We start from the raw sequence: 57,153 nt of genomic DNA, 5'->3' as shown, positions 1-57,153 counted from the left end.
TGGTCGCCGCCCGAGCGAAGGCCGGCAAAGCGACGCTCTACCGGCGCTGGCCCTCGAAGGCCGAACTGGTCATCGACGCGGTCGCGTGCATGAAGAAGGGCGCGTACAGTCTCGACGATCTGCCTGACACGGGAACACTCCGGGGCGATCTGGTCGCGCTGATCAAGCCGCACTCCATCGTCGATGCAGAGAAGAAGATGAAGGTGATGGCAGGGTTGATCTCGATGCTGTCGAGACAACCCGACCTCGCCGATGCGGCCAATGCCGCGATCATCGAGCCCCGGGCATCCGTCAACCGAGTTCTGATGCAGAGAGCGATCGATCGCGGCGAGATCTCGCCAGAGAGCGACATTGAGGCCCTCGCCCTGATCAGCCCGTCGATGGCGTCGTACCGCACGCTCATTCTGAAGAAGCCGGTCGACCGCGAGTTCCTGATTTCGCTGATAGACGGAGTGATCATGCCGGCTGTCGGCCTCAGAGCGCGCGCAAGTTAAGCCCACGGGGAACACGCAGGGCACGCCCAGTGTGCGACGGGTACTCTGAACCAGTAGTTGGGTGACCAGAAGGGTGCCGGTTTTGCCGCAAGAACCAAAAAGAGACATGAGCCTGAGACGCATTTTCCGGTCTCCGATTCCCTACATCATTCTTGGTGCCATCGCACTGTGGATCGGCTTCGGCCTGATCACCGGTTCGGGGTTCCAGCAGGTGTCGACCCAGCAGGGTCTGCAGTTCTTGAAAGATGGCAAGGTCTCACAGGCCCTCATCATCGACGGCGAACAGCGCGTCGACCTGACCCTCGCGTCGGCCGACGCCAAATACGGGTCGAAGGTGCAGTTCTACTACGTCGCACCGCGCGGCACCGAGGTGATCGACGCCGTCACGTCTGCAGCACCCACTGACGGCTTCAACGACCAGGTTCCGCAGACGAACTGGTTCCTGTCGCTGCTCGGCATTCTGTTGCCCGTCATTCTGATCGGTGCGTTCTTCTGGCTGATGCTCTCCGGCATGCAGGGCGGCGGCAACAAGGTCATGCAGTTCGGCAAGTCGAAGGCCAAACTCGTCTCGAAAGACACCCCGAAGGTCACCTTCGCCGATGTCGCGGGCAACGACGAGGCCATCGAAGAGCTCGAAGAGATCAAAGACTTCCTGAAAGACCCGTCGAAGTTCCTGGCGGTCGGAGCGCGCATCCCGAAGGGCGTTCTGCTCTACGGCGCTCCCGGTACGGGCAAGACCCTGCTGGCCCGTGCGGTCGCAGGTGAAGCCGGCGTTCCGTTCTACTCCATCTCGGGTTCTGACTTCGTCGAGATGTTCGTCGGTGTCGGCGCGAGCCGTGTGCGTGACCTGTTCGAACAGGCCAAGCAGAATTCGCCCGCCATCATCTTCATCGACGAGATCGATGCCGTGGGCCGTCACCGCGGTGCCGGTATGGGCGGCGGCCACGACGAGCGCGAGCAGACCCTCAACCAGCTGCTGGTCGAGATGGACGGCTTCGACGTGAAGACGAACGTCATTCTCATCGCGGCGACGAACCGCCCCGACATTCTCGACCCCGCGCTTCTTCGCCCGGGCCGCTTCGACCGCCAGATCGGCGTCGATGCTCCCGACCTGCAGGGTCGCAAGCAGATTCTCGAGGTTCACGGCCGAGGCAAGCCCCTGGCTGCCGGTGTCGACCTCGAGGTTCTCGCCCGCAAGACCCCCGGGTTCACCGGTGCCGACCTGGCCAACGTTTTGAACGAGGCAGCGCTTCTCACCGCCCGCTCGAATGCGCAGCTGATCGACAACCGTGCTCTCGATGAGGCCGTCGACCGTGTCATGGCCGGCCCGCAGCGCCGCACCCGCATCATGCGCGACCACGAGAAGCTCGTGACCGCCTACCACGAGGGTGGGCACGCGCTGGTCGCCACCGCGATGAACCACACCGACCCCGTCACGAAGATCACCATTCTTCCGCGCGGTCGTGCGCTCGGCTACACGATGGTGCTGCCGCTCGAAGACCGGTACTCCATCTCGCGCAACGAACTGCTCGACCAGCTGGCCTACGCCATGGGTGGCCGGGTTGCCGAAGAGGTCGTCTTCCACGACCCCACCACGGGTGCGTCGAACGACATCGAGAAGGCCACTGACACGGCCCGCAAGATGGTCACCGACTACGGCATGTCGTCGAACGTGGGTGCCGTCAAGCTCGGCAGTGCGTCGGGTGAGATGTTCCTCGGCCGCAACATGGGCCACGAACGCGACTACAGCGACAACCTCGCCCAGCAGGTCGACAACGAGGTGCGCCAGCTCATCGAGGCGGCGCACGACGAGGCATGGTCGGTGTTGAACGACAACCGCGACATCCTCGATCATCTGGCCACGGAGCTGCTCGAACACGAGACGCTCGACCAGCACCAGCTGGCCGAGATCTTCAAAGACGTGCGCCACCTGCCTCCTCGCCCCCAGTGGCTGTCGAGCCAGAAGCGCCCGGTCTCCTCGATTCCGCCCATCGACTACCGGGCCGCCAAGGCTCCGATCGACCTGGGTGCCACCGACGGCGGTATCACGAGCGAGCCAGAGCCCGAGTTGAAGCCGAAGCGCGCTCCCCAGGCCCCGCCCCGCCCCGCCACCGCTTGAGCCTGTCGGCTCCAGTGAACTCCATCGAACAGTGGTAGACAGAGCACGAATCGAAGCCGCCGTACTCGAGATTCTCGAGGCGATCGGCGAAGACCCGACCAGGGAAGGGCTCGGCAGTACCCCGCGGCGTGTCGCCGAGGCCTACTCCGAGTTCTTCTCCGGGGTCGGGGTCGATGCTCGCGCCCTCCTGGGTGAGACGTTCGCGTTCGACGAGGCCGCCCCGCGGGAGCCTGTGCTCATGCGGGGCATCACGTTCCGGTCGGTCTGTGAGCACCACCTGCTGCCGTTCGAGGGCCTGGCGCACATCGCGTACGTGCCGACCGACAGGCTCATCGGCCTCGGCCGCCTGCCCGCCGTGGTCGACGCGCTCGCGTCGCGCCCGCAGCTGCAGGAGCGCCTCGGCGAGCAGCTTGCCGACACCATCGCCGACGGCCTCGATGCCACCGGCGTTCTCGTCGTTCTCGAGGCATCGCACGGCTGCGTAACTCTTCGCGGCCCCCGCCAGGTCGGCAGCACCACCGTGACGGTCGCGAGTCGCGGCTCTCTCAGTGAGCCAGCCGCGCGCGCTGAACTCATGACTCTCATCGGGCAGCCGACTGCCGGCACCACGGGCAGCGCGGTCGCGGAGGCCCCCGCCGCGAACCGGGCCGCCGACGAGCCCACGAAGGCCGGCGCCACGGGCCACGAGGCCGCGCTGTGAGCGACCTCGGAGCAGGGCTGTCGCGCCGACGGAGGCCCGCGGCCGACGTGACGCCCGCCACCTACGCGGGGCTGCCGAAGGGTCGCACGCTCATCATGGGTGTGCTCAACGTGACGAGCGACTCGTTCAGCGACGGCGGGCGATGGCTGAGATCCGAGGCGGCCGTCGCACACGGGCTCGAGCTGGCTGCAGCGGGAGCAGACCTCATTGACGTGGGTGGCGAGTCGACGAGGCCCGGCGCCAGGCGAGTGCCCGTGGCCGAAGAGCAGGCGCGGGTTCTGCCGGTCATCCGGGAGCTGGCCCGCAGCGGAATCGCGATGAGCATCGACACGATGAATTCGTCGACAGCGCGCGCCGCGGTCGAAGCGGGCGCCATCATCGTGAACGATGTGTCGGGTGGCCTGAGCGACGAGGGTATGGCGGCAGCCGTCATCGACCTCGACGTGGCGTTTCTCGTGTCGCACTGGCGCGGCCACAGTGACTCGATGAACTCGGCGGCGGTGTACGACAACGTGGTGAACGACGTTCGCCGTGAGCTCGAGTACCGCGTCGCCGAACTCGTGGTGCGCGGCGTCGACCCCGCCCGGCTGCTGGTCGACCCCGGCCTTGGTTTTGCGAAGAACTCCGACCACAACTGGAAGCTGCTGGCCCACCTCGACGTGTTCACCGCCTTCGGCCTGCCGCTGGTGGTGGGTGCGTCGCGCAAGCGTTTCATCGGCGAGCTGCTGCCGGCGGGTGCGACGATGGATGCCCGTGACTTTCCTTCGGCTGTCACCGCCGCCCTGGCGGCCCAGGCAGGCGCATGGGCCGTGCGGGTGCACGATGTCGAGACCACCAAAGCCGCGCTCGCCGTGGCAGAAGCCTGGAAGAAGGGGGCAGAACGATGACCGACCAGTCGACTCCAACGGTCGCACTCGCCCTCGTACCCGACGGCCCCGATGCCATCACCATCACCGGGCTCACCGTTCAGGCCAACCACGGAGTGTTCGACTTCGAGCGCCGTGACGGCCAGCCGTTCGTCATCGACGTCACGGCGTGGCTGAACACCGCGGCCGCCGCCGCCGATGATGACCTCGACCAGACCCTGCACTACGGGGTGCTGTCGAACGAGATCGCGGATGCGGTAGCCGGCGAACCCGTCGACCTCATCGAGACGCTCGCCGAGCGGGTCGCCCGTGTCGTGCTGGCGCACGAAGTGGCTGAGCGGGTGCGCGTCACCGTGCACAAGCCCGAAGCCCCCATCGAGGTGCCGTTCACCGACGTCTCGATCACCATCACCCGGAGGCGGGCGTGAGGCAGGAGAAGCTGCGGGTCACTCTTCCCGCCGTGGTCGCGCTCGGCAGCAACCTCGGTGAGCGCGAGCAGACACTGCGGGATGCCGTGCGGGAGATCGATGCGGTCGACGGAGTCATTGTCGACGCCGTCTCGAGCCTCTACGAGACCGACGCTCTGAAGCCCGACGGTGTCGACCTCGACGCGCCCAGCTACCTCAACGCCGTGGCCCTCGTGCGGTCGGCGCTGCCGCCGCGTGAGCTGCTGGTTGCCCTGCAGGCCATCGAACTCGCGCACGACCGGGTTCGCGAAGAACACTGGGGCGACCGAACGCTCGACCTCGACATCGTCACGTTCGCAGGCCTGCAGCAGCACGACGAGACGCTGACCCTGCCGCATCCGCTGGCATTCGAGCGTGCATTCGTGCTGGTGCCGTGGCACGAGATCGAACCTGCGGCCGAGCTCCCGGGCCACGGCCCAATCGCCGCACTGCTGGCGGCGCTGCCTGCCACGACCGACGAGAGCCCGAGACTGTACGCGAAGTGGGAGAAATGAAGCGAACACGCCCGATCACTCTGGTTCTGCTGGTCATCGGCGGAGCCTTTGTGGGGTTCTTCATCGAAGTCGGCCTCGCCTCGGCTGGCCGGCCCATCATCGCTCTGCCGCTCTCGCTCTCGATCACGCTGGTCGCGGCGGGGGCCATCGTCGTGACGCTGGCGGTGCCCATTGCGCGGGCCATCCGCGGCACGAACCAGGCCCCCATCAATCCGTTCCGCGCCATGCGCACGGTGGTGCTCGCGAAGGCATCGAGTCTCGTGGGCGCCCTGATCGCCGGCCTCGGCGTCGGCGTCGTGGTGTACCTGCTGTCGCGGGCCGTGGTTCCGGCTGTCTCGTCACTGTGGCTGAGTTTCGCTGCGGCGATTGCGGGCGCGATACTGCTCGCGTGCGGCCTCGTGGCAGAGAAGCTGTGCACCTTGCCGCCCGATGACGGCGACCCCGATCATCCGGTCAATGCCCCCGACCGCCGGTTGGGCTAGCCGCCCGTGAACCCCGCACCCGATTCGCACCGGCTGTCGTACGGCACCCAGTGGCGCCGGGTCAGCCCCAAGTACGTGGCCGTTGAGATCGCCGCCTCCATCATCACAGGCGTCGTACTGGCGGCCGTGAGTGTGTTCTTCATTCTGGTGGTGCGGGCCTGGTTCGGCTGGTGGATGCTCGGCGCATCCATTGCCATCATGATCGTGCTGCTCATCGTGGCGCCGCGCCGGGCCCGCGCGATCGGATACCAGTTGCGCGACGACGACCTGCTCTTTCGTCGCGGAATCATGTTTCTTCGCATCGTGGCCGTGCCGTACGGGCGCATGCAGCTCATCGACATCAACCGCGGGCCGCTTGGGCGGGCCCTCGGGCTCAGCGACCTCAAGTTCGTCACGGCGGCGGCCACCAGCGGTGTGGCGATTCCGGGGCTGCCCGAGGCCGAAGCCGACGCGCTGCGCGACCAGCTGATCGGGCTGGCCGAGGCGCGCCGCACCGGGCTGTGACGGTGAGCGGCGAGACGGCGAGCGGCGAGACGGCGCCGGACATGCCGGGTGCGCCGGGCCTGCCGTCCTCCATGCCACCGTCGCTGCCGCCTGTCGCGGCGCACCTCGCCGACGGCGAATGGCACCGCCTGCACTGGGCGTCACCGCTGCTCAAAGGCGGGTTCGTGCTGGTGGCGGTGCTCGCCTTCATTCTGACGAACCTGCGCGAACGGCTCGTCGAGCTGTTCATTCCCACCGGGCCGGGCCCGGGCGACGGCGGTGGGGGCGGAAGCGGCGGAGGCGGCCAGGGCGGCCGCGGCAACCCCGGCGACAACGGCGACATCGTCTCGCTGGTGTACAGCCACGGCCAGACCGGCATCGCCATTCTCATCATCTTCGGCGTCATTCTCGTAGCGATCGCCGCCTTCGCGCTGGCCTGGCGCATGCACAGTTTTCGCATCGGCAGCGACGCGGTCGAAGTGAAGAGCGGAGTGCTCTTTCGCCACAACAGGCAGGCGCGGCTCGACCGCATTCAGGGCATCCACATCACTCGTCCGCTGTTCGCTCGCCTGTTCGGTGCCGCCCGTATCGAGCTGACGGTGGCGGGGCAAGACGCGAAGGTCGAGCTTGCCTACCTGGGTTCGAGCCAGGTCGACGAGCTGCGCCGCGAGATACTGCGGCGGGCGTCGGGGGTGCTGGAATCAGAGGCGCGGGCCGCGGCACAGGCGGCTGACGACGCTGGGGTGGGTGCCACCGTCGGCGACGCCAGCGATTTCGGTTCCCCCGAACCCCGACCGGGCATCCTGAACCGGCGGCTCGGCGAATTTCTGGCCCCCGAACTCGACCCCGATGCTGCCCCGCCAGAGTCGGTGGTGAAGATCACCCCACTGCGGCTGATCGGCTCGCTCGTGCTGAGCGAATTCACTGTGGTACTGCTGCTCGTCATAGCGGCCCTCGTTGTGTCGACGGTCTTCGCGCACCACACGTTCATTCTGTTTCTGCTGCTGCCGAGCGTCATCGGCTCGCTCGGCTACTACAGCAGGCGTTTCACGAAGTCGCTGCGATACTCCATTGCGGGTACGCCCGACGGGGTGCGGGTGGGCTTCGGCCTGTTCACGATCAACAACGACACGCTGCCGCCCGGGCGCATTCACGCCATCGAGGTCACGCAGCCGATTCTGTGGCGCCCGGCGGGCTGGTGGATGATCAGAATCAACCGTGCCGGCCACGCCTCGTCGCACGGTGGAGCTGGCCAGCCGCACACCCTGCTGCTGCCCGTCGGGCGCGTTGCCGACGTGGAACGCGTGCTCGGACTGCTGCTGCCCGGCCTCGCGGTGGCCTCGCCGACCGATGCCAGCGACCAGCAGCAGCTGCAGCGGCTCGTGCTCGCCGGGCTGACCGCCAGGCACGGGGCGGGCTTCAGCTCGACACCGGCGCGCGGCTTCTGGCTGAGGCCGCTGTCGTGGCGGCGCACGGGGTTCGCGGTGACTCCGGATGCCGTGCTGCTGCGCACGGGGTTCGTCTGGCGGCGGCTGAGCGTCGTTCCGTTGGCGCGGTTGCAGAGCCTTCACGTGACCCAGGGGCCGGTTCGCCGGGTGCTCGATCTCGCGGCGCTCGACTTCAACACGATTGCGGGCCCCGTGCGCGCGAAGCTCGGCGTGATCGACCGGCGTGCGGCGGTGGCGGCGTTCACCGAGCTGTCGGCGGGCGCCGTTCTGGCGGCCCGCGCCGACGATTCGCATCGGTGGGCCGGGCGGGCAACCCCCGCGCTTCACGCGAGCGACGACAATCCACTCGTGCCGCTTCTGCCCACCCCCGAACATCCGGAGACCGACCGATGACCTCACCACAACGTTCGGGCCGGCTCGGCATCGGCATCATCGGCGCAGGGTGCGTGGGGCCGGTGCTCGGGGCCGCGCTCGCCGGGGCCGGGCACGCGATCGTGGGCGTGAGCGCGGTGTCGGAGGCGAGCCGCGAGCGGGCCGAGGTCATGCTGCCGGGGGCTCCGATTCTCGACATTCCGCAACTGATCGAGCGAAGCGAGCTGGTACTGCTGGCGGTGCCCTCCGACCAACTGGCCGCGCTGGTCAGTGGGCTCGCGGCAACCGGAGCCTGGCAGCCGGGCCAGCTCGTCATGCATACCGCCGCCGAATTCGGCTTCGGGGTGCTCGCGCCGGCGCTCGCGGCGGGGGCGATACCGCTGGCGATTCACCCCGCCATGTCTTTCACGGGGTCGAGCATCGACATCGCCCGCCTCTCTGGCACCTACTTCGCCGTCACCGCGCCGGGCCCCGTGCTGCCCATCGGCCAGGCGCTCGTGGTCGAGATGGGCGGCGAGCCGGTGGTCATCTCTGAAAGCGACCGGGCTGCCTACGCCGAAGCGATCGAGACGGCTACCACGTTCTCGAGTGCGATCGTCGAGCAGGCCACGGGTATGCTCACCTCTATTGGGGTCGAGGGCCCCGGCCGGATGCTGGCCCCGCTCATCCGTTCGTCGGTTGAGAATGCCCTGCAGCGCACGGCCGGCCCCGATGACGTCTTTCTGCCGGTCGAGTAGCGAGTAACCTTTTCACGGCGCTTGGCCTGTCTGGCGGCGCCGTCAATATAAGGAGTACCGGTGCCGACGCTCGCTGTCACCATCGCCGAGGTGCGCGAGCAGATCGCGCTCGCGCAAGACGATGCACGCCTCCGCGGCGTCACGAACCCGACGGTGGCACTCGTTCCCACCATGGGTGCACTGCACGACGGTCACCTCGCCCTCGTCACCCGGGCCCGTGAAGTGGGCGATATCGTGGTCGTCTCGATTTTCGTCAACCCGCTGCAGTTCGGCGAGGGCGAAGACCTTGAGACCTACCCCCGCACGCTCGACGCAGACCTCGCCGCGCTCGATCGCACCGGCCCCACCATCGTCTTCGCACCCACCGCAGCCGAGATGTACCCCGAGGGCCGCACGCAGACGAAGATCTCGGCCGGCCACGTGGGCACCCTTCTCGAGGGCCGCAGCCGGGCTGGCCACTTCGACGGCGTGCTCATCGTGGTCAACAAGCTGCTGAACATCGTGCAGCCGACCTCGGTACTGTTCGGCCAGAAAGACGGCCAGCAGGTGTTCGTGGTGAGCCGCATGGTGCGCGACCTGAACATCCCCGTCACCGTCGAGGTCGTCGACACCGTTCGTGAGACCGACGGCTTGGCGCTCTCGAGCCGCAACACGTACCTCGACGAGCGTGAGCGCGTCGCGGCGCGCGTGCTCTCGGCTGTTCTCGAAGCGGCCGAGTCGGCCGCCGTCAGCGGAATCGACTCGCTCATCGCGGCAGCGCAGGCGGCCAGCATGGGCCAGCCGCTCGTCACGCTCGAATACCTGAGCGTGGTCAACCCGGCCACCTTCCTGCCGGTCGACGACAACTTCCACGGTCGGGCGCAGGTATTGGTGGCCGCCCGCGTGGGCACCACCCGCCTCATCGACAACGAGTTCGTCTACCTCGGCGGCTGAGACGCCGCGCGGTGCGCTGCTTGTAAGCTGGGCGAGACTTTCAAGGAGCCCCGCCGCATGACCGAAACACCAGCCGAGCCGTTCGACCCGAGTGACGCCGCAGCAGAAGCAGAAGCAGAAGCCGCTGCCGAGGCTGCCGCGACGAGCGAGCAGCAGGTCATCCGCATGGCCAAGCGCGAACGGATGCTCGAGCAGGGCCTTCAGGCGTACCCCGTCTCTGTTCCCGTGACCACCACCATCCCCGTCGTTCGCGCGCAGTATGGCGAACTCGTGGCCGACCAGAGAACGGGCGACACCGTCGGTATCGCGGGGCGCGTGGTGCACCTGCGCAACACCGGCAAGCTGTGCTTCGTCTCGCTGCAGTCGGGCGACGGAACGCGCATCCAGGCCATGGTCTCGCTGGCCGCCGTCGGCGACGAGTCGCTGGCCGCCTTCAAAGACTTCGTCGACCTGGGCGATCACCTGTTCGTGAGCGGCGAGGTCATCTCGTCGCGCCGCGGTGAGCTGTCGGTGATGGTGGCCGAGTGGCAGATCGCGTCGAAGGCCCTGCTGCCGTTGCCGAACCTGCACAGTGAGCTCAGCGAAGAGACCCGTATGCGAAGCCGCTACCTAGACCTGATCGTGCGCGATGAGGCCCGCGTCATGGTGCGCACCCGCGCGGCCGCCGTGGCCAGCATGCGCAAGACGTTCGCCGACCGCGAGTTCATCGAGGTCGAGACGCCCATGCTGCAGACCATGCACGGCGGCGCCGCTGCGCGACCGTTCTCCACCTGGAGCAACGCCTTCGACACCGAGCTGTACCTGCGCATCGCTCCCGAGCTCTTTCTGAAGCGCGCGGTGGTGGGCGGCATCGACCGCGTGTTCGAAATCAACCGCAATTTTCGCAACGAAGGCGCGGACTCCACCCACAGCCCCGAGTTTGCGATGCTCGAGGCGTACGAGGCCTATGGCGACTACAACACCATGGCCGAGCTGACCCAGACGCTCATTCAGAACGCCGCCCTCGCGGTGGCCGGCTCGCACGTGGTGACCTGGGCCGACGGCACCGAGTACGACCTCGGTGGGCAGTGGCAGCGCATCAGCATGTACGAATCGCTGAGTGAGGCATCGGGCATCCCGATCACACCCGCGACGAGTCTCGACGAGCTGAAGGCGCTCGCCGCGCGCGAAGGTGTCGAGGTTCACCTGCCGAACCACGGCAAGTACGTCGAAGAGCTGTGGGAGCACTTCGTGAAGGGTTCGCTCGACTCGCCCACGTTCGTGATGGACTTCCCGGTCGAGACCAGCCCACTCACGCGCGCGCACCGCTCGATCGCGGGTGTCGTCGAGAAGTGGGATCTGTACATTCGCGGGTTTGAGCTGGCCACGGCGTACTCCGAGCTCGTCGACCCGGTCATCCAGCGCGAGAGGTTCATCGAGCAGGCCAAGCTGGGTGCGGCGGGCGACGATGAGGCCATGCGACTCGACGAAGAATTTCTGCGCGCGCTCGAGTTCGGCATGCCCCCCTCCGGCGGCCTCGGCATGGGCGTCGACCGCCTGCTGATGGCACTCACCGGGCTCGGCATTCGTGAGACCATCCTGTTTCCGCTGGTGAAGTAGAGCCGGCCGTGACCGACAGCGGGCAGACGCCCGAGCAGCAGCAACCGGATGCCCCGCAGGGCCCGAGCGAGGCCGAGAAGCGCAAGCGCCTCATCGCCGCGCGTCTCGTGGTGGCCGGCGTCGGCCTGACCTTCCTCATCGTGGGTTTCGTCGAATTCGTCACCAAGTCGAACTGACAGCTTCACGGCGTAGGGTAGAAGCACAATGAACGATCTCTGGGGCGCACTCGCCGCACTCTTTCCGACAATCGCCGTCGGCCTGCTCTTCTGGTTCATCATGCGCGCCATCGTTCGCTCAGACAAGACCGAGCGCAAGGTGCTCGCCCGTATCGAGGCCGAAGAGCGCAGCAAGCGCGGCCTGTAACGTCGCTCGCCCCCGGTAGCCGATACGGTATGCAGGGTGTTGTTTCTGCGCGATGAAAGGGGCACCTGATCTCTGGTGACCAAATGACGGTGATTGCCATCGTCGTAGCCTTCGTTGTCGACTTCGGTATTCGTGTCACTGCCATCATCGTGGTGCCGAGAAACCGGCGACCGAGCTCGGCCATGGCCTGGCTGCTGGCCATCTTTCTGATTCCCTACCTCGGGGTGCTCGTCTTTCTGCTCATCGGGAGCTACAAACTGCCGAAGAAGCGCCGCGACAAGCAGCAGGCCATCAATGACTTCATCATCGAGACCACCGAAGGCATCGATCGGGTCAGCAACGATCATCCGTGGCCCCCGTGGCTGCGCTCTGTGGTCGAACTGAACCGCACGCTCGGCGCCATGCCATTGGTCGGCGGCAACAGGGCCCGCCTCATCGGCGACTACGCCCAGTCGATCGCCGAGATGACGGCCGACGTGAACGCAGCCACGAAGTTCGTGCACTGTGAGTTCTACATCATGGCGTATGACGGGGTCACTGCCGACTTCTTCGCCGCGCTCGGGAACGCCGTGAAACGTGGGGTGGTTGTGCGAGTGCTGCTCGACCACATCGCATCGATCCGCTCACCTGGCCATCGCCAGACGGTTCGCCAACTGCAGAAGATCGGCGTGATCTGGCACTTCATGCTGCCCGTTCAGCCGTTGCGCGGCCGGTACCAGCGCCCAGACCTCCGCAATCATCGCAAAGTACTCGTCATCGACGGGCGGGTCGGCTACATGGGTTCGCAGAACATGATCGACCGCAGCTACAACAAGCGTGTCAATCGGCGCCGCGGGTTGAAGTGGAAAGACCTCATGACGCGGGTACAAGGCCCCATCGTGAACGGGCTGAACGCCATTTTCATCACCGACTGGTACAGCGAGACCGACGAGTTGCTGGTGCGTGAGACCGAGGCCATCACGCCCGACGTCATCTACGACGAGGCCGACGCGCTCGACTGCCAGGTCGTGCCGAGTGGCCCCGGTTTCGACGGCGAGAACAACCTGCGGCTGTTTCTGGCGCTGCTCTACTACGCGCAGAAGAAGATCATCATCACCTCGCCCTACTTCGTGCCCGACGATGCCATGCTCTATGCCATCACCACCGCCACCCAGCGCGGCGTCGAGGTGCAGCTGTTCGTCTCGGAGATCGGCGACCAGGCGCTCGTCTACCACGCCCAGCGCTCGTACTACGAGGCCCTGCTGAAGGCCGGCGTCGAGGTCTGGATGTACCGCAAGCCCTACATTCTGCACGCCAAGCACTTCACCATCGACGACGACGTCGCCGTCATCGGCTCGAGCAACATGGACATGCGCTCGTTCAGCCTCAACATGGAGGTCTCGATGATGGTGCGCGGCGCCAGCTTCGTGCGCGAGATGCGCGAGGTCGAAGACGGCTACCGCGCCCTCAGCCGCCGGCTCACGCTCGACGAGTGGGAGCGCCAGCCGCTGCGCTCGACGGTGCTCGACAACCTCGCGCGGTTGACGTCGGGGCTGCAATAGGCGCTGCGGCTGTTTCGGCCAGGGCTTCGGTGGGGCTCCGGCCAGCGTTCCGCTAGGGCTCCGGATGCTCAGCCGCGGGGCTTGAGGCGAACCGTGGGCAGCTCGGGAGCCGGTAGTGGCCCGCCCTCGAACCCGTGCGTCGTGCCGGGAAGCGTTGCGGTGAAGAAGTCTTCGGTGCCCGCGGGCGGCGGGCCGCCGATGCCCAGCGCCTCAGCTTGCCACGCCGCGCGGTACGCCACGATCTCCTCGTGCGTGCGGCCCACGAAGTTCCACCACATCAGAAGCTTCTCGCCGAGAGGTTCGCCGCCGATGAGCAGCAGCCGCGCGGGGTCGGGGCCCGCGGTGAAGGTGAGGGTCGTGCATCCGGTGCCCACGTGTGCGAGTTCGTGCCTGACGACCTGTGTCTCGTTTTCGTCGAGCGACGACCGGATGCCCACCTCACCGCTGTCGACCAGAACCCCGTATTCGAACCCGGGTTGCACGGGCAGTTGGGCGCTGCCTCGCGGCGAAAGGTCGACCTGAGCGGCGACCAGCGCGCTGAAGGTACTCGCGTCGGCACGCTCGCCCGCGAGTTCTCCGACGAACACCTGAAGCGCCGCGTCACCCACGCGCACCTTCTTCGACACGTGGCTCTCGAACGAGGGCATCCGGTGCCGCTCTGTTTCGGGCAGTGCCACCCAGAGCTGTGCTCCGTGCAGCACGGTGGTGCCGGGCGTCGAGACCTCGGAGTGGCTGATGCCGCGCCCCGCGGTCATCAGGTTGAGTTCGCCCGGCCGCACGATGGCGTGGCTGCCGACGCTGTCGCGGTGCTCGATCTCGCCCTCGAACAGCCACGACACGGTCTGCAGGCCGGTGTGCGGATGCGGCGGAACCCGCATGCCGCCCGTCGCGGCCACCGGATCGGGCCCGTAGTGGTCGAGAAAACACCAGGCACCGATCATGGTGCGGCCCTTACTCGGCAGGGTGCGTCTCACCGTGAGCGCGCGGGGGCCGCCGAGCGGAACCTCTCGCGGCTGCATGATGCTGATGAGGTGGGTCGGCTCGGTCGAGCACTCGACCACTTCGGTGGGGTGACGTTCGAGGTTGCTCACGAGTCAATCGTAGGTTCTGGGCCAGCGCGTCGTTCTCTTGCGGCACACCGCCACTTCACCGGTTACTGATAGGTTGACTGCACTGCCGGGGGACGGCAGCTCAATGTGCAGAAATAGGGGAACGTGAAGGTTTTCGCCGCGGCTGTCGCCGCAGTAGTGATCATGTCGACAGTGATGGCGGCCGGGCCATCGGCCACGGCGGCGGGCCTCAGCGGTTCAGTCGAGACAATGGGCTCCAGCATCGTTCTGGGCACCGCGGCCTCGACGGATGCCCTGCCCACCGTTCCCGTCGTTACCCCGACCGAGCGGGTGACGCCGCCGTACGCGCGTGCGAGCGCACCGGCGTCAGCGTCGATGCAGGGCGCGCACGAAGAAGTGGCCGGAACCTCGAGCATCTCGGGCATGGTCGGCTTCGTGAACAAGGGGGCGTTGGCTGGCATTCCCGTGACGTTGTTGAGTATTGATGCGGATGGCAACGGAACGCCGCTTCAGACGGTCACCTCCGGCCCGACTGGAGCATTCGCCTTCCCCCGTCTTGCCGCGGGAACGTTCGTCGTGGGCTTCGATGACACAGCCGGATCGTTCTACCCGTCGTACCAGTACTACGGCGGCAGTCAGTTCACCACCTACGGCACCGAGATCACCCTCGCAGATAGCCAGTCGTTCGACGCGAGCTATCAGATGCAGGTCACTTCGGGCATTACCGGAACGGCGACCTGCACGACGTGTTCGACTCCGCCCGACCCTGTGAACACCATGATCGTCATTCGTGCCTATCAGGCCAGCACCGATACGTACGTCTTCGTCGACTCGGGCCACCCCGCACCCGACGGCAGCTACGGGTTCAACTCGCTCTACCCGGGCTACGGCTACAGCGTGTTCATCTACCCCAACGGCACCACCCCGTTCGCCGCGTACTCCTATTCGCCGGATTTCGTGTTGAACGCAGGCGAGACGACGCCGCAGAACGTGATTTCGCGCCTCCTGGTCTCCCCGGTCGCCGGCATCTACTCTGACGTGAACGAGAACGTCAACGCGCTCTACTACGACTTTCTGAAGCGTCTGCCGAACGCTTCAGATGTGGCCTTCTGGGGCAACCAGATTCAGCAGGGCGCAAACCCCAACATCATTGCGACAGGCTTCGTGCAGAGTGACGAGTACCGCTACATCCGCATCGATGCGGCCTATCGAGCCATTCTCGGGCGCGAACCCGAGGCGGCTGGGCGGCTGAACTGGCTGAACGGCATGAAGGCCGGCATTCTGACGACTGATGACATTGAGACCTCGTTCTACGCCTCGGCCGAGTACTTCAACCGGCAGGGCGGCACGAACGAGAAGTTCATGGCGGCGATCTACACGACCCTTCTCGGCCGCAGCGGCACCAGCAGCGACTACAGCTTCTGGGCGTCGGCGATTCAGACCCACGGTCGGGCCTGGGTCATCAACCAGTTCTGGATCACGCCCGAGACGATCCAGCAGCGCGTCTCGAACATGTACCAGTTGTACCTCGGCCGGGTTCCCGACAGCAGTGGGCTTGCCGCATGGGTCGGTGTCGCCTTACAGATCGGTGACTCCGGCCTGCGCGCCGGCCTCACCGGCAGCGACGAATACTACATCCGCAGCCAGTACCGTTTTCTGTAGAGGATCGGATGCGCGCTATCGCGGGAATGGTGTCGGCCTTGGTCGTCGCCGCCATCCTCGGAACCGTGGGGCCGGCCTTCGCCGGGACAGAAGTGATGCCGCCGACCCACGCGGTGGCGCGGGCAGATGTCGGCACCGGAACGATCAGCGGCGTGGTTCGCGGTACCGACGGGCAGCCCAAAAATAATGTGGAAGTCTACGTTTGGGCCATCGACGGTTCGGGCGTCGAAACGAACGGACACGCCATGCGTTCGGGCGACCAGCAATCGGCTGACGGACTATTCACCTTCTCCGGTCTGCCCGCTGCTGACAATTACTATGTCAAATTCTTCGACGAAACGTGGTATCAAACCAGGACGCTCGAGTGGTTCGGCAGCACCGTGGTCAACCAGCGGGGCACGCCAGTGATCGTGATCGCGGGGCAGACCCAGTCGCTCGATTACACCTTGAGGGGCACCGGTGAACTCGATACCAGTATCGGGATCGGTAACGGGTGTTACGGATGTTCGGTGCCCGCTGATATTCAGAACTTCAGCTGGTCTCTGCTGGTGTACGACGATTCGTCGTCGAGCTGGCGCAACGTCACTCTGCGGGAGGATCCCGTCGCGGTCTCGTCCTACCCGATCCACAATTTCAACTTTCTTTACCCCGGGCGCTATCAGGTGATCGTCGACTACAGCGGCAGCGCAACCGTCGGCCGACACGCGGTTGCGCCAGAAGTGATCGTGCAGCGCTACGACGTGGTGCAGCTGAGCGTGAACCTCTCACAGCTCATCGCGCCCGTCGCCGGAGTGCGGGTTGATGTCAATGCAGAGGTCACGGCGCTGTACGCCGACTTCCTCGGCCGGAGGCCCAGCGCGAGCGACATCGTGTTTTGGTCGAAGTCAGTAGGGGCATCCGGAGACTACAGTCTCGTGGCGCAGGGTTTCGTGACCAGCGAAGAGTACCGACTGATTCGCATCGACAAGGCATACAACACTATTCTCGGCAGGCCCCCAGAGGCCGCGGGCCGTCTGAACTGGCTGCACGCGATGCAAGCCGGGGTGCTGACGACCGACGACATTGAAAGGTCGTTCTATTCGTCCGACGAATATTTTCAGAGGGCAGCGAACAACACGCCGACGGTCTTCATGCAGCGTCTGTATGTGACGTTGCTGAACCGAAGCGGATCACCGAGCGAGTGGGCGTTCTGGGTTCAAATGATCGCTGAGCACGGGCGAACCTGGGTGATTGACCAGCTCTGGCAGGCACCCGAGGTGCTAGAACAGCGGGTGACGGGCATGTATCGGGCGTACCTCGGCCGCGATCCAGACCATGACGGGTTGCAGATGTGGGCGATTCGGGCACGCACGCAGGGCGACACCGCGCTGCGTGTCAGCTTCAGCGGTAGTCAGGAATATTTCAATCGCGCCCAGACCAGGTTCACCGACGTATAGATATCTGCCCACGGCGAACACAGCAGCAATGCCGAACCTCGGTGGTTAGCATTTATGTACCGGTTACCGTCACTGCCCCGGTACCCAAGGAGTCAGCATGTTTGAGAGATTTACCGACCGTGCCCGTCGCGTCGTCGTTTTGGCCCAAGAAGAAGCCAAGATGCTCAACCACAACTACATCGGCACCGAGCACATCCTGCTCGGGCTCATTCACGAGGGCGAAGGTGTCGCTGCCAAGGCGCTCGAGTCACTCGGCATCTCGCTCGACGCCGTGCGCGAGCAGGTGCAGGACATCATCGGCCAAGGCCAGCAGCAGCCCACCGGTCACATTCCGTTCACGCCGCGTGCCAAGAAGGTGCTCGAGCTGTCGCTTCGCGAGGCCCTGCAGCTCGGTCACAACTACATCGGCACCGAGCACATCCTGCTCGGCCTCATTCGCGAGGGTGAAGGCGTCGCCGCCCAGGTTCTGGTCAAGCTCGGTGCTGACCTCAACCGTGTTCGCCAGCAGGTCATTCAGCTGCTGAGCGGGTACCAGGGCAAAGAGGCCGTCGCCGTGGGTGGCAACGACCAGGCGCCCGACAAGGGCTCGCAGATTCTCGACCAGTTCGGCCGCAACCTCACGCAGGCCGCGCGCGACAACAAACTCGACCCGGTCATCGGGCGCGAGAAAGAGATCGAGCGCGTGATGCAGATCTTGTCGCGCCGGTCGAAGAACAACCCTGTTCTCATCGGTGAGCCCGGTGTCGGCAAGACCGCCGTCGTCGAGGGCCTCGCCCAGGCCATCGTTCGGGGCGATGTTCCCGAGACGCTGAAAGACAAGCAGCTCTACACGCTCGACCTCGGGTCGCTCATCGCGGGTTCACGCTACCGGGGCGACTTCGAAGAGCGCCTGAAGAAGGTCACGAAGGAGATCCGCACCCGCGGCGACATCATCACCTTCATCGACGAGATCCACACGCTCGTCGGTGCCGGGGCTGCTGAGGGCGCAATAGACGCCGCGAGCATCCTGAAGCCGCTGTTGGCCCGCGGTGAACTGCAGACCATCGGCGCGACCACGCTCGATGAGTACCGCAAGCACTTCGAGAAAGACGCTGCGCTCGAGCGCCGCTTCCAGCCCATTCAGGTCGCCGAGCCCACGCTGCCCCACACGATCAACATCTTGAAGGGGCTTCGCGACAAGTACGAGGCCTTCCACAAGGTGTCGATCACCGACGGTGCCATTGTCGCCGCAGCGAACCTCGCTGACCGGTACGTGGCCGACCGCTTCCTGCCCGACAAGGCCATCGACCTGATCGATGAGGCCGGCGCACGCCTTCGCCTCTCGATTCTGTCGGCGCCGCCGGAGCTTCGCGAGTTCGACGAGCGCATCGCACTCGTTCGTGGCCGCAAAGAGGCTGCGATCGAGGAACAAGACTTCGAGAAGGCCGCGTCTCTCCGCGACGAGGAGAAGAACCTGCTCGGTGAGCGTCTGCGGCTCGAGAAGAAGTGGAAGTCGGGCGACGTGAAGGCGTCGGGCATCGTCGACGAGGGGCTGATCGCCGAGGTTCTGGCGCAGGCCACGGGCATCCCGGTGTTCAAGCTCACCGAAGAAGAGTCGTCGCGACTCATGTTCATGGAGAAGGCGCTGCACGAGCGTGTCATCGGGCAAGAAGAGGCCATCGCGGCTCTGTCTCGCACGATTCGCCGCACGCGGTCAGGCCTCAAAGACCCCAAGCGCCCCTCGGGTTCGTTCATCTTCGCCGGCCCCACGGGTGTCGGCAAGACCGAGCTCGCGAAGGCGCTCGCCGAGTTCCTCTTCGACGACGAGAACGCCCTCATCTCGCTCGACATGAGCGAGTACGGCGAGAAGCACACCGTTTCTCGTCTGTTCGGTGCTCCTCCCGGATTCGTCGGCTTCGAAGAGGGCGGCCAGCTCACCGAGAAGGTGCGCCGCAAGCCCTTTAGCGTGGTGCTGTTCGACGAGATCGAGAAGGCTCACCCCGACATCTTCAACTCGCTGCTTCAGATTCTCGAAGAGGGCCGGCTGACTGATGGCCAGGGTCGTGTTGTCGACTTCAAGAACACGGTGATCATCATGACCACCAACCTCGGTACGAAAGACATCACCGGTTCGCCCATCGGCTTCCAGTCGCAGACGAACGTCTCGACGTCGTACGACCGCATGAAGGGCAAGGTGAACGAAGAGCTCAAGAAGCACTTCAAGCCCGAGTTCCTGAACCGCGTCGATGACACCATCGTGTTCCCGCAGCTGTCGAAAGAAGAGCTGCTGCAGATCGTCGACCTGTTCATCGGCCGCCTTCGCGACCGCCTGATGGATCGCGACCTGACCATCGAGCTGTCGCTGTCGAGCAAAGAACGTCTCATCGAGGTCGGGTTCGACCCGTCACTCGGTGCTCGACCGCTTCGCCGCGCAATGCAGAACGAGGTCGAAGACCGACTCTCTGAGCGCATCCTGCTTGGTGAGCTGAACGCCGGCGATCACATCTACGTCGACTTCGTCGAGGGGGAGTTCACCTTCCTCACAACGTCGCCCGAGCCGCTTGCCGCCATCACGGCCGAGGGCGCGGCTGCGCCGGCGATCGACTAGGCGCCAGCGCCAACTGCACCACCCCGCTTCACCAGCACCACCCCGCTTCACCCGAAAGGGCCGGCCACCTCACCGTGGCCGGCCCTTTCGCCGTTCACCGCGGCGGCTCGTCACCTGAAGCGGGCACGCGCAGTGGTTTTCGTGAAAACGGGCGGGGCTGCAAGGATGGAGCGTGACCAACTCAGACGTGTCCGCCGTTCGCCCCGCACTCGGGCCGATCACGGTGCGACGCGCGCGTACGTCAGATGTGCCCTATATCCAACGCCTCGCCGAACCACTCGTGCAGACCCGCGTGCTGCTCGGCAAAGACGCCGTGGTCTACTACGAGGCCGTGCAGGAGTTTCGTATCGCGGTCGACGCTGAGGGCACCCCCATCGGCTGCGGCGCCCTCCATGTCTTCTGGGAAGACCTGGGGGAGGTGCGAACGCTCGCCGTCGACCCGGCGTACCTCGGCAAGGGCGTCGGCCATGCCCTCCTCGAGTCGATCGAGCGCGACGCTCGCGAGCTCGGGCTGTCGCGGCTGTTCTGCCTCACCTTCGAGGTCGCCTTCTTCGAACGCCACGACTTCGTGGCCTCGCCCCTGGCATTGGTGGCTCCGGATGTCTACGCCGAACTCGTTCGCTCACCCGACGAGGGCGTGGCCGAGTTTCTCGACCTCGCGCGCGTGAAGCCGAACACCCTCGGCAACACGCGCATGCTGAAGCACCTGTGAGCCGGAGTTGCATCGGGCAGCTCACGCCCACCCCACTTTTTTGCGTCGCCGGTCTCACGGGGGTCACCGGCCCCACTGCCCGCCGATGAGCGGCTACGAGGTGTGCGTCTGCTACCTCATCCGGCAGCGAGCGGGTGGCCGGCGCGAGGTTCTGCTCGGCGAGAAGCTCACTGGGCTCGGCATCGGCAAGGTCGTGGGGCCCGGCGGCAAGCTCGAGGCGGGCGAAAGCGCCCTAGACGCCATCGTGCGCGAGGTGGCAGAGGAAACGGGCATCCGCATAGCCCCAGCAGACCTTCGGCAGGCCGGGTATCTGGTGTACGAGTTTCCGTACAAGCCGTCGTGGAGTCAGAATTCGACCGTTTTCGTGGCCGAGGTGTGGCAGGGCGAACCTCAGGCGAGTGTCGAACTTGCGCCCCGTTGGTTCGCCCTCGACGAGATTCCCTACGACTCGATGTGGCACGATGCGAGGTTCTGGCTGCCGCGGGTGCTTGCCGGCGAGACGGTTCGCGCGCGCTTCTCGTTTCAGGCAGACAACGCGACGGTGGCCGAGACGAATCTGCCGCAGGCCTGACCTCGGCGCCGCGTTAGTGTTGATGGAGTTGCCACTTCTAAGGAGCAAATCAATGCTGTTACACGGTGTGGGCGTCGGTCGCGGTCTTGCGGTCGCTTCAACGCTCCGGATGCCCGAACCTCTCGCCGAGCCCACAGACGAGCCGAGCACGGCTGAACCTGAAGCAGAGCTCGCGCGCATCGAGGTCTCGCTCGCCGCCGTCGCTGCCGACCTTCTGGCACGCGGTGCTGCTGCCGGCGGAGAAGCCCAAGACGTGTTGAACGCCCAGTCGCTGATGGCAGAAGACCCCACCATTGTCGAAGACATCCAGACGCGCCTTGGCAGCGGTAGAACCGCCGATCGCGCCGTGTTCGAGGCGTTCGCTGGTTTTCGCGACCTGCTCGTTCAGATGGGTGGGTACATGGCCGAGCGGGCCGCCGACCTCGACGACGTTTCGCAGCGCATCATCGCACACCTCCGGGGCGTGCCGGCGCCGGGGGTGCCCGAGTCGGCGACCCCGTTCATCCTCGTCGCCCACGACCTCGCACCGGCCGACACGGCGCTGCTCGACCTCGAGAAGGTCGTCGGGCTGATCACCCGCGAAGGTGGGCCCACCTCGCACACCGCGATTCTGGCGCGGTCGAAGTCGATCCCCGCCATCGTGGGTGTGAAGGGGGCCGAGAACCTGGCCGACGGAACGCTGGTCGTGCTCGACGCTGGTGCCGGAACCGTTCTCACCGAGCCGGCCGACTCCGACGTCGAACGCGCCACCGAGCGCATCGCCCAGCGCGCGGCCGAGGCTGCGGCGCCGCTACGGCCCGGGGCTCTGGCCGACGGAACCCTCGTACCGCTCCTCGCCAACCTCGGGTCTGCCGAGGGCGCCGCTGAGGCACTCGCGCTCGGGGCCGAAGGTGTTGGGCTCTTTCGCACCGAGTTTCTGTTTCTCGACTCCACTGAGGCGCCCTCGGTCGAGTCGCAGGTCACCCAATACGAAGCCATGTTGCGCGCGTTCGTGGGCAAGAAAGTTGTCGTTCGTGTGCTCGATGCCGGTGCCGACAAACCGCTGAGCTTTCTGAATGACGCGAAGGAGGAGAACCCGGCTCTCGGCCTCCGTGGTATTCGTGCCCTGCGCGCAGCCGAAGACATTCTGCGTGACCAGCTCCTCGCCCTCGCGACCGCTGAGGCGCGCGTCAATGGGCATCGCGACGACCTCGAGCCCGGCGAGAAGGTCGAACTGTGGGTCATGGCACCCATGGTGGCCGACGCCGACGACGCCGAATACTTCGTGTCATTCGCGCGCGAACTCGGCATTCAGGTCGCCGGAGTCATGGCCGAGGTTCCCTCGTCGGCGCTCGTGGCCGACCAGATCTTCGACGTGGCCGACTTTGTCAGCATCGGTACGAACGACCTCACCCAGTACACGCTCGCAGCCGACCGGCTGCTCGGCTCCGTGGCGAACCTGCAAGACCCGTGGCACCCCGCGGTTCTGCGACTCGTGGGCATGCTCGGCGAGGCCGGGCGTGTGGCCGGCAAGCCCGTCGGGGTGTGCGGCGAGGCCGCGGCCGACCCGCTGCTGGCCGTCGTGCTGGTGGGGCTCGGTGTGACAACACTCTCGATGACCCCGGCGGCCATCGCGGATGTTCGGGCCGAACTCGCCCGCCACACCCTCGCCGAGACGCGCGAACTCGCCCGCGTCGCGGTGGCGGCCACCTCGGCTGCGCGTGCCCGCGCGGCCGTGACCGGGCTTTCGGCGGCGAACGCGATCGGCTGAGGCGCGCCCGCACGCCCTCGCGCCCGCCCGCGCGCCCGCACGCCCTCGCGCCCGCCCGCGCGCCCGCACGCGCCGCTGCGTGCGCTGCTTGCATTGCGTGCGTTGCTTGCTCCAGGCTGGGAATCCGCCCACCGTGGCGGGCCACGCCGAGCGCCGGCGGCGAGCCCCGCCGGCGCACCGCTGCAGCGGTCGGTAACCTTGCAGAATGTCTACGCCGGGGCATCCGCCCGCCCGCCGCCGCCCTTCGGCGAAGGTGTATCGCCGGCGCCGCCTGGTTGCACTGGTGGGCGTCATCATCGTGATCGTGGCGGTGGTGCTGATCATCCGCGCGGTCGCCAGTGGCGCGACGAGCCCGACGGCCGCCCCCGGCAGCACGGCGGCTGCGGGTGCGTCGGATGCCCCGCAGCAGGGCCCCGCAGCATCCACGTCGGCCACCCCTGCACCCGCTGACCCGCCCGCCACCGCTGCCGCGCCAGACCCGGCCGCGACCCCCGCTGCTCCCGCCGCCACGTCGACTGCCGATGGATCGGCTGCCTGCGCCGCCGGCAACATCACCGTGACCGCCGTCACCGACTCGAACAGCTACTCCGCCGGATCGCAGCCCAAACTGTCGTTCACCATCGTCAACACCGGCGCCGACCCCTGCACCATCAACGCCGGAACCTCGAAGCAGATCTACACCATCACCAGCGGAACCGAGGTCTACTGGAAGTCGACCGACTGCCAGACCGACGCATCCGACACCGCCGCCATGCTCGCACCCGGCCAAACGGTGAGCTCAACCCCGTTCGCCTGGAACCGCGCCCGCTCCTCGCCCAGCACATGCGGCGCCTCGGCCCCGGCCTCCGTTCCCGCGGGTGGCGCGTCGTACCACCTCACCGTCTCGGTCGACGGCATCGCCTCCGCGGCCTCAGCCCAGTTCCTCCTCTACTGACCCTCTCGGGGCATCGAGTTTCCCCACTTCGTCGCCTCGGCTGGCCTTTGTCGACGTTCTGGGGAAAGTCGACGCCGGGGAAGCGTGACGCGGCAGCCCCCGCGCGTAATGTTGGCGGGTTAGGATCGGCTTATGCTGACCCGCGCCCGAACGTCGCCCGGTCTCGAGGTTCGCACGCGCGAAGGCGTCGTACGTGGGGTGCGTGAGCGCGGCATCGAAGCGTGGCGCGGAATTCCGTTCGCAGCTCCACCCGTCGGAGCCCTGCGGTTTCGCGGCCCCAGGCCGCCCGAACCTTTCACGGGCATCCGGGATGCCAGCCGATTCGGGGCGGTGTCGGCCCAGTCGCGGGAGGGCAACTTCATCGGCGCCGCGAAGAACGCGCCGATGGGCGAAGACTGCCTGACCCTCAACATCGTGCGCCCGGCCCGGCCAGCTGCCGACACGGTTTCGATGCGTCCGAACGCGGCGCCGGATGCCGCACCGCTGCTGCCCGTCATGGTGTTCATTCACGGCGGGGCGTACAGCGTCGGCTCCTCGTCGGAGGTGCCGCGCAACGGCGACACCCTCGCTCGCGACGGAAACGTGGTCTACGTCAGCATCAACTACCGCCTCGGAGCCCTCGGCTTTCTCGACTTCACCGGGTACTCGACGCCCGAGCGCCCGATCGAGAACAACCTCGGTCTGAAGGACTGCGTAGCGGCGCTCGAGTGGATCCAGGCGAACATCCGCGAGTTCGGGGGCGACCCTCTGCGCGTAACGCTGTTCGGGGAGTCGGCCGGGGCGAACGCGGTGACGACGCTCATGACCGTGCCCCGGGCATCCGGACTCTTCGCCCGAGCCATCGCCCAGAGCTCACCCACGAATGCGGTCTACCCACCCGACCTCACCCGCGAGTGGGGCGCGCAGTTCGTCGAACTGCTGAGCTCGCGCATCGCCAATGACAGCGTCGAGAACACCACGGCCGAAGACGCGGGCGAAATGCTGGTCACGGCCGACTGGCGAGACCTCGTGCGGGCGACAGATGCTCTCACCACGAGGGCCCCTGACTCCGACCCCGGAACCATCGCCCTCTGCCCCGTCATCGACGGGGACTTTCTGCCCGAACGCCCCCTCGATGCGTTCAAAGCCGGGCGTGCGCATCCGATTCCGCTCATCATCGGCACAAACGATCGCGAAGGAGCTCTCTTCACCGGGCGCCTCGACATCCTTGCGACGACACCCCAGCGCATCCGCGCCATCTTCTCGAAGACGAAAAAGAAGGCGCGCAAGGCGATCAAGGCCGAGTACCCGGGCCTGCCGGCCAAGCGCCCTGCCGCCGATTTCGGCGGAGACTACGCGTTCTGGTACCCCACGGTGAAGGTGGCCGAACGGCATTCGCGCTTCGCCCCCGTGTACTTCTATCGCTTCGACCTCGCCCCACGGCTCGTGCGGCTCGCCGGGTTCGACGCCACGCACGGCCTCGAACTCTTCGCGGTGTTCGACCGTCTCGGCTCTCCCTTCGGGCACACGATGACCCTTCTCGGAGGCCGCCGCCCGTTCCTCCGCGCCGGCGCCCGCATGCGGCGCTACTGGTCGTCGTTCGCCTACACCGGGGTTCCGGATGCCCGCCTCCCCGACTCCGCACGAGAACCGGCATCCGCTCCCGTGCCGACCCTCGCAGCCGACCTGTCACCCGCGTCCAACCTGCCGCAAGCTCGCGCCTCGGTGCCCCGAACGCGTCGTACCACCCGCGCTCACGACCAGTCCCGCGTTCTCGACCAGTCCCGCGCTCCCCACCCGTCCCGCGCTCTCGACCAGTCCCGCGTTCTCGTGTGGCCCCGCTACGACGAAGCGCGCCGCCGCACCCTCATCATTGACAGCGATGACCGTATCGAGTCAGACCCACGCCGTTCTCGTCGTCTCGCCTGGCTGGCGTTCGTTCCGCACGTGTGACACCTTCAGCTGTCGCTGTCGCTGTCAGCTGTCGTTGGCGCTGTCGCGGCTGCTGTTGCTTCACTTCCTCTCGAGGCCGCCCCCAGACTCCACACCCGCCGGCCCGCCCGAGCGAGCACCATTGAACGCCCGCGCGAATGCCGCGCGAATGGCTGTCTCGCCCGGACCGACCAGGTTGGTGAAGCCGAGCCGCTTGGCCTCGGTGGCGCGGAGGGCGCTCGAGGTGACGGGCCGCACCTCGCCCGCGAGGCTGATCTCGCCGAACGCGACGAAATTGTGCGGCAGCGCGAGGTCGCTCGCGGCGGAGGCAATGGCGAGCGCGATGGCCAGGTCGGCCGCCGGTTCGGTGAGCTTCACCCCGCCGACGGTCGACACATACACGTCTTTGTCGCTCAGCCTGACCTTCATGCGGCGCTCGAGAACCGCGAGGAGCATCGACACGCGTGAGGAGTCGACCCCGTTCGTGACCCGGCGCGGGTTCGGCGCGGTGGTGCCGACGACGAGAGCCTGAACCTCGACGGGCAGCGCGCGCCGCCCTTCGAGAGCGACCGTGACACAGGTGCCGCTCACGGCCTCGCTGCCCCGGCTGAGAAACAGACCGCTCGGGTCGGGTACTTCGCGAATACCTTCGCCCGTCATCTCGAAGCAGCCCACCTCGTCGGTGGGACCGAACCTGTTCTTCAGCGTGCGAACGAAACGCAGCGACGTCTGCCGGTCGCCTTCGAACTGGCACACGACGTCGACGAGGTGCTCGAGCACACGGGGGCCGGCAATAGACCCGTCTTTGGTGACGTGCCCGACGAGCAGCACCGGCAGCGAGCGCTCTTTCGCCACCCGAATGAGAGCCGACGCGACGGCCCGCACCTGGGTGGGGCCGCCAGCCGAGCCCTCGATGGTGGAGCTGCTGACAGTCTGAACCGAATCAACGATGACCAGGTGCGGCATGACCGCGTCGATCTGGCCGAGAATCGTGGCCAGGTCGGTCTCGGCGGCGAGCATGAGGGTGGGGGAGAGGGAGCCGGTTCGTTCGGCCCGCATCTTGATCTGACCGACCGACTCTTCGGCGCTGACGTAGAGCACGCGGAGGTGCTCCTGGGCCGCTCGCGCCGCAACCTCGAGTAGCAGCGTCGACTTGCCGACGCCCGGTTCACCCGACAGCAGAATGGCGACGCCGGGCACCAGGCCGCCGCCCAGCACGCGGTCGAACTCGGTGATACCGGTGGCCCAGTGGGTGGCCGCGTCGGTCTCGATCTCGGTGATGGGGCGGGCAATGCGGCCCTCTTCGAGATTGACCGCGCGCACCTGGCCCTGCAACCCCGTGGTCTCGGCCGCAGAGACGACCGTGCCCCACGATTGGCATTCACCGCAACGACCGGCCCACCGCAGGGTGGTCCAGCCGCATTCGGTGCACTTGAAGTTGCTGAGGGGCTTGGTTGGCATGACTCAACGATAGGCGGGGCCACCGACAGTGCCCGAACCCGCGCTCCCCTCTGTGGAGAGCCCGGGCATCCGGAGCCGTGTGAGCGAGTGAAGCGGCCTGCTACGCCTCGGGGTCTTTCGGCGCGTGGTCTTTCTTGCCCTGCGCGGCGAGGGTTGCCGCGCGCTCGGCGAGGCGGCGCTTCATCTGGAACTGGGCGTCGTCGATGACCGCTTGGTCGAGTGGCGGGTTGGCCGCCTGGGGAGCGCCGTGGTACTTCTGGACGTAGGCGTCGAGTTCGGGGCCCGAGGTCCACGATGAGATCAGTGAGTACCGGGGCGCGGGGCCGGTGTGCCACACCGCGTGCCAGAACCGCTGGGTGTCGACGACGACCTGCGAGCCCGCCGGGAGTGGGATGCGCACCTCGGTCTCGGGGTCGAACCGGTCTTCGCGCAGAATCAGCACCGAGTCGGGGTCGTCGCTGAGGTTGAAGAAGCTGCGCACGATCCAGCCGGTGCCGTCGGGGTTGAGGCGGTTGTTGTCGTCTTGGTGCAGGTTGTAGATGGCGCCTGCATAGTCGTTCGGCTGCAGTTCGATGACGCGGCAGCGCCCGACGTTCGCGCCGGGCTCTTCGGCGCGGGCCTTCAGAATGGGGGCCTTGTCGACGTTTGCCTGCACCCAGACCCCGTCTTTGTCGGTGCGCGGAGGGGTATGGTTCCAGAACCCGTTGCACTCCATCTCGCCGAAGGCGCTCGCGAGCGGGGCCCAGCGGGTGTCGCCCGACGACTTCCAGTCGACGTATTGGAGGTTGAGCCACTCTTGCGGGTCGGCGGCTTGGTCGTACGCGTCGAGTACGACGTAGCCCTTCTTTTCGAAGGCGGGGGATGTGATGTAGCTCATTTGGGTAAATGTGCCTTCCAGTAAGATATCAAGCGCGTTTTTACATGACCTAGTAAGGCGAGCTTAACACTTGGGTACTAGCGAACTCAGGAGCTCTTCCATCGCCGAAAGACCTCGACTTCAGGAATGTTCTGCCGCTGCCCGCCCGAGTGCACGATGTCGTCGCCGTCGACACTGAGTTGCGTGCGATGCGCGCCGAGCGCCCGCATCTTGGCCGCCCGAAAAGGCCCGAGCGGCACGGCGATGTCACCGGCTTCGGCTTCGGCTTCGGCGGCTTCTGCGACGATGACGTACACGGGGACACCGGCTGCAGACGCCGCGTCGATGCCGGCCTCGTGGATTCGCACGTGATCCGGATGCCCGTACCCACCCCGCTCGTCGTACGTCACCACCAGCGAGGGTGTGACCTCAGCAATGACCGCACCGATCTCGGCGACGACCTGCTCGAACGGAGCCAGGCTCAGCGCATCGGCGGGAGCATCAGACGCCGCCTTGGCAAAGCCATCGTCGCCCCACCGCATTCCTGAATCGGAATATAACCGTGAGGTGCCGAGGAATCGATGCTCAGTGACACCCAGCTCAGCGAGCGCTTGGGAGAGCTCGTGCACGCGCACCGCGGCCAGCTCGGCCGTGCCCTCGAGGTGCTCGAGCGGGCCGGCGACCACCTCGCCGCGCTCGCCCCGAGTACCCGTGAGCAGCACCACCCGCACACCACCGCTCACGAGATGGGCCATCAGGCCACCCGTGGCGATGGTCTCGTCATCGGGGTGCGCGTGCAGCAGCAGCACGGTCGGTTCGGAAGAACCGCCGCCGCCCTCTGTCAGCTCGGGGAATACCATCTGTGAACCCTACGGTCGAGATCTGAACCAGTGCCCGGCTGTTCTACTGCACCGCGCTCGACGTCGCCCAGAGGTTGATGCCCGCCTCAACGGCGTGCTCGTCGATGGCATCGAGCTCGCTCTGCTCGAATGACAGGTTCTGGGTGGCCGCAAGGTTGTCATCGAGCTGCTTGACGCTCGACGCACCGATGAGTACTGACGTCACCCGCTCGTCACGCAGCGCCCACGACAGGGCGAGTTGCGCCAGTGTCTGTCCGCGGCCCGACGCGATGTCGTTCAGCGCGCGCAGGTGCGTCAGGGTGTCGTCGTTGACGAAGCTCTGCTGCATCGAGCCGTTCAGGGCCGCCCGCGAATCGGAAGGAATTCCGCCGAGGTAGCGGTCGGTCAGCAGACCCTGCGCGAGTGGCGAGAACGCGATGCAGCCGACGCCGAGGTCGCCGAGGGTGTCGAGAAGGCCGCTCTCGATCCACCGGTTGAACATGGAGTACGACGGCTGGTGAATGAGCAGGGGAGTACCGAGGTCGGCCAGGATGCGTGCCGCCGCGACGGTGCGCTCGGGTGAATAGCTCGAGATGCCTGCGTACAGGGCCCGGCCCGAGGTGACCGCCGTATGCAAGGCACCCATCGTCTCTTCGAGCGGGGTGTCGGGGTCGGCTCGGTGGGAGTAGAAGATGTCGACGTAGTCGAGCCCCATGCGGGAGAGGCTCTGGTCGAGCGACGCCAGCAGATACTTGCGTGAACCGAGGTCACCGTACGGCCCCGGCCACATGTCGTAGCCCGCCTTGCTCGAAATGACCATCTCGTCGCGGTACGGGGCGAAGTCTTCGGCGAAGATGCGCCCGAAGTTCGTCTCTGCACTGCCGTAGGGCGGCCCGTAGTTGTTCGCCAGGTCGATGTGGGTGACGCCGCTGTCGAAAGCGCGGCGGAGAATGGCGCGCTGCGTCTCGGTAGACGTCGTGTCGCCGAAGTTCTGCCAGAGGCCGAGCGACACGGCAGGCAGTTTCAGGCCACTGCGCCCGGTGCGTCGGTAGGGAAGGAGGTCATAGCGGTTCTCCGCTGCTGAATAGGTCACAGATCGATCTTGTCATGTCACCCGCTCCATCGCTTGGAGAAAGGGGCCGACCTGTGCCCGCTTCAACACCATCGGCACCGACGCGGGTCGCAGTCGCCGCTCTCCGCTCGCTGCTCGCCGATTGGCGCGGCGCTGCCGGGTGCCGTAAGGTATTCCCCGGTACCGTGTCCGAGCGGCCGAAGGTACATGTCTCGAAAACATGTGTGCTTGAAAGAGCACCGTGGGTTCAAATCCCACCGGTACCGCCATAAAACCCCTGATCAGAAGCGCTTTTTCTCTTACTTGGTGTGCGATTTGCCCACAATTCGCCCATGTGCTGCAGGTATGCGCGTCGTCGTCGGCTCGGAAAGCGCGTGTCTGAAACGCTCTTGGCCAAGGGCGAAATCATTCAGTCCAGGGTTGTGTTTCAGGGTTCCAGCGACAAAGTCCTCCGAGTACTTTGTTCGGCCGAGACGGTCGAGAAACCGTTCGAGCACATAGAGCACGTGTGTCTCGTGTGAGTTGAGTCCTTGTTCGCGGGCTAGGGTGGTTAGTTTGGCGCTGGTGGTGGCTGCGCTTGTCACGTGAGGTACTCCAGTGCGGTGCGGAGCGGCCCTTCGGACCGGGGGATCTGACGGGCGATTTCGATGAGCTTCGCGGGACGGGATCCGCGAAGCCGGAGCCAGTTGCGCAGCGCCTCCGTGGCGATTTCGTAGCCGACGTAGCCGCGAAGTCGGAACGCGTCGATGATCGAGCGCTCTGGGCTGTACATGCCGATAGTGACGCTGCTGCCCTCGATCGGTGTCTCGCGACGTTCGATGTTGAACGTCGAAGTATCGAAGGAGTGCCAGTGTACTGACGCGATTGTCTTCGGGTGACTGGTGTTGCGGGGGAGCGCGATGTCGATCCTTTCGGGTATCGCGTCCATCAGGTCGTATCGAGCTAATGCGCTGGTCAGGCAGATTGTGGAGAGAGAGGCCCGTGTTGAGATTTCGATGAGACTCAAGTCGGCGAATGGGGCATCGGTGCGACGATAACGTCCGCGGCCGACACGTTCGATCTCACGAAGGTCGAGCAGCTTCTGCAGGTCTCTGACCTGCAACCCAGCGTTACGGGCTTCAGTAAAGGTAAACGTCTCCGGAGGGAGTGCATCGAGCTTCATGGTCTTCGTTGCATTCCCATTTGCATTATCCTGCATACATATAAGTCTATATGTATATAAAATGAATCACCAGGTCGTCGCGGAAATCCCTAGCAGCGGTACATCGGGCGCATACCTAAAGCTTCTCGATGCTCTCCCTGCCCCAGGAAGCCCTAAAAACAGGCATGAGGCACGAACGACTACGAGACGAGTTTCCGAGACAGACAGCACCCGGACAAATCGGAACTTTCGCCGAACTGTTCCGGGGGGAGCGGGGTGCCTCACAAACCTTTGGTTTTGGAGGCACCGTCAGCGGTTCGAGGTAAGTGGTCGGCTGTTGACGGTTTAAAGGGCGGACGCTTGGAAGGACGTGGGTTGTGTTTCTGGGTGAACCGATCGGTTCGCCTCATCTTTCGGGAATGATGAGGCGAAGTTGACGTTCGAATTGGCGTCCTTGGATGTCGGTCGGAATGATGCGTACGTAGAGATATTCGGCGGTTGGTACCCAGTGGGGTAGTTCGTCGGCGGCGTGGGGCGAGTTGGGGATCTCTTGCCTTACTTTATGGGTCTGCTCGTTCGGGGGTTGCGTGACGCTAGATGAGCCAGCGATATCGCTGTACGAGGGGAAGCTTCTTCCACGCTCGACCGAGGCCCCACGTGTCACCGGCGGAGAGGGCGGCGACGGTGATCAGGGCGAGGGCGTAGATGATGCGGTAGTAAGTCCACGAGGGGGCTGGCGATCCGGGCGTAGAACGGCTTCAGCGGCCCGACGACGGAGGGGCTGTTCAGGAATCCCTGGCTGGGGGTTCCGCCGTTGATCCACGCTTTTGCGGCGGGTGTGGAGTAGCCGAGTCCGAAGCGTTTGCCGATGAAGGCCCAGAAGAAGATGAAGCCCGTAGCGAGTCGGAGTGCCGCGAGGACGCGTCGTCCCGTCGTTGAGGACGCGGCCGGGGTGGCCGCGTCGGCATGGAGGTGGTGTTCCTGGCCGGAGGTGGTGGGGCGTGTGAGAGGTTGCGCAGTCCTGACGTACTCGCTTTCTGTTGAGTGGAGCGGCGGGTTCGGTGGTGCGGCGGGTTGGGTGAAGGGTTCGGTCAGGCGGCGGGCGCGGGCCCGTCGGAGGGGGCGGCGTCGGGGATGGGCAGGAGCCCCTGTTCTGCGAGGGAGGCATTGACGATGTCTTCTTCGAGGATGTCTTCGGCGGTTTCGATGCGGTCGGTTCCGGACACATCGGTCGGGGAGGGATGTTTCATGAGGGGGCTCCTGCCTTCTGGGGTTCGCGGGGCGCCGGAGTGTCCGGCAGTGCTGGTGAGGGTGCCACCGGGTTGAAGCTGGCTTCGTGTGGTTTCTGGTCGGGGGAGCCGTTTCGCCAGGACGGCTTCTTGAAGTGGTAGATCAGGAGTGCGGCGCTGACGAAGACTACGAGCCCGCCAGCGACGAGGGCGACGTAGGTGGTGGGGTCACCGATCGGGAGCTGAGTTGGCGGGAAGAACGAGACGAGTAGAGCGAACGCGACGGCGAGGAATCCGATGCCGGCGACGATCCACATGCCGGGCTTGCCGCCGGGGATCTTGAAGGCGCGGGGGAGGTGGGGTTGGGTGTAGCGCAGCCGAATGGCGGCGGCGTACATGAACATGTACATCACGATGTAGAGGCTGATGGTGACGGTGGAGATGAGGAAGAATGCTCCGCTGACGTCGGCGGTGAACAGGTAGATCGATGACACCGCGGTGACGATGATGGCCTGAAGGATGAGGATGTTCCGTTGGACACCGGCCTTGTTCGTCTTCTGCAGGATCGGCGGCAGTACCCCGTCGTGCGCTGTCGTGAGGAGCGCACGGCTGGGAGCGGAGATCCACGCTAGTGCGCCACTGAGTGCCCCGTAGCAGACGAGGACGGCGAGGATCTGTACGAGCCAGTTCATGTTCCACAGCCCCACGAGCACGGTGCCCATCGCGTCGAACACTCCGGTTTGGAGGACGATGTCGTTGTAGGGCACGAGGCCGGCGACGGCGATGGAGCCGAGGAGGAACACGGCGACAGAGATGCCGGAGGCGAGCAGCATCGCGGCGGGGAAGCCGCGCCTGGGGTTCTTCATTTCTCCGACGTGCACGGCTTGTACTTCGACGCCGGCGAAGAGGAGCATGATGTTGCCGAGGAACGCGAGGGAGCCGAGGCCGGTGAGCAGGGGTAGCAGGCGCGGAGTGCTGTCGCCGTTCACGACGGTCGCGACGGCGGGGTCTGTGGCGGTGGTCCAGCCCATCGCATGCCCGGTCGCTGCCCAGTAGATGAACAGGCCGAGCAGCGCGGCGCCGGGGACGACGGTACCGACGAGGAAGCCGTATTTAGCGATCTTCGCGAGCAGTGCGTTGCCGCGGAGAGCGACGAGGGTCGCGAGCCAGTAGCTGACGATGCAGAACACGCCGACGTAGACGTGTGCCTGCGCGAGCCCTGCCTGGTTCAGGGCGTAGGCGGCTGCTGCTGCGGCGAAGGCGAGTCCGGTGGGGTACCAGACAACGTTCTGGATCCATTGCAGCCAGATGCCGACGAACCCCCAGCGCTGCCCGAACGCTTCACCGATCCACGTGTACACGCCGCCTTTGCGGTTGGAGAACGCGCTGCCGAGCTCCGCAGAGATCAGGGCGGCGGGGACAAGGAAAAGGAGGGTGGCGAAGCCGATGTAGACGAACATGGTGAGTTCTTCTTTGGCCATCACGGGGAGCCCGCGAAGGCTCGTGACGACGGCGGCCGCGGTGAGGAATGCGACCGTCGGTACGGTCATGGCAAGGTTGTTCTTTTTCTTCTTCGATGCGAATGAGGTTCGCTTGGGGCTGCTCATGAGTGCACCAGCTCACTGGGTACCGCGGCGGTTCCGGTGTGGCTGAAGCTAGGGGCTTCGGCCGCGGTGAGGGGACGCGAGGGCGGCCGGTTGTCGAGTTTGGTGATCGCGTTGCCGAGGTCGGCGAGGAGCAGGTCGGCCATGTCTATGCTGAGGCCGTGCCGAACGATGATGCGCTGCACAGTGACAGCCTCCTGGTTCGGTGGGAGGGTGTAGGCGGGCACGAGCCAGCCCCTCGTGCGGAGTTCTTCAGCGAGGTCGAAGAGGTTGAATGAGGACGTTTCTCCGGTGAGTTTCCAGGTGACGGCGGGGATGCCCTCCTGCGGGTTGCCGTCGAAGACGATGTCGAACCGGCCGGTGTTCCGGATGCCCGTGCTGAGGTGCTTCGCGACGGCGTACGTCGCGGACTGTACCTTCCGATAGCCCTCTTTGCCGAGGCGGAAGAAGTTGTAATACGAGGCGACGACCTGTCCGCCGGGGCGGGAGAAGTTTAGGTTGAAGGTCGGCATCGACCCGCCGAGGTAGTTGACGTTGAAGATCAGCTCCTCCGGGAGGTCGGCGGCCTGACGCCAGATGACCCAGCCGCTGCCAAGGGGTGCGAGTCCGGTTTTGTGGCCGGAGACGTTCACCGATTTCACGCGCGGCAGCCGGAAGTCCCACTGGATGTCGGGGGCGCAGAACGGGGCGACGAACCCGCCGCTGGCGGCGTCGACGTGGATGTCGATGTCCAGCCCGGTTCGCAGCTGCAGGTCATCCAGGGCGGCGCTGATGGCGTCGACGTCTTCGAACTTGCCGGTGAAGGTCTGGCCGAACGTGACGACGACGGCGATGGTGTTCTCGTCGCAGAGCGCGAGGGCTTCGGCTGGGGTCATGATGTTGCCGGCGTTCATGGGTGCCTGGCGGAGTTCGATGTCGAAGTAGCGGGCGAATTTCTCCCAGCACACCTGCACCGGACCGCAGACCAGGTTCGGCTGGGCGGTGTCTTTGCCGGCTGCCTGGCGGCGGGCCTTCCACCGCCATTTCGCGGCGAGCCCGCCGAGCATTGCGGCTTCACTTGACCCGGTGGTGGAGGTGCCAATGGTGGTGGCGGCTTCGGGGGAGTGGAAGAGGTCGGCGAGCATGTGGATGCAGCGCGTTTCGAGTTCTGCGGTTTGGGGGTATTCGTCTTTGTCGATGATGTTCTTGTCCAGCGAGTCATCCATCAGTTGGCGGACTTCCGGTTCGACCCAGGTGGTGCAGAACGTGGCGAGGTTCATGCGGGCGACGCCGTCGAGCATCAGTTCGTCTTTCACGAGCTGGTAGACGTCGCGAGGTTCCTGTTCATGTTCCGGGAAGCGGGTCTTGGGGGCCCGGGTGGTCATGGGGGTGGAGGCGAAGATGTCGTCCATCTCGTTGTCGACGACAACGTCGGGGTCTGTGCGTGTCATGGTCCTTCTCGATTCCGGTTGGGGTGTTTCGGGGGTGATGGTGGGCGTCACCAGGCGTAGATGCGGGGGATGATCTGGTCGCGGGGGATCTGGTCGGGCCCTGGGTGCTCGATGACGATGGGTACACCGTCAGGGCCTGGCCGTTCGACGATGTCGAAGCCGTCGACCGTCTGCGCGGTGACGTGGGGTGAGAGTTCCCGGAGAAGCGTTTCGCAGCGACGGAGGTCTTCGAGGGTGTCGGCGCTCCAGATCAGGTATTGGATCCCGATCGCGCCGAGGGGGTGTTCGGCCCAGGACCCCAGTTCTCGGAGGTAGAGCTGGTAGTCACCGGGGCTGACGAGGAGAGCTGCTGAGGTGTCGCGGGCAGTGACGGTGGCTTGCAGCAACTGGGTGTAGAAGTCGACGGACCGGCTTAGGGTTTTCACGAACATCACCGCGGAGGAGAGCTTCACAACAACGCGGCGGAGTCAGGCGTCGTCGTCGTGCATGACGAGGACGGGGCAGTGCGCGTGTTCTGCGCACGCAGTGCTGACAGAGCCGAGCAGGAGGCCGGCGAAACCGCCGTGGCCGCGACTACCGACCACAAGCATCTCGGCGCCCTTGCTCAGTTCGACGAGCACTGCGGCAGCGTTACCCTGCCTGACAACGGGGGTGAACCACTCTGGCGCGGTGCCCTCGAACGCGTCTTTCACTATTTTGTTCATGATCTGTAACGCGTCGGTCTCGGGTGACCAGTCGGTGAAGTTGTAGCCTCCGTATCCGTTGGGGATCTGCCAGGCGACAACCCCCTGCACGGCCGAATTCGACCCGGCCGCGAGGGTCACCGCTTTCCGGAGTGCCGCTAGGGACGAGGGGGAGCCGTCAAGTCCGACAACGATGCGGGTGGTCCGGACGAGGTTGGCCTGTTCGTCGAAGGCGAGGGCGGTGTTGTATTCGTCGGTCGTGACGCCGGTGCCGTCGACGCCGAACCGAGATACTCGTCCGTCGGGTTCTTCTTCACCGATCGGGTGGCCCGTTCGGTCATGCGTTTCGGGTGCCGTGGGGAATGTCATGGTGTCAGATTCGCACCGATCAAAGACCCTCAAATAGGGTCTTTGGTCACAACCCGTGGAACGCTACCGGTCAGCTGGGCAAGTTCACGCGGTGGGACCAATGGCACTACTGATGGGTTGATTCGGCCTGGGTTTAGTTCCGATCTTTAGATAAGGATGGGAACACGATGGCTAGTAAATATGATCCTGAGCTTCGGCAGCGTGCGTTGCGGATGCTTGTTGAGGCACGAGCGGGGTATCCGAGTTTGCATGCGGCCTGTCAGCACGTGGGTGGGCTGCTTGGGGTGTCGCCTGACACATTGCGGGTGTGGCACCGCCGGTACGAGATCGATGCCGGGGTGCGGCCCGGTGTCACGACGGATATGACGGAAGAGAACCGGAAGCTCAAGCGTGAGAATGCTGAGCTGCGGCGCGCGAATGAGATCTTGAAAGCGGCGAGCGTGTTTTTCGCCAAGGAACCAGGCCGCCCCACGACGAGATGATCTGTTTCATTGAAGACGATCTGCTGATTCCCGAGGTGACACGGTTGCACGCGGAGAACTAGGGCGTGTACGGGCGACGGAAGATGCATGCGCTGCTGCGCCGGCAGGGCTGGGATATCGGCCGGGACCAGACCGAACGGCTGATGCGACTCGCGGGAGTCCGCGGTGTCAGACGGTCGAAGAGAGTGTTCACGACGAAATCCGACCCCACCGCCGCCAGGCCCACTGATCTCGTTCAGCGACGCTTCACCGCTGACGGTCCGCGTCGACTCCGGGTCTGTGACGTGACCTACGTCGCGACATGGTCTGGGTTCGCTTATGTCGCGTTCGTCACGGATGTTTACTCCAGACGTATCGTCGGCTGGAACGTCGCGTCGACGTTACGGGCGGACATTCTGCCGCTGCAAGCACTCGATATGGCGGCGTGGGCGGCGGGCGGTAATCTCGACGGGCTCACGCGCCACTCCGATCACGGGTCGAACTACATGGCGATGGTCTACACCGACCGGATCGTCGAGCTCGGTGCGAAACCATCAACAGGAACCGTCGGTGATTCATACGCCAATGCCCTGGATGAGGCGGTGAACGGGCTGTACAAGACCGAACTCGTCAGGCAGCGTGGCCCGTGGCGCACCGTCGAGCAAGTCGAGCTTGCGACCCTCGAATACGTGTGGTGGTGGAACAACCAGCGCCTCCACGGCGAACTCGACATGCGCACACCCATCGAAGTCGAGAACGCGTACTACGCTGACATCAAAGCACCTCCGGTACTGACCCAGTAACGGACAAACCGGTCGGAACTAAACCCAGGCCGAATCATTCGCTTAGTCCAGCGGCCTGCTGGACTAACTCGGCGCGGGTAGCGTGAGCGCATGGTTTCTGAGATTGGATCGGTACCTTCGGACTATCCGCTAGTCCTTGAAGACCTCAAGAGTCGAGTGCGCGCGGCCCGTTTGACGGCGCATCGTCGTGTAAACGCGGAACTGATCATGTTGTACTGGTCAATAGGCAATACCGTCTTGCAACGCCAGATCGACGAGGGGTGGGGTTCTCAAGTCGTCACGCGTCTCGCTGAAGACCTTCGCGCGGAGTTCCCCGCCATGAAAGGGTTCTCGAGATCAAATGTGTTCTACATGCGTTCGTTCGCGGGGGCATGGCCGGACCTTGACCAATTAGTCCAGCAAGCTGCTGGACTATTGCCGTGGGGCCATATCATGGTGATCCTTGACAAGCTCGAGACTCAAAGCGAACGCGACTGGTACGTAGCGAAGGCTGCCGAGCATGCCTGGTCGCGGAACGCTTTGATGAACCAGATCATGAATAGGACGCTGCAGCGCACGGGCGCTGCGCCGTCGAACTTCGCAGGCCAACTCGCGCCGGCGGACTCGGACCTCGCGACCCAGCTTTCGAAAGATCCCTACGTCTTCGACTTCCTCGATCTCACAGACGAGGTCGCCGAACGCGACCTTGAGCAGGCGTTGTTGGACCGGATCGTTGAGACTCTTCGCGAGTTCGGTGCTGGCTTCGCGTTCGTCGGACGACAGGTGCACTTCGATGTTGGCGGCGATGACTTTTTCGTGGACCTGCTCTTTTTTCACACTGAGCAGCTCCGTTATGTGGTCATCGAGCTGAAGATGGGTAAGTTCGAGCCGGGCTATACGGGCCAGCTCGGTTTCTATATCGCGGTTGTCGACGACAAGATGCGCCGGGATTTCACCGACCGACCGGCGGTATCCTGATCTGCGGTAGCCATAACGCCCGCACGGTTCGTTATGCGCTGGGGCAAACCGGATCGCCGATGGCGGTATCCACGTATACCTACGAGTCGTTACCCGCCGACGAGCAGGCGGTCTTGCCGACCGCAGATCAGATCGCCGCCGCGCTGGATTGGCAAGTCACCGATCACTCGGAACAATGACAGATCATTGTGGGAACGGATAATCGCTCATCTTCGACTCGAAGCCCATTTGGCTTGCCCACATCTTGCCCACAACTGAGTGTGACTCCGATCATTCAAACAGCTCTGGAGTGAGTCGAGAAGCCTGTATTTCCGCGGATCTTGCACGGATCCCAATCGCTGCAAGGGTCCAGATTAGAGTTCAAATCCCACCGGTACCGCCATAAAACCCCTAGTCAGAGGCGCTTTTCCCCTCAGTCAGGGCATGATTTGCCCACAATTTAACCACGAGTGCCTGATTAGCGCAGGCCACGTGATGGGCCCCGGAAGAGAACCATGGGGCGGAGTCGGTCTGCTGTCGAGCACCTGCTTTCCATTCTCGCAAGGATTGCGATCCACGCAATCAGATGTTTATCTGCTGTAGTCTTGAGCGATGAGTACCGCGACTTTCACTGACCTTCTTCGCAAGCCCAGGGAGGTTCTGGCCCATATCGATGAAGGCCAGGTTCGTATCACGCGTCGTGATGGTGACGATCTGGTGATTTTGCGCGGCCATGATCTCGACGTACTCCAGAACGGCACGGCTCTGTCGAGTCGGTTGATTCGGGCGATCGGCCGGAACCAGAATAATGTCGTTGCGGCGCTGACCGACTTGTTTGCGTGGACTGCCGAATTTTCACCTGATGAGCTTGCTTTGTATGCGGCTGAGATTGAGCAGTTGGTTTATTCGTCAAGCGAGCTGGGTTCGTACGATCGTTTGTTGCAGGCGCAACAGGAATGGCAGGAGACGGCGTTGGCGTATGCGATGGGCATGAGCCAGGTTGAGCCCATCGAATTGCCAACTGTTCAGGTGCGAGTCGAACGTCCGTAGATGGCCGGGAAGAGAGACATCCCGGTTCCCCGGCCACTCAAAGGCACCGAGTATGAGATCTTCTTTGGCAGCGCCTCTGCTGAGCGGGGCTGGGGTGATCTGAAGGCGGTAGCGAAGAATGCTCTCGCGGATGCTCACGACTACTTACGAGTTCATCCGGCCCTGTTCGACTCTTCCCGGTGCTACCGACTCAAAGGGGACTTGGCCGTCGTAATCGTCGACGGCGTGGAGCTACCGCAGTGGCAGTACAAGGTCACTGACGGCGCCCGCATTTGGTACGTCGTCGACGAGCCCACCGCCAAGCCGAAGAAGCCCGGCCGGGTGATCATCACGAGAGCCGCGACCGGACACCCGAACGAGACGGATTCCGCTAAGAATTTCCGCTAGCCTTCGTGCGGGTAGGCGCTACTCGAGGAAATAGGACAGAATTTTCTCGTCGTTATCCAGGACTCCATCCGAGGCCACTCCGAGCTGCCGCGCAAGCTCGACCGATCCGAGGAAGGCGTCGTCGACATCGGGTGAGAAGCCTCGTTCGAGCACGCCGAGGTAGTCGGACATGCCCGCGTCGAGCTTCTCGATGAGTTCCTGGTATTCGGCGGAGATCTGGTCGTCGAGCAGTCGCTGCTCGCCAAGGTAACGTGCGATCAGTGCTGCTTCTCGCTTCGAGAGAGAGGACGAGACCGCTTTGTACATGACGATGCCGACTGTGTTGCCGATCACGGCGCCCAGGATGGGTACGGGAATGAGCGCCTGTCCAACGAAGGACGACAGAGTGCCGACGGCAGCTTCTAACGAGACGAGCTCGGCGTTCTGAATGAATTCCAGTTCTTCGATCTCGCCGCGGCGGAGCTTGTTGGCCTGTCCCGCGATACCGAAAGCAGCAGTCACGATCGAATTGGCGGCAGCTGCAGACGTTGCGGTGAAGTTAGTGAGTGAATAAATACTCACGCCCCGGACGCCGCCCCTAACGAAGCCGAAGCCGGTCTCCTTCGCGATGCCGATCCACTCATCGGCCGTGAAATCCTTGAGCTTCGTGCCATCCCGCCGCTTCTCGGCCACGGCCAGCACGAGGCTGGTCGCGCCTTCGATGGCGGCGGCGCCAAGCGTGACCTTCGCACCCTGCTTAGCCGACGGCCGACTCTGTTGGTAGGCGTCGTCACGCCGAGACTGGTCGGTGGAGCGAAGGGAGTCCTTTTCCGCGGTCAGCGTCGAGCCGTAGGCGCCTTTTTGCGCTTCGTGGTATTTCAGGGTCGATGGTTCAAGTGACTCGATGCCGACATCGCCGGTCTCGAAGAAGGCGTGCACCCGCTGCCAGCTCGCGAACGACGGGCCGTCGCCGCTACGCGTCAGCAACGTGCTCGCATCCTCGCGCGACAGAGTGTGCAGGCTCTGGATGACCTCGAAGTGGTCGCCGGGAATCTGGTACTTCCCGCCGTTCTTTACGAAGTCGGGATACTTCTGGAGGTGCTCCGCGATCGCGCCAAGTCCGAACCGGCCGCCAGCCGCAACAAACTTCTGCTGAATCTCCACGCCGCCGCGCATCAGGTCCACTGGGCCGTTGTCGTTCACCCACCGATAGGCGGTATCCGCCCCGAGCACTTGCCTCCGAGCGTTGCCGACGCCCACTTCTGCGACCTCGGCGATGAAGCCGTGCATACCCGTCACGCCGCCGCGGTTGGTGACGACCACTTCAAGATCGATCTTCCGGAGCGCCTCGTCAACGCTGGTGAGCGCATCCTGAAGGTTCAGGTCCTGCCGACGGAGGGCGGTAAGCAGGTTGTCCAGCCGGAGCTGGTTGAGGTAATTCACCCACGCAGCGACCGCCTTCTCCTGGCTACGTTTTGTGAGACTCGCTGGATCAGTCATCGTCGGCACCCTGCTCGACGTGCTTGATCAGAAGGGCCGCGGCAGCCTTCGTGTTGTTGACCAGCGCGGCGAGCTGAGATCTCTCGGGCGCAGATAGTACGAGGAAGTCGGCAGCGAAATGACGTAACGCGTCACCGTAACTCTTCATCAGCAGCCCGCGGAGAGTGGCGGTGCGTTGAAGGAGATCATCGATTTTGGCATCCATGCCTCTAACGAGGGCGGTATTACGCTTGACCGCCGAGAGGGCGTGTTGCTTTGTCTCTCGGTTGTCGAACTTCACTTTCGCGAAGAGAAGAATCGAGACGAGCAGTGTTGCGCCGGCGATTGTCCAGCCGATCGGGCCAGCCAATGCGAGCAGTGCTGTGCCTGCAGCGGTTCCGCCGCCACCGGCAGCCAGAGCCCCGCCTCCCAACCAGGCCAGTGCAGCCTGACTGGCTGCTGCCCCAGACAGTGTCGAGATCGCGGTACCGGTGGATGCTGTGCCGAATGTCGTGGCGACCCAGATCGCCACCGTCGGCGCAATGCTCGCTACCGCGGCACCCGCAGCAAAGCCGCCACCGCTGCTGATTGCCGATAAACGTGCCGCGGCGAGTTCCTTGCGAGCGATCTCTTCCGCGTGCAGGAACCGTTTCCGGGCCGCTTGGATCTCGTCGAAGTCGGTGTCGAACGTCTTGGGAGTGTTGGCGATGCTGTTCACTAACAACGCGATCAGTTCGATCAGGTCGGTCGAGCGTTCGCGCTGACGCAGAAGCGACAGGCCCTTATCGCTCATCGCAGTGAAGGCGTCGTTGTACTCCGCGATGGCCCCTTCGTAAGGGTCCGTCTTTTTCGCGGTCAGCTTCTCGACTGTGCCTTTAGCGGCTCCTTTGACGTTGCCGACGTGCCCGACGATCTGCGTTGAAGCGGTTCGAGCGGCTTTACCGACACCGTCGATGGCCCTGCCAACGGCTTCTTTGGCATTGTCCACGTCCAGCGGTTCAACCATCTTGACCCCCGGATGTCTTTGCGGTTCAGCTTCTGGGAAGAGAGTATCGGCGACGGGTGACAGTGTGGGCGCGCTGCACACGACGGACAACTAGATAAGCACTTTTGAGGACATATTGCGGCAAATTATTCGAGAAGAATTGGTTGCCGTGACCGGCCGCAACTTCCAGCGCGACGGACTCGGGCAATGTCCCTCAGCAGCAGCGCCGTTCCATGACCCGACAGCACTACTTTCCGTTCGCCAAGTTGCCGAGCTGCAGGGAACGTCGCTCGACTACGTTTACGATGTCATGAAAAGCGGGGAGCTTCGGGTGATCGAACTCGGCCGCGGTCGCTCTAAGCGACGTGTTACACGAGTCGACTTCGAAAAATTCGTGACGAGCCGGCTGGCCGTTGTCTGAGCGTTTCCTGTGAGCCGCCTGTTAGGCTGAGACCGTCGTCGAGAACTAGCTCGGCGCGCTGCTGAAAGTTGAATCGCCATGAACAATCCTTACAACTGTAAGGCTTGCAACCACGCGTACGCGTCTTCGCTCACCGGGCTGAAGTGCATGAACTACGAGTGTCCCGAATACTTCAAGCCTGTCGAGGACGAGCGCGCTGCGCGCGCCGCGGAGAGACTTATTACTGACGCCTAGGTCAGCGGCGTGGCAACATTCTGGCAACACTTGGTCAGGAAGAACGGGAGTCAACGCCTCATTGTGTGAGTGAAAAAGCCCGTAAATATGCGGAAGCCAGAAGGCGAGGCTCGCCTTCGCGGCCTTGATTTGGGTTCAAATCCCACCGGTACCGCCACGATCAAACCCCCTACGCCCATTTGTCACAAGGATGTAGGGGGTTTTTGTGTGCCCACCCCACCCCAGCCCCCCGTCAGGCCGCCGTCGGAAGCGAGAGGTCGAAACGGCACCCGCCGGGCACGTTCCGAACGCTCACCGAACCGTTGTGGGCCTCGGCGATTCCCCGCACGATGGCCAGCCCGAGCCCTGCGCCACTTGAGTGTGGCTCGGTGAGTGCCGAACCCGGCGTGGCCGCCGTTCCCGCCGAGAGACCGACGGCAGGGGTTCTGGCGGATGCGCCGCGCCAGCCCGGCTCGAACACCCGGGCCAGGTCTGCGTCGGGTATGCCCGATCCACCGTCGATCACCGAGAGCGACGCGTGACCGTCGAAGACATCGGCAGACACAGTGATCGGCGACGCGTGGGGGCTGTGCTGCAGCGCGTTCACGAGCAGGTTTGTGATGGCGCGGGAGAGTTCGCGGGCATCCGCTCGCACCACCACATCGCGGCGGAACGCTGATGCGACTCGTATCTCGCGCCCGGCAGCAAACGACTGAACGTCAGCGACCGCATCGCTGACGATGTCGAACAACGAAACGTCGTCGAGGGTGAGCTGAAGCGTACCCGAGTCGATCTTCGACAGTTCGAAGAGATCGTCGACCATGCGGGAGAGCTGGTCGACCTGCGAACGCATCTGCCGGTAGTAGCGCTGGGTGTCGTCTGCGAGGCCGTCCTCGAGCGACTCCGACATCGCGCGGAGCCCCGCGAGCGGCGTGCGGAGGTCGTGCGAGATCCAGGCCACGAGCTCACGGCGGGAGGCCTCGAGCTGCGCTGTCTGCGCGTGTGCATCGGCCAGACGGGCACTCGCCGAGACGAGCTCGGCGCCGAGTGCAGCGAGTTCGGCGGAGTAGTGGCGGCCCACCTCGTCAACACGCTCGCCGGCGCCGAGCTTGCGTGTGGCGGCTGACAGGGCGCGAGAGTTGCGCACGATCATCCAGCCGAGAAGTGCGGCGAGAGCCAGCGAGACCACGCCCGCGATGGAGGCCACAGCGACAGCGACGGTCAGGTCGTGAGCGGAGAGATACATTGCATTCGCGACGGTGATCATGCTCGCAACAGCTGACAGCGTGACGGCCAGAACCACGACGCACAATTGCGCGAACAGGGATGCGCGGCGCAGTGCGAGAAGGAGAACCGAGGCACAACCACCGATGACGATCGTGGTGACGAAGGCGATCAGGGCGACATCGGCGATGTCAGACAGCAGCATTGGTTCGCACCGCGCCTTCGAGCCGGTAACCGACACCCCACACCGTCGCGAGAACGAGGGGATGGGTGGGATCGGCCTCGATCTTCTCTCGAAGTCTGCGCACGTGCACGGTGACCGTCGACAGGTCGCCGTGCGTCCAACCCCACACCGCTCGCAGCAGCTCTTCGCGGCCGAACACTTGGTTCGGTCGTTTGAGAAAGAAAGCGAGGAGATCGAACTCGCGGGCGGTCAACGCGAGTGCCTCGCCCGCCCGCGCAGCGGTTCGTGCCGACGGGTCGAGGGTGAAGGCGCCGAACACGACCGGTGACTCGACAGCGAATTCGACGATCGAACGGCGCAGTATCGACTGCACGCGCAACACGAGCTCCCGTGGTGAGAAGGGCTTCGTGAGGTAGTCGTCGGCGCCGGCCTCGAGCCCGAGAATTCTGTCTTCTTCTGTTCCGAGCGCGGTGAGCAGGATGACCGGCACCGCCGAGTTCGCTCGAATACGCCTGCACACCTCAACGCCATCGATTCCAGGCAGCATCCTGTCGAGAACAACGAGATCGGGCGGTGTCTGCATCACGCGCTGGAGTGCTGTGAAACCGTCAGCCACCGCATCAACGATGAAACCGGCGGCCCGCAGGTACGTTGCCGCCACCTCTGAGACGGTGGGATCGTCTTCGACGACGAGTACGCGCCGGTCGAGCAAGGCGTGATTGTGCGTCTCCTCCTGCAGTGTGCTCACTCCATCACAGTAGGTGTACGGTCGTCGTCGACCTAGGCATCAACCGCAACCGTTCGCATTCTGTAAGGGTTTCGTGGGCCGCTGGCGTGGCTCACCGGCCTACCGTCACATCATGACAAGCGAAGTCGAGACCTCGGATGTGCTCCTCGCCCGCAGCTGCGGAGGAGACAATGACGCATTCGCGGCCCTGTATGAGCGGTGCTTCGGCCGGGTCTTCGAATCGGTGCGGAGCGTGTTGCGTGACCCTGCCCAGTCGGAGGAGGTTGCCCAGGAGGTGATGCTCGAGGCCTGGCAGAACGGTGCGAAGTTCGATGCCGGGCAGGCTCAGGTGTCGACCTGGCTGGGCGTCATCGCACGCCGCCGAGCAATCGACCGCGTACGTGCCTCGCAGGCGAGTCGCACCCGCGATCTCCGAATCGGCATTCGCGACTGGCAGGAGCACATCGACGATGTGGCGCTCTCTGTCGAAACTCGCCTGCGAGCAGAGGGAGTGTTGCTCGCTCTGCGCGACATTCCAGTGCTGCAGCGACGGGCGATAGAACTGTGTTACTTCGACGACTACAGCCGCGTCGAAGTCGCACGCGCGCTCAACGTGCCACTCAGCACCGCCAATTGGCGTATTCGCGAAGGCCTCACGCGCCTCCGGGCGCTGCTCGCCCCCGACGTCATTCCCGATGAGGCGCGCGCCGATACCAAAAGCCGATAGGTTGCCTACTATCCGGGAGGTTTCCTGGAGGCGAGCTGGGGGACACATTGGCCACTCTGTTGTATGCAATCGGACGATTCTCGGCACGCCGACATTACCTCGTCATCGTGGTCTGGATCGTGCTGCTCGCCGGCGGCGCTGTCGCTTCCAAAGCGGTCGGCGACCACTTTGAGGCTTCGGTGTCGATTCCCGGCACGCAATCGCAGAACGCAAATGACATGCTGGCGGAGCGTTTCCCGGCGCTGAACGATGCGAGCACCAAGGTGGTGTTCGTCGCTCCCGCAGGCACGACGATCGCAGACGATGCAGCAGCCGTCACGGCCGTCTCCGCGCAGCTCGCCAAAATACCCGGGGTGAGCGTCTCTGACCCGTTCAGCTCGAAGGTCTTGTACGCCGTTCAGGTTTCACAAGACCAGCGCACCGCCTACATCGGTCTCACCTACGACAAGGCGAGCACCGCGCTGACGGATGCCGATGCCTCCGCCGTGGCTGCGATCGCTGACACTCTGCAGAGCCACAATCTGACCGTGGCGTACTCGGGGTACCCGCTACCCGCGGCCACCGGTGGCATCTCGGCCCCGGAAGGCATCGGCTTTCTGCTCGCCTTCGTGATTCTGACGATCACCTTCGGTTCACTTCTTGCCGCCGGCATGCCCCTTCTGACCGCTGTCATCGGCGTCTCGATCTCGGGCTCGCTCATCACTCTGCTCGCCTCGGTGCTTCCGCTCTCGTCGACGGCTCCGGTTCTCGCCTCGATGCTCGGCCTCGCCGTGGGCATCGACTACGCGCTCTTCATCGCCTCGCGGCATCGCACGCAGCTGGCGACGGGCATGAAAGTAATCGACTCGATCGCTCTCGCCACGGCTACCGCCGGAAGCGCCGTGGTCTTCGCGGCCCTGACGGTGATCATCGCCCTGCTCGGCCTGTACGTAGTGAACATTCCGTTCCTCTCGGCGATGGGTCTCGGCGCCGCGATCGCTGTGATCGTGGCCATGGCTCTCTCGCTCACGCTGCTGCCCGCGGTTCTCGGGCTCTGCGGCAAGACCCTCATTCCCCGGGCCAACTCACGCGCGGCACTGCGGGGTGCACTCGTTGCAGAGGCCGGTAGCAAGCCGACCCTCGGGTCGCGGTGGGTCACGCTGGTCACCCGGCGCCCGTGGATCGCAGTGGGCGCCGTCATCGTCGGCCTCGGTCTCGTCGCGGCGCCCGCGCTGACGGGCGGGCTCAAGTTCACGATGCCCGACGCCGGTTCGAACCCTGCGGCGTCGACCAGTCGCCAGGCGTACGACATGCTCACCGCAGGCTTTGGGCCGGGAAACAACGGCCCCCTGCTCGTGACGGCAGATCTCAGCGGTGCCAAGAGCACCGACCCCGCGGGCATGGCGGTGGCGTTCACAACCGCCTTCGCCGGCATCTCCGACATCTCATATGCCAGTGCACCGAGCGTGAACCCTGCGGGCAATACGGCGTACCTCGTCATCATTCCGAGCAGTGCCCCCGATTCGGATGCCACGACCACGCTCGTGACATCGGTTCGTGATCGCGCCGCGGCATTCCAGGCGGCGAATGGCTACACCTATGAGGTGACCGGTACGACAGCCGTCAACATCGACGTCTCGCAGAAGCTGGCAGCCGCACTGCTGCCGTTCGGCCTCGTCGTCGTGGGTCTCTGCCTCCTGCTCCTGCTCCTCGTGTTCCGCTCGCTCGCGGTTCCGCTCACCGCAGCCCTGGGATTCCTGCTGTCGCTCGCCGCATCACTGGGCGTCGTCGTACTGGTGTTTCAGAATGGCGTGTTCGCGAGCATCCTGGGCGTGGAGAAGGTGGGGCCGGTCATCAGCTTCCTGCCGATTCTCGTGATGGCCGTTCTGTTCGGCCTCGCCATGGACTACCAGGTCTTTCTGGTTTCGCGCATTCGCGAAGAGTTCACCAATACGGGTGACGCGCGCGCGTCTGTGAAAACTGGGTTCGTGGGTGCCGCCCGCGTGGTCACGGCTGCAGCGCTGATTATGTTCTGTGTCTTTGCCTCATTCGTTCCCGGCCAGGGCCCGGCGCTGCAGCCCATCGCCCTCGCGCTCGCGGTGGGTGTCTTCTTCGACGCCTTCCTCGTGCGCATGACCCTCGTGCCGGCGGTATTGATGCTGCTCGGCGACAAAGCCTGGTACCTGCCGCGCTGGCTCGACCGCATTCTGCCCAACGTCGACATCGAAGGCGAGAAGGTGCACCGGATGCTCGCCGACCGGGCTGCTCGGGCAGCCCTCGACTCGCCGGCTGAACCGGCTGAACCGGCTGCCCCCGAGGCCGACGATCCCCAGGCCGCCCCGGTGGGAGCTGCCCTCTGACGAACAATACGGCTCGCGCAACCGCAACATAGGCTCCGCCCGGGCGGGTTCGTCGACGCGCCCTCTGCCGCTCTGCCGACGTGGGCCCTGTTCATTCGCGACCTGCGCTACAGCGGCGATAATGACGGTGTGGAACTCATATTTGTACACGGCGCTCTGGTGCGCGACGGGCAGTGGTGGTGGCAGCGGAGTGCCGACGTGCTGGAGAACCGCACGGGCATCCGGAGCCGGGCTCTGCTGCTGCCCTCGTGCGGCGAGATCACGCCAGAGCAGACGGCGGGCGGCCTGGCTGCTGACGCGGCGGCGCTGCGAGCCGAACTCGACAGCGTCGATGCGGACGAGGGCGCCATCGTCGTCGGTCACTCATACGGCGGAACAGTGATCGCGGAGGCGGGCCAGCATCCTGCTGTGAAACATCTGCTCTACGTGTCGTCGTACCTGCCGGAGGTTGGCCAGTCGCAGGGCATGATCATGAGCGACGAGGCAGACCCGGTGTCGATCGGCATGAACGACGACGGCACGCTCGGGGTTGCGGGGTACGACGAGGCGTCGTTCGCGGCCCGGTTTCTGCACGATGCAGACGCGCAGGTGAGGCACGAGGCGTGGCAGCGGGTGACGACGCAGGCTGTCGAGGCCTTCATGACGCCGACGAGCCGGGCCGGGTGGCAGAACGTCGATTCGACGTACCTCGTGTGCGGCGACGATCGCAGCACGTCGGTGTCTCTTCAGCGCCTGCACGCGGCACGGGCCACCCGCTCGGCTGAACTGCCCACGGGGCATCACCCGTTTCTGTCCCGCCCTGAGATGGTGGTAGACCACCTGCAGGCGATGCTGCGCTCGGCCTGAGCCGGCCGACGTCATCGGCCGGCTCACTGGTCAGATCGCCGTGGTCTTGGCGCCCAGGGCGACGTCGAATCCGGCGCCGTTCTGGGCCAGGCCCACCAGCAGAATGCCGGCCCATTCGAGGGCGTGGGCCATTCCGATTCCGCCGGCGTCGAGGGCCCGCATGTTGAGGCTTTCGACGAACTCCGCGAAACGTGCTTTCGCCTCGGCGTTGTCGCCGGCGAACAACAGGTCGACGGGCTTGTTTTCGGCGATCACGCCACCGAAGATCGAGTTGAACGCCTTTATGACGTGTGCGCTCCCGGGGGCTGCGGCGGCGATCTGCTGGGAGATCGAGTTGCCCGGGGTGGTCACGACGCCGCTGGCGTCGGCGTTGAACGGGTTGGTGATGTCGACGAGCGTCTTGCCATCGAGAGCGTCGCCGAACTGGGTGACAGCGTCGACTGCGCCGGCGTAGAGAACGGCGACGATGACGATGTCGCCCGCCGGCCGTGCCCCGAAAGTGCCGACGGTGGTTCCATTGCCGAGCTGATCGGCGAGGGCTTTGGCTGTCGCGGTATTGCGGCTCAGAAGCTCGACGGTGTGGCCGTGCTGTACAGCGCGGTTGCCGATGGCGGTGGCCATGTTGCCTGAGCCGATGATGCTGATGGTGGTCATGACGAGTGTTCTTTCCTGGTGCAGTGTCGAGGTGATCGTGCAGTCTGTTCCCTCAACCGGAGGGGTACCTCAGTTTATTCCGGAGGGACCCCTCGGTTTTCGAGGTACATTGACGGAATGAGTATCAGTGACCGTGAGCCGTCTCGGGTGCCTCGGCGCCGCGACGCCAGGGAGAGCCACGACAGGCTCATTTCGGCGGCGCAACGTGAGTTCACCGCCCGAGGCGTGAATGCCTCATTGGAGAGAATCGCACGCGACGCCGAGGTCTCCATCGGCACCCTGTATCGCCACTTCCCGACCCGCCTCGACCTGCTGATGGCCGCGCTTCGGCCTCAACTCGGGCAGTTTCTCGAAGGCGCCACGAGCGCGATGGAGATCGACGATCCGTGGAACGGCTTCGTCTACTACCTCGAGAACCTGTTTCGCGTTCAGGCGGGAGACCGGGGTTTCAACGACTTTCTCTCCCGACGCTTTCCCGGCAATGCTGAGACCGAGCGCATCCACGACCTGATGTGCCAGCAGATCGACGATGTGCTCACCCGGGCTCAGGATGCCGGCGCAGCACGGCCCGACATCACCTTGGCCGACATCGTCAATCTCATCTGGTCGAACGGTCGGATGATCGATGCCACGAACACCACAGCGCCGAACGCGTGGCGGCGTCACCTCTACCTGATGCTCGATGCCTACCGAGCCGAGCGGGCGCATCCGATTCCTGAGCCGCCGATGACAGAGGAGCAGCTGTACGACGCCATGGTGCATCTCAGCGAAGCCAGCTGAAGAGCGAAGCACCCTGAGCGGCGGCGGCGACGCTGTCTGGCTGGTTGCGCTGCAGAATCTAGACCAGCAGCCGGCGTGCGGTAGCCAGCAGATTGGCTACCTCGGGGTATGCCAAGACGTAGGTGACCTTGCTGCCTTTGCGGGCGGCGATGACGACGTTGTTTCGTCGCAGGATGGCCAGGTGGCCCGAGAGGCATGACGATTGCTGATGTTTTCATAGAGCGGCCAACTCACAGCTTCGGATTTCTTGATATGACAAATTTATGAATTCATGATTTTGCAACTTTTTCAGCGTAGGTTGACTGCATGAATCTTCTGCGCGACTTCGACGGCACAGTGATGAGCATGCGCAAAGTCGTTGCGGATTACCCCAAGTTCGCCCGACGAAACAACGGCGACGCCTTCACCGACAACGAAGCAATCACCCTGCTTCGCCAGCGCGAACTCGAGTGGTCGTACGGTCTCGTGCCAGCCAGCAGTTGGCCCGCAGCGAGTACCGCCGAAGAGCGGTTGCTGTCGATCTATGACGTGCTCAACGACTGGTTTCATCGTGACGACTACCAGACGTGCGTCATCATCACGTTGGCCATCGAGATGGCGAGGCAGGGCACGCTCAGTACCGAGAGCCTCGACTACATCGACCACGTTCGTGAAATGATCGGTGCCTTTGCGATCGAGCTGCAACTGAGAGACCCTGTCGGGTTCGCTCTGTCATGGCGCGTGCTGATGAAGGGTGCCATTCTCGCGGCCGTGGACGGCGATATCGACGCGGCATTGCGCGCCAAGAGTATGGCTTACAGCCTCATTCGTCGCCACATTTCGTCGAGCGAATTCGACTATGAGCTCGACTATCAGACCATCGTGCCGTCAGCTGCCCGGGCTGTGGCCGCCGCATCGGCTGTCTCGCCAGAAGCAAAAGAACTCGCGAGTGCGATCGAATGGCTCGAATTCGGTTGACACGCTAGGGCTGAGTCTCAGCGCCGCCGCCCAGCCAGCAGCGTGTGCAGCAGCGGGATGACCGAGGCGATCATCAGTACGGTACCGAGCACCACATCGTCAGAGTGGAGTACAGCCCCGGCGATGAGCAGCACGCCGAACAGTATCGCCGAGATCACCCGCCCGGCGGTGCGCTCGAGCCGGGCGACTCGCCGTTCGAGCGACGGGCTCGTGACCGCGACCGTGCCGTCGTCGAAGCGCGTGAGCAGGGCATCCAGTCGCGTGGGGAGACGCACAACGATGCCAGCCGTCTGAAGCGCCTGCTTCGCGATGTCTTGCACCACATTGCCGCGCTCGTCACGAATGAGCTGCTGTGCGTAGGGTTCGACAGAATCCCACAGGTTGAAGGCTGGGTCGAGAGCGCTGCACACGCCCGAGGTGAGCGACATGGCCCGGATGATCAGCAGAAAGTTCTCGGGCAGCTGAAACGGCAGCGACCGAACGACGTCACCGAACTGCGCGGCGAAATCGCGGAACTCGCGCGGGTCGACCTCGCGCAACTCGGCGAAGCCCATGCCGCCGAACCGGGCGAAGAGCTGTGTCATCGCACGCTCGAGCTCGCTCGTCTCGGCGCTGGGCAGCAGCACACCCACGTCGCGGATGGCGTTGACCAACCCTTTACCGTCGCGGGAGGCGGCGGCGATGAGAAGTTTTCTGAGGCCGCTGCGCGTGTTGGCGGGAACCTCGCCCATCATTCCAAAGTCGATGAACGTGAGCTTCCAGGGGCGCTTGGTGTTGCCGGGGCTGGTACCGCTCTCTGTACCGCTCTCAGCGATGTCGGCGCCGCCCGACTCGACGCTGAGTGGTGTGACGAAGATGTTGCCGGGATGCGGATCGGCGTGAAAGAAGCCGTGCGTGAAGAGCTGGTCGAACATGACCGACGCGAACACCGGCGCAACCTCGGCTGGGTCGATGCCCGCCGCGATGAGTGCATCGGTGTCGGAGATCTTGATGGCGGTGACGTCTTGCAGGGTGAGCACGCGTCGAGTGGTGCGTTCCCACACCACAGCGGGCACGCCAACGCGAGCGTCACCGGCGAAATCGGCCGCAAAGCGCTCGGAGCTGGCCGCCTCGTGCAGGTAGTCGATCTCTTCAAGGCTGGTCAGGGCGAATTCTTCGACGAGCGCGGGCATGTCGACACGGTCGGAGACGAGGCGAACATGGCTGAGCCATCCACCCACCCGGCGAAGTGCGGCCAGGTCGACGTCGATGATCTCGTCGATACCGGGTCGTTGTACCTTCAGTACCACGCCGTCGAGACCGGTGTCGGCCGCGTCGAGCGGGCCGAGCCGAGCACGATGCGCCTGACCGAGGGATGCCGCGGCGACAGGTGTCTCGTCGACGAAGGCGAATGCGCGGGGCAGCGAAACGCCGAGCTCGGCCTCGGCTAGAGCGCGGATGGCCGCGAATGGTACGGGTGGAACCTCGTCTTGCAGCCCTTCGAGCTCGGCCGTGATCTCGGGCGGAAGCACGTCGAGGCGCGACGACATGAACTGCCCAACCTTGATCATGAGCCCGCCGAGGTCGAGCGCGAGCACGTGGAAGCGCTGCGCGAAACGGCGCATCCGTCGTGAGCGGGTTCGCTCGGCAATCTTTGCCAGGCCGATGCGGGGCAGAAACAGTTCGAACCACCACGTGATAGCGAGGTTCCAACCGGCGAAACGGAGGATGCGGCGGTAGCGGGCGCGCGTTGCTCCCGCTGCGGGCGCTTTCAGGACTTGACGATCAGGTGGCACCCCGTCAGTCCTGGGCGAGAATCGAGTAGAGCCTGCGGCGCGTCTCTTCGAGCGCGGACACGGCCTGCTGAACCTGTTCGGGCGTGCCTGTGCGGCCCACCTGGGCTACGGCCTGGGCCAGCTCGACTCCGGCCTTCGGAAGCGCGCCGAACTTGTGGCCCTCATCGGTCGACTCGGTGTTCTCCCACGGAGTCGACGCTGTCGAGCCGGCGACGCTCGCGCGCCCCGCGTCGGTCAGTGAGTACGTCTTGCGACCGTTTGATTCGGCCGCATCGATGAGGCCCTCGTCAGCCAGCAGCTGCAGGGTGGGGTAGACCGAACCGGCGCTCGGCTTCCAGCTGCCGCCGCTTCGCTCTTCGATCTCGTGAATGATCTGGTAGCCGTGCATCGGCTGCTCAGCGAGCAGGGCGAGCACTGCCTCGCGAACATCACCCCGGCCCACTCGGGTTCCGACGCGCTTCTCGAACTTCGCCCGCAGTTGCTCCATGGCCTGCCACATGCCGTCGGTGGGAATGCCGCCGCCGAATGCTCCTGCCGAGAATGAACCAGCCATGATGAACTCCTTCTTTCGACTCTGTATCTCGCAAACCGAATCACTCGCGAACGATACTCAACGATATATAGCGATAGTGGTCAGCGGTAGGGGATTAAGGCGAGTTCCCAGCGTTCGATTCCGGATGCTATGCACTTCTTCAGCGCACACGCTTTTGTTCGAAGGTTGACAGTTAGAACTCAAACAGTTAGTGTTCTGATTATGAACGAACCGAAGGCGAACCTGGGCAGCAGCCTCGAGCTGGTGCGCTGGATCGGATGGGCCCAGCGCAAAGTGGGCGAAGACTGGATCAGGGCTCGCGAACTCAGCCATGAACAGGCTTTTGTGCTCGGTTACCTGGCCCTGAACCCCGGTTCGATTCAGCGAGACATCGCCCAGATCAGTCGCACGAGCCCCGCGAGCGTCACGAGTCTTCTGCAGGGACTGGAGCGCCGCGCTCTCATCGAACGCCGCACCGAGGCGGGCAACGAACGCAGCAAACGCGTGTACGCCACTCCCGCCGGCGTCGACCTCATCGCCGGATTCGAAACGGCGATGGCGGCTGCCGACGACACGATCCTCGCTCCGCTCGACGCGGCCGAGCGAGCCACGCTGCACGCCCTCCTTACAAAGGTGACCGCAGTGCTGCCGCAGCCCACCCGCTAGTCGAGTTTTTCGCGTCTTTCGCCTCCTTCACCGCTCTCTCTTTCCTCTCTCCCTCACTACCTTCGCCGTGCCGGCGTCTGTCGGCGCGCGCTCTCACCTGCCCAGAAAGGAGCAGTCATGAGCTCCACGCATCCTCAACCCACGTCATCCGGTGCCGCTGTCGGTGTTGGCGCCGATGCCGTCGGCACCAACCGTTGGTACCTCTCTGCCGCCCCCATTGTTCGGGCCCTCGTGCACCTGTGTGTGCCGATGGCCGCTGCGATGATCGTTGGCGCTGTCTACAACGTCATCAACGCCGGTTTCATCGGCTCGCTGCACGACGCCACCCTGCTCGCGGCTGTCACCTTCGGCACGCCGCTTCTTGGCCTTGTCATGGCGGTCGGCGGCGTGTTCGGCGTGGGCGGCGGCGCGCTTATCTCGCGGCTGCTCGGCGCCGCAGAGCACGACCCCGCCAAGGCCGGCGAAATCAAACACGTCTCCTCGTTCGCCGTCTGGGGTGCGGCCATCACCGGCGCGGTGCTCGGGGCGATCGGGCTGGTTCTGCTGGGCCCTCTCGTGTCGGTACTTGGGGCGGATGCTTCGGCTGTGCCCGCAACGAGCGCCTACGTCGCCGTCATGCTCGCCTTCGTTCCCGTTCTTGCCGTGGCGTTCTGCCTCGAGCAGATCGTGCGGGCCGAGGGCGCCGCGCGCCAGGTCATGATCGGGCTCATCGCCTCGACCATCGCGAACGTCATCTTCGACGTTCTGTTCATTCTCGTTCTGCACTGGGGTGTGGCAGGCGCTGCGCTGGCGATGGGTCTGTCGAACCTCGGTGTCGTCATTTACTTCGTGGTCTGGTTGCAGGGGCACAGCGAGCACGTGAGCCTCGCGCCGCGGTGGTTCTCGCTCTCGCCGTCGGTCGTCAAGCCGGTCTTCGGCGTGGGCATCGGCGAGCTGCTGCAGTCGGCCTTTCTGATCGTCACCTCGCTGGTGCTCAACAATCTGGCCGTGGCTTACGGCGACAGTGCGCTCGCCGCGATGGGCGTGGCCGTGCGAATTGCACAGGTACCGGAGTTTCTGGTGATGGGTGTCACGTTGGGCGTGCTGCCGCTTCTCGCCTACTCGTATGGCAAGGGTGACCGGGCGCGGCTCCGCTCAGCGCTGCGGGTGTCGGCAATGACGGTCGGCGGTGTTGTGCTGATCTCAGCCGTCACGGTCTTCATATTTCGAGATCAAGTGTTCTCCGCCTTCGTTTCAGACCCGTCAGTGCTCGCGATCGGCGTGACCATTCTTACCGCTCAGCTCGTGGCCATGATCGTCAACGGATTCACGGGCCTCATCACGTCTCTGTTCCAAGCGGCCGGGCGGTCTGTAGCGGCCATCATCATGTCGATGTCACAGGGTGTGCTGTTCATCCCGATCGTGCTCATCGGCAACCTCTGGTTCGGGTTGGCCGGCATCATCTGGTCGCTCACCGTCTCCGAGGGCATCGTCTTTCTGATCGGTGTGATCATGTGGCTCGCCTCGCGGGCCTCCATCGACCGGGGCCTCGCCGAGGGTAGCCTCGAGCGCGCCGAGCAGGCACTCGAGCCGGCCGACGCGTAACGACTTGGCATAGGTAGGGTGGGGCGATGCATGCAGAATTCGATGAATCTGAAGCTCTTCGCTCCCGCATCAGGGTTCTTGAGGCCATCGGTCGGGCGCAGAGCCGAATCGGCGAGGTCGTCGCGCTCGCCGCAGTGACTGGCAATCGGGACGACCTGTGCCGGATGCTCGCCCAGATGCTGGATATCACAGAAGAGACAGCGCACGTCGTCGCGATCATGAGTTTGGAACGGCTCGCGACGCCCTACAGTATGGCGCGCATCAGCGAAGAACTCGCGGAGCTGAGGAGCATGCCCAACCCGCCCGAACAGGCTCGGTGATTGGGCCCGGTGTGGCAAAGGTAGGCACCGTCAGGTTGTGTATGGTCGTGGTTGTCTGACCCATGGTGGTAATGGTGTTGTGGGCAAGGGTCCGCGTCGTCTTGATCTGATTTGGGAGCATGGTCTGGGTGTTTGTTCCCAGTCGATGCTTTTCGGTGGGATCAGCACCGGTACGCCGTTCTGCATGGCAAGTTTCCACTCGGATGAGTGCACATGTGTGTGGTGAAAGTGGCACAGCAGGGCCCCGTTGTCGATGTCTGTGCGGCCGGGGGCGAAGGTGTGGTGTTTCCAGTCGTCGACGTGGTGGCTTTCGCACCAGGCCGGGCCTCGGTCGCAGCCCGGCCACACACACCCGCCGTCTCGTGCGGCCATAGCGGCCCGTTGCGCGGTCGTGAAGAGGCGTTTCGTTTTCCCGTGCCGCAACACTTCCCCATGGGTACCGAACACGGTGGTCGTGATGTCGCCGTGGCAGAGGATCTGTTCGACGCTGGACATCGGGACCGGGTCAACAATCCCATCAACCCACCCCACCCCGTGACCGGCAGTGAGGTCATCAAGTTCGACGCGGATGTTCAGTACCGGGGCGGCACCATTGATACGGGGCGCACCAGTCAGGCCTGCCGCGACGGTCAGGAGGTCATAGAACCGGTCGAAGACGAACTGCTCACCCGTACGTACGTCTTTGGTGATCTCGTCGCTTGGTTCACCG

The 57,153-nt window shown here is 64.7% G+C and carries 56 protein-coding genes, 1 tRNA gene and 1 pseudogene (1 of these 58 only partly in view); 38 read left to right on the top strand and 20 right to left on the bottom strand.

The features are described 5' to 3' along the window. The 15 genes from QN358_RS06585 to cls form a co-directional block, all read left to right on the top strand. Positions 1-494 carry the 3' portion of a TetR/AcrR family transcriptional regulator gene (locus tag QN358_RS06585; protein WP_323511920.1) on the top strand. 127 nt of this gene lie to the left of the window's left edge, so only the last 494 of its 621 coding nucleotides appear in the window; its start codon lies beyond the left edge, outside the window; it ends in the stop codon at positions 492-494. A 106-nt stretch (positions 495-600) separates the two neighbouring features. Further along, positions 601-2,613 (top strand): ATP-dependent zinc metalloprotease FtsH, encoded by a 2,013-nt coding sequence (ftsH, locus tag QN358_RS06580; RefSeq protein WP_136640620.1) that lies wholly within the window; start codon positions 601-603, stop codon positions 2,611-2,613. Positions 2,614-2,644: 31 nt separating this feature from the next. Next, a complete protein-coding gene (folE, locus tag QN358_RS06575; protein ID WP_323511919.1) occupies positions 2,645-3,313 on the top strand; it encodes a GTP cyclohydrolase I in 669 nt (222 codons plus the stop codon). Between the two features lie 95 nt (positions 3,314-3,408). Further along, positions 3,409-4,200: a dihydropteroate synthase gene (gene folP, locus QN358_RS06570; protein WP_136640674.1), complete on the top strand. Its 792-nt coding sequence runs from the start codon at positions 3,409-3,411 to the stop codon at positions 4,198-4,200. Further along, the gene (folB, locus tag QN358_RS06565; protein ID WP_136640622.1) at positions 4,197-4,607 is read left to right on the top strand and encodes a dihydroneopterin aldolase; all 411 of its coding nucleotides are present in this window, start codon (positions 4,197-4,199) and stop codon (positions 4,605-4,607) included. The genes folP and folB overlap by 4 nt, the downstream gene beginning before the upstream one ends. Next, complete coding sequence (gene folK, locus QN358_RS06560; protein WP_323511917.1) at positions 4,604-5,140, top strand: 2-amino-4-hydroxy-6-hydroxymethyldihydropteridine diphosphokinase; 537 nt, start codon at positions 4,604-4,606, stop codon at positions 5,138-5,140. The genes folB and folK overlap by 4 nt, the downstream gene beginning before the upstream one ends. Further along, positions 5,137-5,622: a DUF3180 domain-containing protein gene (locus QN358_RS06555; RefSeq protein WP_323511916.1), complete on the top strand. Its 486-nt coding sequence runs from the start codon at positions 5,137-5,139 to the stop codon at positions 5,620-5,622. Before folK ends, QN358_RS06555 begins: the two co-directional genes overlap by 4 nt. A gap of 6 nt (positions 5,623-5,628) precedes the next feature. Then, positions 5,629-6,126, top strand: a complete 498-nt coding sequence (locus tag QN358_RS06550) for a PH domain-containing protein (RefSeq protein ID WP_323511915.1) — start codon at positions 5,629-5,631, stop codon at positions 6,124-6,126. 2 nt (positions 6,127-6,128) lie between these two features. Continuing rightward, the gene (locus QN358_RS06545; RefSeq protein ID WP_323511914.1) at positions 6,129-7,946 is read left to right on the top strand and encodes a PH domain-containing protein; all 1,818 of its coding nucleotides are present in this window, start codon (positions 6,129-6,131) and stop codon (positions 7,944-7,946) included. Beyond that, positions 7,943-8,662 (top strand): Rossmann-like and DUF2520 domain-containing protein, encoded by a 720-nt coding sequence (locus QN358_RS06540; RefSeq protein ID WP_323511913.1) that lies wholly within the window; start codon positions 7,943-7,945, stop codon positions 8,660-8,662. Before QN358_RS06545 ends, QN358_RS06540 begins: the two co-directional genes overlap by 4 nt. A gap of 60 nt (positions 8,663-8,722) precedes the next feature. Continuing rightward, the gene (gene panC / locus QN358_RS06535) at positions 8,723-9,595 is read left to right on the top strand and encodes a pantoate--beta-alanine ligase (RefSeq protein ID WP_323511912.1); all 873 of its coding nucleotides are present in this window, start codon (positions 8,723-8,725) and stop codon (positions 9,593-9,595) included. 57 nt (positions 9,596-9,652) lie between these two features. Next, positions 9,653-11,194, top strand: a complete 1,542-nt coding sequence (lysS, locus tag QN358_RS06530; protein WP_136640627.1) for a lysine--tRNA ligase — start codon at positions 9,653-9,655, stop codon at positions 11,192-11,194. Positions 11,195-11,202: 8 nt separating this feature from the next. Beyond that, positions 11,203-11,370: a hypothetical protein gene (locus tag QN358_RS06525; protein ID WP_323511911.1), complete on the top strand. Its 168-nt coding sequence runs from the start codon at positions 11,203-11,205 to the stop codon at positions 11,368-11,370. Positions 11,371-11,398: 28 nt separating this feature from the next. Then, a complete protein-coding gene (locus QN358_RS06520) occupies positions 11,399-11,557 on the top strand; it encodes a hypothetical protein (RefSeq protein WP_162849196.1) in 159 nt (52 codons plus the stop codon). Between the two features lie 83 nt (positions 11,558-11,640). Further along, positions 11,641-13,098, top strand: coding sequence for a cardiolipin synthase (gene cls, locus QN358_RS06515; protein WP_323511910.1), 1,458 nt, complete (start codon positions 11,641-11,643; stop codon positions 13,096-13,098). 68 nt (positions 13,099-13,166) lie between these two features. Here the strand turns inward: cls and QN358_RS06510 are convergent, their stop codons facing one another. Continuing rightward, on the bottom strand, positions 13,167-14,189 hold the full coding sequence (locus QN358_RS06510; RefSeq protein WP_323511909.1) for a pirin family protein: 1,023 nt from the start codon (positions 14,187-14,189) through the stop codon (positions 13,167-13,169). Between the two features lie 123 nt (positions 14,190-14,312). On the opposite strand from QN358_RS06510, the gene QN358_RS06505 reads away from it, so the two are divergent. From QN358_RS06505 to QN358_RS06470, 8 genes are all read left to right on the top strand, one after another. Continuing rightward, complete coding sequence (locus tag QN358_RS06505; RefSeq protein ID WP_323511908.1) at positions 14,313-15,830, top strand: DUF4214 domain-containing protein; 1,518 nt, start codon at positions 14,313-14,315, stop codon at positions 15,828-15,830. An 8-nt stretch (positions 15,831-15,838) separates the two neighbouring features. Beyond that, positions 15,839-17,266, top strand: coding sequence for a hypothetical protein (locus tag QN358_RS06500; RefSeq protein WP_323511907.1), 1,428 nt, complete (start codon positions 15,839-15,841; stop codon positions 17,264-17,266). Positions 17,267-17,363: 97 nt separating this feature from the next. After that, positions 17,364-19,853, top strand: a complete 2,490-nt coding sequence (locus QN358_RS06495; RefSeq protein ID WP_323511906.1) for an ATP-dependent Clp protease ATP-binding subunit — start codon at positions 17,364-17,366, stop codon at positions 19,851-19,853. Between the two features lie 172 nt (positions 19,854-20,025). Then, entirely contained in the window at positions 20,026-20,565 is a 540-nt protein-coding gene (locus tag QN358_RS06490) for an amino-acid N-acetyltransferase (protein WP_323511905.1), read from the top strand. 85 nt (positions 20,566-20,650) lie between these two features. After that, positions 20,651-21,136: an 8-oxo-dGTP diphosphatase gene (locus QN358_RS06485; protein ID WP_323511904.1), complete on the top strand. Its 486-nt coding sequence runs from the start codon at positions 20,651-20,653 to the stop codon at positions 21,134-21,136. A gap of 52 nt (positions 21,137-21,188) precedes the next feature. Further along, the gene (gene ptsP, locus QN358_RS06480; RefSeq protein WP_323511903.1) at positions 21,189-22,886 is read left to right on the top strand and encodes a phosphoenolpyruvate--protein phosphotransferase; all 1,698 of its coding nucleotides are present in this window, start codon (positions 21,189-21,191) and stop codon (positions 22,884-22,886) included. Positions 22,887-23,091: 205 nt separating this feature from the next. Continuing rightward, a complete protein-coding gene (locus tag QN358_RS06475; RefSeq protein ID WP_323511902.1) occupies positions 23,092-23,820 on the top strand; it encodes a hypothetical protein in 729 nt (242 codons plus the stop codon). A gap of 132 nt (positions 23,821-23,952) precedes the next feature. Continuing rightward, on the top strand, positions 23,953-25,752 hold the full coding sequence (locus tag QN358_RS06470; RefSeq protein WP_323511901.1) for a carboxylesterase/lipase family protein: 1,800 nt from the start codon (positions 23,953-23,955) through the stop codon (positions 25,750-25,752). A gap of 60 nt (positions 25,753-25,812) precedes the next feature. Here the strand turns inward: QN358_RS06470 and radA are convergent, their stop codons facing one another. From radA to mgrA, 4 genes are all read right to left on the bottom strand, one after another. Beyond that, on the bottom strand, positions 25,813-27,192 hold the full coding sequence (gene radA / locus QN358_RS06465) for a DNA repair protein RadA (RefSeq protein WP_323511900.1): 1,380 nt from the start codon (positions 27,190-27,192) through the stop codon (positions 25,813-25,815). Between the two features lie 100 nt (positions 27,193-27,292). Continuing rightward, positions 27,293-28,069 carry a hypothetical protein gene (locus QN358_RS06460; RefSeq protein WP_323511899.1) on the bottom strand — a complete coding sequence of 259 codons (777 nt, stop codon included), beginning with the start codon at positions 28,067-28,069 and terminating at the stop codon, positions 27,293-27,295. A gap of 86 nt (positions 28,070-28,155) precedes the next feature. Next, positions 28,156-28,908 carry a PIG-L deacetylase family protein gene (locus QN358_RS06455; protein ID WP_136640637.1) on the bottom strand — a complete coding sequence of 251 codons (753 nt, stop codon included), beginning with the start codon at positions 28,906-28,908 and terminating at the stop codon, positions 28,156-28,158. Between the two features lie 43 nt (positions 28,909-28,951). Beyond that, a complete protein-coding gene (gene mgrA, locus QN358_RS06450) occupies positions 28,952-29,980 on the bottom strand; it encodes an L-glyceraldehyde 3-phosphate reductase (protein ID WP_136640638.1) in 1,029 nt (342 codons plus the stop codon). Positions 29,981-30,138: 158 nt separating this feature from the next. Between mgrA and QN358_RS06445 the strand changes: the two genes are divergently transcribed. Next, positions 30,139-30,228 (top strand) — tRNA-Ser (locus QN358_RS06445). 30 nt (positions 30,229-30,258) lie between these two features. Here QN358_RS06445 and QN358_RS06440 read toward each other — a convergent pair. From QN358_RS06440 to QN358_RS06410, 7 genes are all read right to left on the bottom strand, one after another. Further along, positions 30,259-30,543, bottom strand: a complete 285-nt coding sequence (locus QN358_RS06440; protein WP_323511898.1) for a hypothetical protein — start codon at positions 30,541-30,543, stop codon at positions 30,259-30,261. After that, positions 30,540-31,121 (bottom strand): hypothetical protein, encoded by a 582-nt coding sequence (locus QN358_RS06435; RefSeq protein WP_323511897.1) that lies wholly within the window; start codon positions 31,119-31,121, stop codon positions 30,540-30,542. Before QN358_RS06435 ends, QN358_RS06440 begins: the two co-directional genes overlap by 4 nt. A 1,070-nt stretch (positions 31,122-32,191) precedes the next feature. After that, positions 32,192-32,350 carry a hypothetical protein gene (locus QN358_RS06430; RefSeq protein WP_323511896.1) on the bottom strand — a complete coding sequence of 53 codons (159 nt, stop codon included), beginning with the start codon at positions 32,348-32,350 and terminating at the stop codon, positions 32,192-32,194. Next, positions 32,347-33,879, bottom strand: a complete 1,533-nt coding sequence (locus tag QN358_RS06425) for an amino acid permease (RefSeq protein WP_323511895.1) — start codon at positions 33,877-33,879, stop codon at positions 32,347-32,349. The genes QN358_RS06430 and QN358_RS06425 overlap by 4 nt, the downstream gene beginning before the upstream one ends. Positions 33,880-33,932: 53 nt before the next feature. After that, positions 33,933-35,363, bottom strand: a complete 1,431-nt coding sequence (locus tag QN358_RS06420; RefSeq protein WP_136640640.1) for a glutamate decarboxylase — start codon at positions 35,361-35,363, stop codon at positions 33,933-33,935. Between the two features lie 47 nt (positions 35,364-35,410). Then, complete coding sequence (locus QN358_RS06415) at positions 35,411-35,794, bottom strand: VOC family protein (RefSeq protein ID WP_237280218.1); 384 nt, start codon at positions 35,792-35,794, stop codon at positions 35,411-35,413. 36 nt (positions 35,795-35,830) lie between these two features. After that, positions 35,831-36,415: a universal stress protein gene (locus tag QN358_RS06410; RefSeq protein WP_136640642.1), complete on the bottom strand. Its 585-nt coding sequence runs from the start codon at positions 36,413-36,415 to the stop codon at positions 35,831-35,833. Positions 36,416-36,582: 167 nt separating this feature from the next. Between QN358_RS06410 and QN358_RS18855 the strand changes: the two genes are divergently transcribed. From QN358_RS18855 to QN358_RS06390, 5 genes and pseudogenes are all read left to right on the top strand, one after another. Beyond that, positions 36,583-36,897: a transposase gene (locus QN358_RS18855; RefSeq protein ID WP_416351961.1), complete on the top strand. Its 315-nt coding sequence runs from the start codon at positions 36,583-36,585 to the stop codon at positions 36,895-36,897. Positions 36,898-36,962: 65 nt separating this feature from the next. Next, positions 36,963-37,679, top strand: a complete 717-nt coding sequence (locus QN358_RS06405; protein WP_416351960.1) for an IS3 family transposase — start codon at positions 36,963-36,965, stop codon at positions 37,677-37,679. 90 nt (positions 37,680-37,769) lie between these two features. Continuing rightward, positions 37,770-38,815, top strand: a pseudogene (locus QN358_RS06400) (PDDEXK nuclease domain-containing protein). 412 nt (positions 38,816-39,227) lie between these two features. Then, a complete protein-coding gene (locus QN358_RS06395; RefSeq protein ID WP_136640643.1) occupies positions 39,228-39,665 on the top strand; it encodes a hypothetical protein in 438 nt (145 codons plus the stop codon). After that, on the top strand, positions 39,666-40,052 hold the full coding sequence (locus QN358_RS06390; protein WP_201799204.1) for a hypothetical protein: 387 nt from the start codon (positions 39,666-39,668) through the stop codon (positions 40,050-40,052). 18 nt (positions 40,053-40,070) lie between these two features. On the opposite strand, the gene QN358_RS06385 is transcribed toward QN358_RS06390, so the two are convergent. Together QN358_RS06385 and QN358_RS06380 are read right to left on the bottom strand one after the other, a co-directional pair. Beyond that, complete coding sequence (locus tag QN358_RS06385; RefSeq protein WP_136640644.1) at positions 40,071-41,531, bottom strand: hypothetical protein; 1,461 nt, start codon at positions 41,529-41,531, stop codon at positions 40,071-40,073. Continuing rightward, complete coding sequence (locus QN358_RS06380; RefSeq protein WP_323511893.1) at positions 41,524-42,597, bottom strand: hypothetical protein; 1,074 nt, start codon at positions 42,595-42,597, stop codon at positions 41,524-41,526. Before QN358_RS06380 ends, QN358_RS06385 begins: the two co-directional genes overlap by 8 nt. Before the next feature lie 67 nt (positions 42,598-42,664). On the opposite strand from QN358_RS06380, the gene QN358_RS06375 reads away from it, so the two are divergent. After that, positions 42,665-42,916 (top strand): helix-turn-helix domain-containing protein, encoded by a 252-nt coding sequence (locus QN358_RS06375; protein WP_323511892.1) that lies wholly within the window; start codon positions 42,665-42,667, stop codon positions 42,914-42,916. A 466-nt stretch (positions 42,917-43,382) separates the two neighbouring features. Here the strand turns inward: QN358_RS06375 and QN358_RS06370 are convergent, their stop codons facing one another. Both QN358_RS06370 and QN358_RS06365 read right to left on the bottom strand, forming a co-directional pair. Continuing rightward, complete coding sequence (locus QN358_RS06370) at positions 43,383-44,558, bottom strand: HAMP domain-containing sensor histidine kinase (RefSeq protein WP_323511891.1); 1,176 nt, start codon at positions 44,556-44,558, stop codon at positions 43,383-43,385. Next, entirely contained in the window at positions 44,545-45,285 is a 741-nt protein-coding gene (locus tag QN358_RS06365) for a response regulator transcription factor (protein WP_323511890.1), read from the bottom strand. The genes QN358_RS06370 and QN358_RS06365 overlap by 14 nt, the downstream gene beginning before the upstream one ends. Positions 45,286-45,397: 112 nt before the next feature. Between QN358_RS06365 and QN358_RS06360 the strand changes: the two genes are divergently transcribed. From QN358_RS06360 to QN358_RS06350, 3 genes are all read left to right on the top strand, one after another. Continuing rightward, on the top strand, positions 45,398-45,991 hold the full coding sequence (locus QN358_RS06360) for a sigma-70 family RNA polymerase sigma factor (RefSeq protein ID WP_323511889.1): 594 nt from the start codon (positions 45,398-45,400) through the stop codon (positions 45,989-45,991). A gap of 59 nt (positions 45,992-46,050) precedes the next feature. Continuing rightward, on the top strand, positions 46,051-48,330 hold the full coding sequence (locus QN358_RS06355; protein ID WP_323511888.1) for an MMPL family transporter: 2,280 nt from the start codon (positions 46,051-46,053) through the stop codon (positions 48,328-48,330). A 129-nt stretch (positions 48,331-48,459) separates the two neighbouring features. Next, positions 48,460-49,176 carry an alpha/beta hydrolase gene (locus QN358_RS06350; RefSeq protein ID WP_136640651.1) on the top strand — a complete coding sequence of 239 codons (717 nt, stop codon included), beginning with the start codon at positions 48,460-48,462 and terminating at the stop codon, positions 49,174-49,176. Positions 49,177-49,206: 30 nt separating this feature from the next. Here QN358_RS06350 and QN358_RS06345 read toward each other — a convergent pair whose 3' ends face one another. Next, complete coding sequence (locus QN358_RS06345) at positions 49,207-49,830, bottom strand: NADPH-dependent F420 reductase (RefSeq protein WP_136640652.1); 624 nt, start codon at positions 49,828-49,830, stop codon at positions 49,207-49,209. 117 nt (positions 49,831-49,947) lie between these two features. On the opposite strand from QN358_RS06345, the gene QN358_RS06340 reads away from it, so the two are divergent. Both QN358_RS06340 and QN358_RS06335 read left to right on the top strand, forming a co-directional pair. Next, a complete protein-coding gene (locus QN358_RS06340; protein ID WP_136640653.1) occupies positions 49,948-50,610 on the top strand; it encodes a TetR/AcrR family transcriptional regulator in 663 nt (220 codons plus the stop codon). A 306-nt stretch (positions 50,611-50,916) separates the two neighbouring features. Further along, on the top strand, positions 50,917-51,567 hold the full coding sequence (locus QN358_RS06335; RefSeq protein ID WP_136640654.1) for a hypothetical protein: 651 nt from the start codon (positions 50,917-50,919) through the stop codon (positions 51,565-51,567). Between the two features lie 17 nt (positions 51,568-51,584). Here the strand turns inward: QN358_RS06335 and QN358_RS06330 are convergent, their stop codons facing one another. Together QN358_RS06330 and QN358_RS06325 are read right to left on the bottom strand one after the other, a co-directional pair. Beyond that, the gene (locus QN358_RS06330) at positions 51,585-53,342 is read right to left on the bottom strand and encodes an ABC1 kinase family protein (RefSeq protein WP_136640655.1); all 1,758 of its coding nucleotides are present in this window, start codon (positions 53,340-53,342) and stop codon (positions 51,585-51,587) included. Between the two features lie 4 nt (positions 53,343-53,346). Continuing rightward, on the bottom strand, positions 53,347-53,895 hold the full coding sequence (locus tag QN358_RS06325) for a PadR family transcriptional regulator (protein ID WP_136640656.1): 549 nt from the start codon (positions 53,893-53,895) through the stop codon (positions 53,347-53,349). Between the two features lie 201 nt (positions 53,896-54,096). Between QN358_RS06325 and QN358_RS06320 the strand changes: the two genes are divergently transcribed. From QN358_RS06320 to QN358_RS06310, 3 genes are all read left to right on the top strand, one after another. Further along, the gene (locus tag QN358_RS06320; RefSeq protein ID WP_136640657.1) at positions 54,097-54,540 is read left to right on the top strand and encodes a MarR family winged helix-turn-helix transcriptional regulator; all 444 of its coding nucleotides are present in this window, start codon (positions 54,097-54,099) and stop codon (positions 54,538-54,540) included. 117 nt (positions 54,541-54,657) lie between these two features. Further along, positions 54,658-56,124: an MATE family efflux transporter gene (locus QN358_RS06315; protein ID WP_323511887.1), complete on the top strand. Its 1,467-nt coding sequence runs from the start codon at positions 54,658-54,660 to the stop codon at positions 56,122-56,124. Between the two features lie 26 nt (positions 56,125-56,150). Continuing rightward, a complete protein-coding gene (locus QN358_RS06310) occupies positions 56,151-56,444 on the top strand; it encodes a hypothetical protein (RefSeq protein ID WP_323511886.1) in 294 nt (97 codons plus the stop codon). 30 nt (positions 56,445-56,474) lie between these two features. Here QN358_RS06310 and QN358_RS18850 read toward each other — a convergent pair whose 3' ends face one another. Further along, complete coding sequence (locus QN358_RS18850; protein ID WP_416351964.1) at positions 56,475-57,134, bottom strand: DUF222 domain-containing protein; 660 nt, start codon at positions 57,132-57,134, stop codon at positions 56,475-56,477. Positions 57,135-57,153: the final 19 nt, after the last annotated feature.

The organism is Subtercola sp. RTI3 (genome assembly GCF_035018625.1).
Taxonomy (GTDB): Bacteria; Actinomycetota; Actinomycetes; order Actinomycetales; family Microbacteriaceae; genus Subtercola; species Subtercola vilae.
The sequence above is the reverse complement of the archived record's forward strand: the minus strand, read 5'-3'. Positions and strand labels throughout refer to the sequence as shown.

Excerpts from the sequence above, each read along its gene's own strand:
- QN358_RS06460 (WP_323511899.1), bottom strand. The coding sequence starts at position 28,069 with ATGAGCTACATCACATCCCCCGCCTTCGAAAAGAAGGGCTACGTCGTA.
- folB (WP_136640622.1), top strand. The coding sequence starts at position 4,197 with ATGACCGACCAGTCGACTCCAACGGTCGCACTCGCCCTCGTACCCGAC.
- QN358_RS06455 (WP_136640637.1), bottom strand. The coding sequence starts at position 28,908 with ATGGTATTCCCCGAGCTGACAGAGGGCGGCGGCGGTTCTTCCGAACCG.
- QN358_RS06470 (WP_323511901.1), top strand. The coding sequence starts at position 23,953 with ATGCTGACCCGCGCCCGAACGTCGCCCGGTCTCGAGGTTCGCACGCGC.
- QN358_RS06320 (WP_136640657.1), top strand. The coding sequence starts at position 54,097 with ATGAACGAACCGAAGGCGAACCTGGGCAGCAGCCTCGAGCTGGTGCGC.
- QN358_RS06435 (WP_323511897.1), bottom strand. The coding sequence starts at position 31,121 with ATGAAGCTCGATGCACTCCCTCCGGAGACGTTTACCTTTACTGAAGCC.
- QN358_RS06395 (WP_136640643.1), top strand. The coding sequence starts at position 39,228 with ATGAGTACCGCGACTTTCACTGACCTTCTTCGCAAGCCCAGGGAGGTT.
- QN358_RS06340 (WP_136640653.1), top strand. The coding sequence starts at position 49,948 with ATGAGTATCAGTGACCGTGAGCCGTCTCGGGTGCCTCGGCGCCGCGAC.
- QN358_RS06315 (WP_323511887.1), top strand. The coding sequence starts at position 54,658 with ATGAGCTCCACGCATCCTCAACCCACGTCATCCGGTGCCGCTGTCGGT.
- QN358_RS06310 (WP_323511886.1), top strand. The coding sequence starts at position 56,151 with ATGCATGCAGAATTCGATGAATCTGAAGCTCTTCGCTCCCGCATCAGG.
- QN358_RS06390 (WP_201799204.1), top strand. The coding sequence starts at position 39,666 with ATGGCCGGGAAGAGAGACATCCCGGTTCCCCGGCCACTCAAAGGCACC.
- QN358_RS18855 (WP_416351961.1), top strand. The coding sequence starts at position 36,583 with ATGGCTAGTAAATATGATCCTGAGCTTCGGCAGCGTGCGTTGCGGATG.
- QN358_RS06420 (WP_136640640.1), bottom strand. The coding sequence starts at position 35,363 with ATGACACGCACAGACCCCGACGTTGTCGTCGACAACGAGATGGACGAC.
- QN358_RS06555 (WP_323511916.1), top strand. The coding sequence starts at position 5,137 with ATGAAGCGAACACGCCCGATCACTCTGGTTCTGCTGGTCATCGGCGGA.
- folP (WP_136640674.1), top strand. The coding sequence starts at position 3,409 with ATGGGTGTGCTCAACGTGACGAGCGACTCGTTCAGCGACGGCGGGCGA.
- ptsP (WP_323511903.1), top strand. The coding sequence starts at position 21,189 with ATGCTGTTACACGGTGTGGGCGTCGGTCGCGGTCTTGCGGTCGCTTCA.
- QN358_RS06415 (WP_237280218.1), bottom strand. The coding sequence starts at position 35,794 with ATGTTCGTGAAAACCCTAAGCCGGTCCGTCGACTTCTACACCCAGTTG.
- QN358_RS06325 (WP_136640656.1), bottom strand. The coding sequence starts at position 53,895 with ATGGCTGGTTCATTCTCGGCAGGAGCATTCGGCGGCGGCATTCCCACC.
- ftsH (WP_136640620.1), top strand. The coding sequence starts at position 601 with ATGAGCCTGAGACGCATTTTCCGGTCTCCGATTCCCTACATCATTCTT.
- QN358_RS06360 (WP_323511889.1), top strand. The coding sequence starts at position 45,398 with ATGACAAGCGAAGTCGAGACCTCGGATGTGCTCCTCGCCCGCAGCTGC.
- QN358_RS06475 (WP_323511902.1), top strand. The coding sequence starts at position 23,092 with ATGTCTACGCCGGGGCATCCGCCCGCCCGCCGCCGCCCTTCGGCGAAG.
- QN358_RS06410 (WP_136640642.1), bottom strand. The coding sequence starts at position 36,415 with ATGACATTCCCCACGGCACCCGAAACGCATGACCGAACGGGCCACCCG.
- QN358_RS06385 (WP_136640644.1), bottom strand. The coding sequence starts at position 41,531 with ATGACTGATCCAGCGAGTCTCACAAAACGTAGCCAGGAGAAGGCGGTC.
- QN358_RS06500 (WP_323511907.1), top strand. The coding sequence starts at position 15,839 with ATGCGCGCTATCGCGGGAATGGTGTCGGCCTTGGTCGTCGCCGCCATC.
- QN358_RS06495 (WP_323511906.1), top strand. The coding sequence starts at position 17,364 with ATGTTTGAGAGATTTACCGACCGTGCCCGTCGCGTCGTCGTTTTGGCC.
- QN358_RS06425 (WP_323511895.1), bottom strand. The coding sequence starts at position 33,879 with ATGACCGTACCGACGGTCGCATTCCTCACCGCGGCCGCCGTCGTCACG.
- cls (WP_323511910.1), top strand. The coding sequence starts at position 11,641 with ATGACGGTGATTGCCATCGTCGTAGCCTTCGTTGTCGACTTCGGTATT.
- QN358_RS06370 (WP_323511891.1), bottom strand. The coding sequence starts at position 44,558 with ATGCTGCTGTCTGACATCGCCGATGTCGCCCTGATCGCCTTCGTCACC.
- radA (WP_323511900.1), bottom strand. The coding sequence starts at position 27,192 with ATGCCAACCAAGCCCCTCAGCAACTTCAAGTGCACCGAATGCGGCTGG.
- QN358_RS06335 (WP_136640654.1), top strand. The coding sequence starts at position 50,917 with ATGAATCTTCTGCGCGACTTCGACGGCACAGTGATGAGCATGCGCAAA.
- QN358_RS06540 (WP_323511913.1), top strand. The coding sequence starts at position 7,943 with ATGACCTCACCACAACGTTCGGGCCGGCTCGGCATCGGCATCATCGGC.
- QN358_RS06485 (WP_323511904.1), top strand. The coding sequence starts at position 20,651 with ATGAGCGGCTACGAGGTGTGCGTCTGCTACCTCATCCGGCAGCGAGCG.
- QN358_RS06520 (WP_162849196.1), top strand. The coding sequence starts at position 11,399 with ATGAACGATCTCTGGGGCGCACTCGCCGCACTCTTTCCGACAATCGCC.
- lysS (WP_136640627.1), top strand. The coding sequence starts at position 9,653 with ATGACCGAAACACCAGCCGAGCCGTTCGACCCGAGTGACGCCGCAGCA.
- QN358_RS06345 (WP_136640652.1), bottom strand. The coding sequence starts at position 49,830 with ATGACCACCATCAGCATCATCGGCTCAGGCAACATGGCCACCGCCATC.
- QN358_RS06430 (WP_323511896.1), bottom strand. The coding sequence starts at position 32,350 with ATGAAACATCCCTCCCCGACCGATGTGTCCGGAACCGACCGCATCGAA.